The sequence below is a fragment of the Fulvimonas sp. R45 genome (genome assembly GCF_030504985.1).
Taxonomy (GTDB): domain Bacteria; phylum Pseudomonadota; class Gammaproteobacteria; order Xanthomonadales; family Rhodanobacteraceae; genus Rhodanobacter_A.
Genome location: NZ_JASERU010000006.1, coordinates 169,426 through 227,096, shown reverse-complemented (window position 1 = coordinate 227,096; position 57,671 = coordinate 169,426). Strand labels below are relative to the sequence as shown.

Here is a 57,671-nt window from a genome sequence, read left to right as displayed (position 1 = left end):
CTCGGCGCGCACCTCGCGGCCGTTGGCGCGGCGGCGGGTCCACTCGCCCACCGCGAACGGCGACCACAGCGCGGGGTCGCGCGAGGCGTCCCAGCTCGCGTCGATGCCGTTCACGATGCCGGTGAGGCGACCCTCGGCCATGCGCTTGCGCAGCACCGCGTCGAGGCCGCAGCCGTGGGCGGGTTCGGTGATCTGGCGCGCATAGGTCTCGCTCACCGTGGTGAGGTGGCTGGCGTTCGCCAGCCCGCCCTTGAGGAACGACAGCGAGCGCCGCGTGCCGAACTCGGCGGCGCGTTCGGGGATGCCCAGGCGCGACCGGCAGCCGGGCGCGAACACGCCCTGGTAGGCCAGGTTGTGGATGGTCAGCACGCTGGGCACGCGGTCGCCGCGCCAATCGAGGTAGCAGGCGGCCAGCGCCCCGGGCCAGTCGTTGAGGTGCAGCAGGTCCGGGCGCCAGGGCAGGCCGGCGCGGCCGGCGGCGATCTCCGCCGCGGCATGCGAGAAGGTGGCGAAGCGCAGGTCGTTGTCGCTCCACTCGCGGCCCTGCGCGTCGACGTAGGGCGAGCCGTCGCGCTCGTACAGCGCCTCGTTGCACAGCACCAGCACGCACAGGCCGTCGCGCAGCCGCAGTTCGCCCACCGCGCAGGCCGGCAGCTCGTGGTGTGGACGCGTGCGGCCGACGATGCGCAGCGGCCGTCCGCCATGCACCACCGCGCGGTAGCCGGGCAGCAGCACGCGCACGTCGTGTTCCCGCGCCAGCGCGCGCGGCAGCGCCGAGGACACGTCGCCGAGGCCGCCGGCCTTCACGAAGTCCGCCATCTCGGTGGTGGCGAACAGCACCCGTTCGCCGTGCGGCGCGGGCGTGCCCCGGGCGCGGTCGGGTGGCGGCGCGCGGCGCGCGGGGCGGCGGCGGGCAGGCGGGAAATGCGGGCGGTCGATGGTCGGCATGTCGGAGGGTTCGTCTCGCACGGCGCGGCCGGTTGCGGCCGGGGCAGGGGGAAGCAAGGCACGTCCAACGCTAGGGACGGCGTGATCAAGCCCGTGTACAGATCGCGCGGCAGCAAGGTGAAAAGGGTGCGGCGCGGGGATGTCCGCGGCGCGCGCGGCTGCCTGCGCGTGCCCTATGCGCCCGTCTCGACGGACACGTACTTCAGCAGCTCGCCTTCCTCGGGATCGGTGCCGCGGAACAGGATGTCGGCGCCGGGCGGCGGCTCCCCGCCGCGGCCGTAACGCTCCACCGCGCGCACGCGCAGCTGCGTGCAGCCCGGGTCCTGGCGCAGGCGCAGCAGAGCCGCGACCTCGGCCCCGCTGGCGCCGCCGATGCGCCAGGACGATTCCAGCACGCCCGAGCAGGCGTTGCCGCGGCGGTCCACGCCCTGGACCACGTCGTAGTTGCGGCGCGAGGCGAACATCGCGGGAAAGCATGCGCGCGCGGCGCGGTCGTAGCTGCGCGCCTGCGCGATCGCCTCGCGCAGGGTGGGCACGCGGGTGCGCGCGAGCAGTTCGTCCAGGTCGCCGCGGCACACGTGCAGGTCGGAGCCGCCGTAGGTGAGCTCGCCGCGGTTGTCGAAGGTGTGCCGCTGGGTGCCGTGGTAGGCGATGATCGAGTCGCCCACGCGCACCTCGCCGACGCTGTAGGTGGTGGCCTGCAGCAGGTCCGCTTCGAGCACCAGGCCCGAGCTTTCCGGCTCGCCCGGCGGCAGCGCGGACAGCGCCGCCTGCAGTTGCGCCTCGTCGCCGGCCACCTGCTGGCCGCGGCCGGCGCGCCCCAGCGCCGGCTTCAGCCTTACCGGCCCGCGCGCGAGCAGGCGGCGGCCCGCGCGCAGCGCGTCCTCGCGGCTGAAGGCGCTGTAGCCGGGCAACGCCACCGCGGCCACCTGCTGCGGGAAGTCGTGCGACCAGCCGTCCGGCGCGGCGGCGTGCGCGTCGACCAGCGGATGGGTGATCGCCTTGGTGGCCACCACCCCGTGCGGCACCACGCCGCCATACAGGTCCGCCGCGCCGCGTATGCCGTGCGCGGTGGCGACGTCGAGGCCCACGACCACGTCGGCGGGAACGAAATACAACGGCGGCGCATACGGCTGGCCCAGCACGTAGTGGCCGGCGAAGTCCGCGCCCAGCAGCGTGGCCAGCCGTCGCGCGATCGCCGCGTGGCAGACGGTCTCGTGTTCCGTCCACGCGGCCTGGCCGGCGCCGCCCAGCACCACGGTGCCGCGCGCGGCGCGCGATGGACCGGGCAGGGCGGTGTCGGGCGCCGCGGGCGCGGGCGCTTGGCTCATGGCGTTCTCCGGGTTTCCCGCACGGCGTCGCGGCCAGCTTGGGCAGCGCGCGGTGGACGACCCGTGCAGGCGGCGCGACGCGAGGTTCCACGTGCGGCTCGCCGCGACGCTGGCGGAATCCTTCCTGCATGCGCGCTTGACGCCGGGCCGGCCACGATGGCGGCGACTTCCGGCCGGAGCGCGACGATGGGGCGACAGGCAACCAGGGTCTACACCAGCCCCGAGGACATCGCACGGCTGGAGCGGTGCGTGGAACGGCTCGCGGTCAACGCATGGGTGCGCATCGCCCTGCGCGACGGCGACGCGGTGGAGGGCATGGTCACCGTCACGCCCACGGTGCAGATGTTCTACGACGTCGACGGCAACGAAGGCGTCAACGGCGTGGTGACGCTGGAGGACGTGCGTCGTCCCGACTGGCGCGGCGACGTCTGGCTGGGCGACATCGCCGCGGTGGAGCACCTCGACAGCGTGGTGAGGGGCGTGAGCCGCGCCTGACCCCGTGGCGTCCATCGCGCGGCGCATGCCTCGGCTGCACGTCTCGTTTACGACGGCCTGTGCCACGGTGCCCGCATGCTGTCCAGGCAGGCCCACGCCACGTGATTCCCGTCTCCGCCAAGGCCGCAGGTCCGCCCGCCTCCCGTCCGCCGCGGGCCGCGTCGCTGTCATGGTTGCTGATGTTCGCGCTGTTCGCCGCGTGGCCGGCGAGGCCGGCCGCGGCGATGGCCTTGCCGGCGGGCGTGGCCGCGACCGCCACGGCCGCACCGGCATCCGCGAAGCCGACACAGCCGTCACTGCGCCGCAACGGCCTGCTGGCCTGGCTGCTGCAGCAGGTGCGCGACTGGCTGCACGGCGTGGCCGGCCAATGGCATGAGCTGGAACGGGCATGGCCGGCGCTGGCCGCGGCCTTCGGCCCCGCGGCGAACCCGCCGGGATGGCGCCTGCTCGAGCGGGTCGCGCTGGCGCTGGCGGGCCTGTTCGCGGGCGGCCTGGCGGCGGAGTGGCTGGCCTACCGCCTGCTGGCGGGGCCGCGGCGCATCCTGCTGGCTTCGCTGGACGCGACCGATGCCGGCGCGCGAGGGGACATGCCCGCCCGCCACGCCGGGCGCCTGCATGGGCTCGCGCCCGCGCTCGGCCTGGTGTTGCTCGACCTGCTGCCGCTGCTGGCCTTCCTGTTCGTCGCCGGCCTGCTGCTTGCGCTGGCGGGCGACGACGAGCCGCGGGTGCGCGCGATGGCCGTCGCGTTCGTCGTCGCCTATGCCGCCACCCGCGTCACGCTGGCGGTGGTGGGCAGGTTGCTGCTGCCGACACGCGCCGCACGGGGGCGTGCGGGGGCGATCCTGCATGCCTGGCTGCGCTGGATCGTGGCCCTGCTCGCCTTCGGCATCGCACTGGGCAACGCCTTGCCATGGCTTGGCGCCGCGGCCGCGCGCATTGCCGTGCTGAAGCTGGTGGCGCTGCTGGCGGGGCTGGCCATCGTGGCGCTGGCGTTTCGCCTGCGGCCCATGCTGGCGCCGCTGATCGAGCCACCGGCCGGCGCCGTCGGCGCGGTCGCCGCGTTGCGACGCTGGTTCGCGGCCTGGTGGGCCTTATTGGCGTCGCTGCTGGCGATCGGCTTGTGGATCGTGTTGCCGCTGGGGCTGCGCGACGGCCTGGCGACCTTGCTGCGCTTCGCGGCGGCGACCGGGCTGGTGCTGGTCGCCGCGCGCCTGGTCGCGACCCTGCTGCTGGGACTGGCGGCGCATGCCTTGTGCGGGAGCGGACAGGGCACGCCGGACGATCCGTCGCGCGGCCGGCGCCGCTACCTGCTGGTGCGCCGGCTGCTGCTGGCCGTGGTCGCGCTGGCCACGTTGCCGCTGCTGCTGCAGGCCTGGGGCGTGGACGCGATCGGCTGGCTGGCCCGCAACCCGGTGGGCCGCGGACTGGTGCATGCGGTGGCGACCATCGCGGTCACCCTGTTCGCGGCGATCCTCGCGTGGGAAGCGGCGGTGCGCGCGCTGGAGCGGCGCATCACGCGCTGGACGGACCAGGGCGAACGCCTGCGCGCGGCGCGGCTGCGCACCCTGCTGCCGATGATCCGCACCGCGCTGACCGTGGTGGTGGTGCTGACCGTGGGCCTGACCGGGCTGGGCGAGCTGGGCGTGAACACCGCCTCGCTGATCGCCAGCGCGGGCATCGTCGGCATCGCGGTGGGCTTCGGCTCGCAGAAGCTGGTGCAGGACTTCGTCACCGGCCTGTTCCTGCTGCTGGAGAACACCATGCAGGTGGGCGACTCGGTGACCGTGGCCAGCGTCAGCGGCACGGTGGAGGACCTGTCCGTGCGCACGGTGCGCCTGCGCGGCGGCGACGGCTCGCTCTACACCGTGCCCTTCAGCGCGGTGACCACGGTGAACAACCAGAACCGCGGCCAGGGCAACGCCGGCATCTCGGTGGACATCGCCGCCGATGCCGACATCAACGCCGCCCTCGACGCCTTGCGCGAGATCGGCCACAGCATCCGCCAGGACCCCGCCTACGCGCCGGCGACGCTCGGCGACGTGGAGGTCTGGGGCGTCAACGCGATGGACGGTTCGCGCATCACCCTGCTGGGGCAGATCCGCTGCACCGACGCAGGACGCTGGGGCGTGCAGCGCGAGATGAACCGGCGCATCGTGCGGCGCTTCCGCGAGCTCGGCATCGCGCTGGCCGATCCCAACCGGCGCTCCGTGCGGCTCATCGGGTCCGCGGACGACGCGCACGCAACGACAGAACGGAAAGGTGCCCCATGACCATGCTGACCGTCGAGAAGGATTCGCTGGACCGCCCGGTGGAACTGCACTACGAGGACATCGGCTACGGGCCCACCGTGGTGCTGGTGCACGGCTGGCCGTTCGACCACGGCATGTGGGAAAGCCAGCGCTACGCGCTGGCCAACGGCGGCTGCCGCGTGGTGGCCTACGACCAGCGCGGCTTCGGCCGTTCCTCCAAGCCGGCCGAGGGCTACCACTACAACCGGCTCACCGACGACCTGCGCGCGCTGCTCGACGCGCTGGACCTGCAGGACGTGGCGCTGGTCGGCTTCTCCATGGGCGCCGGCCAGGTGGTGCACTACATGAGCCGCAACCTCGGCCAGCGCGTGCGCCAGGTGGCCCTGGTCAGCAGCGTGACGCCGAGCCTGCCGGGCCACGACTCGGCCGGCGACTCGGGCTTCTTCCAGACCATGGTCGCGGGGGCGCGGGCGGACCGCCTCGCCTGCATCGAGCCGCTGGCGCGGCAGATGTTCGCCGGCGCGCAGTATTCCGGCGCCAGCGACGCCACGCTGGAGTGGATGATGAAGTCCGCGGCGTTCTCGGCGTCCAGCAAGGCGATGGTCGACACCGCGCTGGCGATGCTTGAGACCGACCTGACCGGCGCGATGAAGGCGGTGGCGAACGTGCCTTCGCTGGTGATCCACGGCACCGAGGACCGCATCGCCCCGTTCGCCAGCAACGGCCTGCCCACCGCCGGCATGCTGCCGGACTGCACCTTCAAGCCCTACGAGGGCGCGCCGCACGGCCTGTTCGCCACCCACGCAGGGCAGCTCAGCGAGGACCTGCTGAAATTCATCCACAACCCGCCCACCTACGTGCTGCGCAGTACCGGCACGTGAGAATCTGTTCACGATCTCCCCGTAGCTCGCGTTGCCTTGCCCTGGCCGCCCGGTGGGAGTGCGTGGCGCAGCGCCTGCCTGGCGGGCAGAGCCTGCCCCTGCGAAGGCAGGGGCCAGGCCGCGCGCTGCCGCGTGGCGGCCAGGGCAAGGCAACCCGGAGGGCCGGGTCTGTTGGCCCGCATCCCTGCGTCATCGCTCCGTCGTGGACGGACGTCCACGACGGAGCTCTTCCTTGGTCTGCGCGCAAACAGCTTCCGGCGCGGGGCTACGGGGAGATTTTGAACAGGCTCTGAGGCGCATCAGGCCGTGGCGATTTCCGCCGTGCGGCACGGGCAGGCCCGGTCGAGCCAATCGGCGACAGCCCCGGCTGCGGCGGCGCCACCGCGCTCGAGCGAAGCATTCAGGCCACGGTTGCGTGGCCCGTATGGCTCGTACTTTTCGCGGGTCGGCAGCATGAACAGGCCCAGCGTGGGCGTACCCACCGCGCTGGCCAGGTGCATCACGCCGCAGTCCGCGCTGACGAAGCCGTCCATGCCGGCCAGTACCGCGGCCAGCTTGCGCAGGTTGCGCGAATAGAACGCGGCCTGCGCGCCCGGCAATTGCGAACGCCCGTGTTCGGCCAGCACGTTGACGATGCGGATGTCCGGGCGGCGTACATGCAATGCGGCGATGAAGTCTGTCCACCACGCTGCCGGGTAGCACTTCGCGCCGGTGGCGTTCGGGAAGACGCCGAGCACCGGCCCGGCCGTCTCGCCAGGGCGGCCCGCCACGGCGGCGAGCGCCTGGAGGCCGCGGGCGAGTTCCGTGGATTCCAGCTCGACGCCCAGCACGGGCCAGCCTGTCGCGCCGCGGTCGGCGCAGGCGACCCGCAGCAGGTGCACGCTGCGCTTGGCTACATGGATGGGACAGTCCTCGAGATAGCCCCGCAACGGGCCAGGCTCTGACAGCGGGAAGCCCAGTTTCCAGCGTGCGTGGCTGAGCCCCAGTGCCAACCGGCCCGAATACGATGCGGGGCAGGCGTCGATGGCCAGGTCGTAGCGGTTGCGCCGGACCTGGCGCAGCCGTGCCAGGCCTACCCAGGGGTGGCGCGCCATGTGGCAGGGCAGGTCGATGATTGCGCGAACCATGAAGCGCGGGCCGAACAGGACGCCGGCAGCCGGGCCGGTACAGAGGATGTCGATTTCCGCGCCGGGATAGCGCGTCTCGATCTCGCGCAGCAAGGGACTCAGCAGCACGGTATTGCCGAGCCTGTGGTTCGGCCGGCACACCAGGATGCGATGGATGCCGCTGGCGGGCAGGGCGCCCGGCGGGCACAGGCTGGCGTCGATGGCGCGCAGCACGCGCGAGGCCAGCCACCCGACGGCCCTGCGGCGCCATCGCGTGGTGCGGCTGCCGAAGACGGGCCCCGTGGCGCCGGGTAAGGAGGTTGCAGGCATAGGGTCGGACGGGCGGGTTCGCGCAAGGCAGCCAAGGTAATGGCGCAGGCTTAGAACCTGCTTACCTCGCCAGCGCGGGAATGGATTGCGTAGACTGGCCACCCCTCCAGGGCCAACCGTCGGACCATGAAACTGCTGCTGGTCGAGGACTCCGAGCGCCTGCGCACGATGCTGCAACACGGGCTGGCCGCCGCCGGCTTCACCGTGGACGCGGCGGCCGACGGCGCCGAGGCGCGCGCCTTCCTCGCCACCTACGAATACGAACTGGTGGTGCTGGACCTGATGCTGCCCAAGGTCGACGGCCTGTCCGTGCTGCGCGGGCTGGCCGCGCACCACGTGCGGCCGCGGGTGCTGGTGCTGTCGGCACGCGACCGCGTGCGCGACCGCATCGAGGCGCTGGACGTGGGCGCCGACGACTACCTGGTCAAGCCGTTCGACTTCGAAGAATTGCTGGCGCGCCTGCACGCGCTGGCGCGGCGGCCGGAGCAGGCGCAGGCCACGCAGCTGGAAATCGGCGCGCTGCGCATCGACATGCGCGCGCGGCAGGCCTTCGCGGGAGAGCACCTGCTGGCGCTGACGCCGCGCGAGTTCGCCATGCTCTCGCTGCTGGCGCGCCATCGCGGCCGTGTGTTCACGCGCGCCGAGATCCTGGAGCGCACTGCGGGCAGCGACTCCACCGCCTCCGACCGCAGCGTGGAAGTGCTGGTGTTCGGCCTGCGCCGCAAGCTGGCCGAGGCCGGGCTGGACGGCCTGGTGGAAACCCGGCGCGGCAGCGGATACCTCATCCCGTGAAGACGCGCACGCTGTCCGGCGCCATCGCCTTCCTGCTCGGTGTCGCCACCGTCGTGCTGCTCGGCGCCGCCGCCGTGCTGATGGATCACCTGGTGGACGCCGAGATGCAGCGCCGCTTCGACGCCGACCTGCTGGCGCAGGCGCGCGCGCTGGCGGCGCTGGTGGAAAGCGGCCCGCACGGGCTGGACATGGACGAAGCCGCGGGCCTGCCGTCGCGCATGCTCTCGGGCGACACGCAGGGTACCTATGCCGTGCATTGCGCCAGCGGCGCCAGCCTGAGCAGCCGGCCGGCGCCGCTGGGCTATCCGGACGGCTGGACGCGGACTGCCAGCGACGATCCGGCCTTCGACGACATCGACACCGGCGACAGGGCCCTGCGCGCCGTCTGGTTCCGCTTCGCGGTGCCCGGCGGTGACAGCGGGCACGACGCGCCGGCGCAGGATTGCCGGCTGGTGTTCATGCAGTCGCGCAAGCCGCTGGACGGCATCCTGCTGGCCATCGACATCATCCTGCTGGTGATACCGCTGCTGGCGCTGCTGCTGGTGCTGGCGCTGTCGCCCTTCCTGGTGCGACGCGGCCTGCGGCCGCTGGCGCAGCTGTGCGAGAGCATGCGCGGCATCGGCCCGAACCAGCCCGGGCGGCGCCTGCAGCCCACCGGTACGCGCGAGCTGGAACCGCTGGTGGCCGGCTTCAACGAAGTGCTGGCGCGCATGGACGAGGTGCTGGCGCGCGAACGCCGCTTCACCGACGCGCTGGCGCACGAGACCCGCACCCGCCTCGCCGAACTGCATACCCTGGTGGACGTGGAACGCCACTATCCCAGCGGCCGCCCGCTGCACGCGCTGCTGGACGAGATCGGCGCGATCAGCGGCGAACTGGAAGGCACGGTGTCCGGCCTGCTGCTGCTGACCCGGCTGGACGCGGGCCTGGAAAGCCCCGACTGGCGCCATGTCGAGATGGAAGCGCTGGTCGCGCGCCACGTGGCGCGCGTGACTGCGGTGGCGCAGCGCCGGCGGCTGTGCATCGACGCCGTGCCGCCGGCCCGCCCGGCGACCCTGGTGGCTGACGTCTCGCTGCTCGACATCGTGCTGGGCAACCTGCTGGGCAACGCCTGCGAATACGCGCCGAGCGGCACCGGGGTGCGCATCGCCTGGAACGACGGCGCGCTCACCGTGAGCAACGCCGCCCCCGACCTCGGCGAAGGCGAAGTGGCCTGCCTGGGCCAGCGCTTCTGGAGCAAGCAGCAGGGGCGGGGAGGACATACCGGCCTGGGCCTGGCGCTGGCCGGCGCGGCGGCGACCGCGATGGGTTTCCGGCTCGGCTTCGCGCTGGCGGACGACGGTCGGCTGGATGCGACGCTGGACTGGCGGTCGGCTGGATGCGACGCTGGACTGGCGGTCGGCGCGGAAGGCCTGTGAAGGAGACGGGCCTGCCCCTGGAGATTCTGCGGCAACCGACGGGGAGTGACTTGTGGAGCAGGCGCCGAAAAACTTACCAGCGGCATTCCAGATGGAACACGCAAAGCACACTTTTGTGATTATATTTCAATACTTTAGAAAATGTATTTTAGATATTGCCTGAGCAGAGTCTATTTTCGTGAAGCTCGCTCGTCGCTCAGGTGAGAGGCGCCAATGGGGCGGGCTCAAACCAGGAGAAAGACGATGCGAGTCATGGTGTTTACGAAAGTCGCCGAGCTCGGCGATCTGAGTGCTCCCACGCCCGAGGAGCTTGAGGCGTTTGCGGCGATGGACCGGTTCACCGAGGAACTGGTCGAGGCCGGCGTCTTCGTGGCCGCCGCCGGCCTGAAGAACGGCCCCGAGTCCAGGCGGCTGACCTTCGACGGCACCGAGCTTGCGGTCGTCGACGGACCGTTCGCCGAGAGCAAGGAGTTGGTGGCCGGCTTCTCGATCTGGCAGGTCAAGGACATCGACGAGGCTCTGGCCTGGGTAAAGCGCGCCCCGATGACGGCGGGAAGCGTGATCGAAATCCTGCCGTTCTACGAAGTGGAGGATCTCGCCGAGTTCGTGACGCCCGAGGAACTCGCGGCGCCCCGCGGCGGGGAGCGCGGCAAGCTTGGGGTTGCCTGATCCGCTCGGCCGGAATCGCTTCTCCCCTTCGGCCTTGGAAGGGGAGTGGCATGTAACCGGTGAATTGGGCGCATGGCAGCTCGTCCGGGCCGATACATTTTGCGGCATGGCTTCTCGCTGGCGCAGGCGCTATCGCGCGGCCGTGCGACACCGGTCACATGCTTCCAGGGCACGGCGGATGCGGTGACGCCGCTGCCGGCATTGCAAAACGGGCCGGGACTCGGGAATCTCCGTATCGTCGCCGTGCCTGGCGGGACCCCATGGAGACACGTATGAGTTGGCGAAAGACCGGATCGTCGGAATGGCGGTGTCCATGCTTCGTCGCTGGCATGCCTGACGATTCGCGGCGGACGGCGCCGCCTCGCGGCGCGATACGGGTGCAATGGCCGGATGCAGGAGCTGCCGGATGAATTTCAAGACTATCGGCGCCACGACCATCCAGGCCAGGCACCGCGCCAGCTGCCACTGCGGTGCCGTGGAATGGCTCCTGGACCTGCCGGACGGGGTGGTTGACCCGCGCCGTTGCGACTGTTCGTACTGTCGACGCCGGGGCACCATCGTGGCGTCCGTGCCGCTGGGTGGGCTCCACGTCGTCAGGGGCGCGGGGCAGCTCAAGGTCTACGGGTTCAACACACACACGGCCAGGCATTACTTCTGCTCCATCTGCGGCATCCACACGCACCATCAGCGGCGCTCCGACCCCGGGCAGTACGGCTACAACGTCGGCTGCCTCGAGGGCGTCAATCCTTTCGACCTCCCGGCGGTTCCGACCAACGACGGAATCAACCACCCGAAGGATCGCGGGGCGCCTTGACCGGCGGTTTCGTGCGATCGCCTGCATGCGCCATCGATGCGGGCATCACGCCGGCGCATCCTCCCCTCGAAGCAAGGCCGAAGGAGATGTAATCCGATGACTCTCACGTGCCTCAATCCCGGTGATCTGCCGCCTCAGCAGACATACACCCAGGTCGTCGTGGCGACCGGCAGCAAACTGGTGTTTGTCTCGGGTCAGGAGCCTGAAGACATCAACGGCAATCTTGTTGGTCACGGCGATCTTGCGGTTCAGGCACGCCAGGTGTACGCAAATCTGGGCCGTGCGCTTGCTGCTGCCGGCGCCGAACCCAAGCAGGTCGCAAGAATCACCATCTACGTCGTCGATTACGAACGCGACAAATGCCTGCCGATTATCGAGGAGGCACGGAAAACGCTGTTCGGAGGTCACAAGCCCGCAGACGTGGTGCTTGGCGTGGCATCGCTATCGCCAGGCTATCTTGTCGAGGTTGATGCGATCGCGGTCATCGATTGACCGTCGATCACCCATTCACGTTTCGCAGCGTGCGCTTGGTTCAAGCGCCAGCTCCCATGCAAAGCTGTTCATCCGGGCGTTGGGCTGCACGTAGGCAGATCAGGAGCCTCCATGTTCGACCACATCCTGTTCGGCGTCACCGATTACGCGGCGAGCAAGGCGTTCTTCCTCAAGGCGCTCGCGCCGATCGGCATGGTCGTGGTCGCGGAAGGGCCGCCCGGCATCGAACTGAGCGCGGACGGCAAGACGTCGTTGTGCCTCTGTCCGACCGAGGAGAAGCCCGCGCGCCTCCACCTGGCCTTCGTGGCCGGGAACCGCGAGCAGGTCCAGGCCTTCCACCGCGCGGCCCTGGAGGCCGGCGCCAGGGACAACGGCGCGCCCGGCCTGCGTCCGAACTACAGCGGCAGGTACTACGCGGCCTTCGTCATCGGCCCGGACGGGCACAACATCGAGGTGGTCTGCCACGAGCCCGAGGTTTGAGGGGACGTGCCCGCGGGCGCCTCGCCCGCGCCGCTGGAACCCTCAGAATCGGTGCACCCAGCCCACCTGGAAGCCGCCCGGCAGCCAGCCGAGGATGACCGGGCTGTGCGTGTGCGTGGCCCAGATGCCGAAGCCGGTGCCCAGTGCGGCGCCCACCAGCACGTCGCTCTGCCAGTGTCCGCGCACCTTCAGGCGGGCCACCGCGTCGTACAGCGGCAACAACTCCAGCGCGTAGACGGCCGGGTGGTCGTGGCCGTAGTTGATCACGAACGGTGTCACCGCCGCCGAGATCATGGTGACCTCGCCGCTGGGGAAGCTCTCGTTGTGGATGCCCTTGAAGAAGCGATTGGGATCGCTGGTGTCCGAAGGGCGTTCGCGCTGGAAGGTCCACTTCATGGCCTGCGCCGTGATGCTGGAGAACGCCACCGCGTCCAGCGAACGCCAGAACGTGTCACCCAGCTTGTCGTCGTCGCCCAGCACCAGCGAGCCGCCCAGCACGGTCAGCGCCGTGGCGTACTCCACCTTCACCTGCGTGCTGCGCTTCCAGATGCCGCTGTTGTCGTAGTGCAGGCGGTGATCGATGCCCAAAGGCCCGCCGCCGGCATGGGCGAGCGGGCTGAGCAACAAGGCCGCGCAACAGGCCAGGGGGGTGATGACGTGGCGCATGGGTACGTCTCCGGCGGGTCTGCACCGGATGCGCGGCATGGGCGTTCGGTGGCCGGCGGGATACTGCCGGCCAAGGCTTTGGCTTTACTTAGGCCCCGGCTGGCTTCGGTGCAGGCAGCACTCCGGATGCCGGCCGTCATCCGAATCCCGTGCGTGGGAGGTCGCCTGCTTGTGCGAGGCGACATCAAGCGCCCGGTCGGGTCCGGGCCTCAATCCGCGTCGTTGTTGTCGAGCGAATTTTCGAGCACCTTGCCGGTGACGGCGTCCACGCCCACTTCGCGCGTGTCCTTGCCGGACCTGATGTCGAACGAGTAGCGCAAACCGCTGCCGCCCGTTTCCTTCTCGAGTTCCTGCTTCACGACACGGCCGGGACAGGCCGTCAATGCGATCTTGCGCGCATGCGGCAGATCGATCTTCGCTCGTGCGGCCAGCGGGGGAGGCGATCCGGCATGCGTGACGAATGCAAGGCTGCAGAACGCGAGCGGGAGGGCGATGGCAATGGCTGTGCGCACGGGTTTCTCCGTCGGCAGTGATGGGAGTCGCTGGCGCCGCACGTTACGCCGCCATGCTTAGCCTGTTCTTATCCCGCCATGCATGGATGCCCATCGTGCGCGCCCGTTCCAGCCCTCCGCGACTGCCGCTGGATACGCTCCTCCCCCTGCGTGCAGGGGGAGGCTGGGAGGGGGTAACGCCTTCGCTTTCACGCCAGAAGCACCCCTCCCCACCCCTTCCCTGCGCGCAGGGAAGGGGCTGCCCGCTTCTTCTTCGAAGCAGACGGTGTCTTGCCCGCAGCCTGTTTGCCGACTTGATCGGCGTCAACATATTCCGGTCAGCAGTGGGAGTCGAGAGGAAACCCGCGTCGGCCCCTACGCAGGCCTGGGCGGATTCCTCGCCCCCGCCAGCCACGCATACAGCGCCGGCATCACCAGCAGCACCAGCGGCACCTGCACCAGCATGCCGGCGATGATGGCCACGGCCAGCGGCTGCTGCATCTGCGAGCCCTGGCCGATGGCCAGGGCCAGCGGCAGCAGGGTGAGGATGGCGGCCACGGTGGACATCAGGATCGGCCGCATGCGGTGGTGGCCGGCATGCAGCATCGCCTCGTGCAGCGGCATGCGCCGCGCCGCGTCGTCGAGTTCGGAGAAGTAGAAGATCGCCAGCTCGGTGACGATGCCCACGATCATCGTCATGCCCATCATGGCCGAGATGTTCAGCTCGATGCCGGTGAGCCACAGCCCCACGAACACCGCGGCCAGCGCCAGCAGCGGCGCGGCCATGATCGCCAGCGCCACGCGGAAGCTTTCGTACAGGAACAGCAGCAGGGCGAACACCAGCGCCACGGCCGCCAGCATCACGACGCCGAGGTCGTGGAAGGCGGTCTGCTGCTGCGCGTAGAGGCCACCCAGTTCGTGGTACATGCCCGGCGGCAGCAGGCCGGGTTTCGCCAGTACCCGCTTCACGTCGGCCACGGTGGAGCCCAGGTCGCGGCCCACGATGCGCGCGGTCACCGCCACCATGCGCTTGAGGTTGTCGCGGTCGATCTCCGGCTGGCCCTGTTCCACGCGCAGGGTAGCCAGTTCGGACAGCGGCACCACGTAGCCGTCGGCGGCGCGGATCGGCAGCGCCGCGAGCTGTTCCGACTGCGCGCGCGCGGACGGCGGCAGCCAGACGCGGATGCCGACCATCTTCGGCCCCTGCGGCAGCTGCGCGGCCACGGTACCCGCGGCGGCGTCGGCCACCTGCTGCGCCACCGCCGCCGGATCCAGCCCGAGCAGCCCGGCCTTCACCGGGTCGACCTTGACGTCCAGCGCATCGCCCGCGGGGTTGATGCCGTCGCGCACCTCGGCCACGCCGCTGACCTTGCCGATCGCCGCGGCGACCTTCTTCGCGGTGGCGTCGAGCTGCGCCTGGTCGTCGCCGTAGAGCTTGATCTCGATCGGTTGCGGCACCTCGGTGAGGTCGCCGATCAGGTCCTCCATCAGCTGCGAGACGTCCACGTCCAGGCCCGGCACCCTGGCTTCGATCTGCTGGCGGATCTGCTCCATCACGGTGCTGGTGGACGGCCGCGAGCCGTTCTTGAGGCGCACGAAGATGTCGCCGGTGTTCGCTTCGGTGAGGCCGCCGCCGAGCTGCAGTCCGGTGCGGCGCGAATAGGTGTCCACGTACGGGTTGGCGCGGATGATCGCCTCGACCTGGCGCAGCAGCCGGTCGGTCTCGTCCAGCGAGGTGCCCGGCGGCGAGAGGTAATCCAGCGTGAAGCCGCCTTCGTCCATCTGCGGCATGAAGCCGCTGCCGACCTGGCGATATGCCAGCACGCCGACCAGCAGCAGCGGGACCACGCCGACCAGCAGCAGCGCGGGGCGTCGCAGCAGGCGGCCCAGGGTGCGTTCGTAGCTGGCCTGCAGGCGCCGGGTGAGGCGCCCGGGCGGGTGCTCGGCCGCGTGGCGTTCGTCGATCAGCCATTCGGCCAGCAGCGGCACCGCCACCCAGGTCAGCAGGTAGGAGATCACCAGCGCGCTGGCCATGGTCAGCGACAGCGCCTTGAAGAACGCGCCGGTGACGCCGCCGAGGAAGGCCAGCGGCAGGAAGATCACCACGGTGGCCGCGCTGGAGCCGGTGAGCGGGCGGGTGAATTCCCACGCCGCGCCGGCGATGCGTTCGCTGACCCTGGACGGCGTGTCCGGCCCGGCGCCGTCGCGCAGGCGCCGCATGATGTGCTCCAGCATCACGATCACGTCGTCCACCAGCAGGCCCACCGCGGCCGCCATGCCGCCCAGCGTCATCATGTTGAAGCTCATGTGCAGCAGGTCGAGCAGCAGCACGGTGATCGCCAACGTGGCCGGCACCACGATCAGCGCCACCAGGATCACCCGCACGTTGCGCAGGAAGAGGAACAGCACCAGGCCCGCCAGCACGATGCCGACCAGGATCGCGTCGCGCACGCTGCCGGCCGCGCCCAGCACCAGCTGGGTCTGGTCGTACCAGTTGGCGATGTGCAGGCCGCCGGGCGCCTGCCGCCGGTAGTCGGCCAGCCGCTGCTTCACGTCGCGCGCGATCTGCACGCTGTTGCCGTCCGGCTGCTGGAACACCTGCAGCAGCACGGCGTCGTGGCCGTCGGCGGTGGTGCGGACCCATTGCGGCTGGCGGTCCATGTGCACCGTGGCCACGTCGCGCAGGCGCAGCACGCCGCGCGGGCCGGCGCGCAGCACCACGTCGTCCAGCGCCTGCACCGTGGACGGCTGGTTGTTCGCCAGCAGCAGGTAGAGCTTGTAGTGGTCCTGCAGCCGGCCCAGCGCCTGCAGGGTGGCGGCGTTCGCCACGGCGTGGTCGAGGTCGGCCAGGGTCAGGCCTTGCGCGCGCAGCTTCGCGGCGTCCGCGTCCACATGGAACTCGGCCACGTCGCCGCCCTGCACGCCGACCTGGGCCACGCCGGGGATGCCGGACAGCAGCGGGCGCAGCTGGAACTCCGCGATATCGTGCAACTGCGCCGGGGTGAGCGTGTCCGAGCTGAGGCTGTAGGCCAGGATCGGGAACACCGTGGGGTCGAGCCGGATCGCCTGCACGTCCACGCCGGGCGGCATCCGTGGCAGCACCTCGCCGATGGCGGCGTCCACGTCGAGCAGGGCGCGGCCCATGTCCGCGCCCCAGTCGAAGCCGACGTTGATCTCGGCGCTGCCGCGGCTGGTGGTGGAGCGCACCTCGCGCACGCCGCGCACGCGGCGGATCGCTTCCTCCACCGGCCGGGTGACGCTCACCACCATCTGGTCGGCCGGCTGGTCGCCGGCGTCCAGGCTCACCCGCACGCGTGGGAACGATACGTTGGGGAACAGCGATACCGGCAGGTTGAACGCGCCGGCGATGCCGCCGAGGGCGAGCACGAAGGCGAGGAACAGCAGCGAGCGGCGGTGCCGGTGCATCCAGTGCGTGAGCGTGGCCGGCGCGCTCGTCACGGCTTGTCCTCGCGCACGGCCATGCCGTCGTCCAGCTCGTAGGCGCCCTGCACGATCACCGGCAGGGCCGCGTCGAGCTTGCCGAGCACGCCCACGCTGTCGCCGCCGGGGTGGCGCAGCCGCACGTCGACGCGGCGCGCCTTGCCGTGGTCGAGCTGGAACAGGTAGCCGCCCTTGTCGTCGTGCAGCACCGCGCGGCGCGGCACCGCCCAGGCGGTATAGGACGCAGTCTCGATCTGGGCTTCGAGCGCGGCCCCGGGCGTGAGCCGTGCCGCCAGCGCGGCGGGCAGGGCCACCTGCACCGGCACCAGATGGGTCTGCGGATCGACCGCGGCGCCCGCCACCAGCACGCGGCCCTCGCCGCGGGCGTCGCCATACACCGCGCGCACCGCCACCGGCATGCCGGCAACCACGCCGGATGCCTGGTCCGCCGGCACGCCGAGCTGCGCCAGCAGCCCGCCGGCGGGCACGAAGGCGAGCAGCGGCGCATTGGCGGCGAAGCGTTCGCCCAGCGCGACCTGCACCTGCGTCACCACGCCATCGGACGGCGCGGCCAGCACGTCGGTGGCCTGCGCCCCGCCCAGCGCGCGTTGCGCCGCCAGCGCGGCCTGCGCGTCGCTCACCGCCTTGCGCGCGGCGGCCAGTTGCGATTGCGTGGCCAGGTGGCGCGCGGCCAGCGCGCCGGTGCGCTGCAGCTCGTCCTGTGCCAGCGCCAGCGCGCTGCGCGCCTGCGTCCAGGCCTGGCGGGTGGCGGGATCGGGTGCGATGCGCAGCAGCGGCGTGCCGGCATGCACGGCCTGGCCCGCGCTGGCCAGCACCGCGACGACCTGGCCGCCATGGGCGAGGCTGAGGCTGCGCGCGTGGCGCGGGTCGCCGGTGGCCTCGCCGAAGGCCTCGACGCTGTCGTGGAAGCCGCGCCGCACCGGCATCGCGGTGGTGACCGCCACGCTCGATGCAGGCGTGGTCGTGCCGCTGTCTTCATCGTCGCTGCCGCCGTGTGCGCAACCGGCGAGCAGGACGAGGGCCAGCAGCGGAGCGGCGAAACGGAATGGGGATGTCGTCATGAGGTGGCGGCTCCGGCGGGCCTGGCGGCGCGGTCGTCCCAGTCGCCGCCGAGCAGGGTTTCCAGCGCGATCGCCTGCTTCGCCCGTTCCTGTTCCAGCGCGATCAGCGCCAGGTCGGCGGCGAGGGCGTTGCCGCGGATGCTGAGGTAGGTGGGCCAGTCGAGCTGGCCGGCCTGCCAGGCGTCGCGCGCGGCGTCGCGGGCGGTGTCGAGCTGCCGCGCGTGCGTCCGCAGCGCGGCGAGCTGCGCGTCCAGCGAGGCGAGGTCGAGCTGCAGCAGGCGCGCGTCCGCGCGTGCGGTGCGCAGGCGTGCGTCGTAATCGTCGTGCAACTGCTGGCGGGTGGCCTTGGCGACGGCGATGTTGCCGCGGTTGCGGTCGAACAGCGGCAGGGTGATGCCGAGGCTGAGCCCGCGGGTGTAGACGTCGCTGGTGTCGCGCGCGCGGGTGAAGCCGAGGCTGATCGCCGGGAACTGCCTGAGGATCTCCACGCGCAGCTGGGCTTCCTGCGCCGCGTAGCCGGCCTTCAGCGCCAGCAGGTCGGGCCGGCGTTCGGGCAGGGCGGCCAGTGCCGCGTCCACCTGCGCCTGGCCGGGATGAGCGCGGTAGGGCGGCCCGACCAGCGGCAGCGGCGCCTGCGCGGACAGGCCCAGCAGCAGGCGCAGGTCGTGTTCGGACTGCGCCCGCGCGCGGCCGGCCTCGGCCAGCTGGCGGCGCGCGTCGGACAGCGCGTCGAGCCCGGCGGAGGCGGCGGCGTAGGTGAGGTTGCCGGCGGCCAGCGCGGCCTGCACCTGGCGGTCCAGCGGCTCCAGCGCGGCGATTTCGTGCGCGAGCCGCACCTGCGTCGCGCGCGCGGCGGATATCTCGTCGAACAGCAGCCGTGCCTGCGCCACCGTCTGCCACTCGGACCACAGCAGTTCCAGGTTCGCCTGTCGGGCCTTGCCGCGGGCCTCGGCCTTGCGCGCGGATCGCGTCAGCAGCGCGCCGACGTCGTAGTCCAGCCCCAGGTTGAAGGCGTGGGTGAGGCCGGGCTGGTGGCTGGTCGGCGTCTCGCCCGCGAGCGACAGCTGCGGATCGGGCAGCAGGCCGGCGGCGAACGCCTGGGCGCGCGCCATGCCCAGTGCGTCGCGCTGCAGCCTGAGCTGGGGATCGTTGGCCAGCGCCAGCATCGCCGTCTCGGTGACGTCCAGGCCGTCGGCGGGATCGAAGCGGTGCGTGGCGGCGCGCTCGCCGGGTATCGCCTGCACCGGCGCGGACAGCTGCGCCACGCTGTCCGCGCCGCGCCCCTGGCCCAGCGGCAACGGCGCGTAACTGACGCAGGCGCACAGCGGCAAGGCGCCGGCCGCCGCCAGCAGCAGGCGGCGGTAACGGGCGGATGACTTCACGCGGTCGATCCGTGCGGGGACATGCCGGCAGTGTGCCATCGACCGCTTAGTCGTTCCTTATGGAAGCTTGCGATAGCGTTCGTGCGAGGCGCTGAGGCAATGCGCTGCGTGTGTCATCACCGCGTCCCGGGTTCCCCCTCGCCGTCATTCCGGCGTAGGCCGGAATCCAATCAAATGGCTCGTGCGAAGCACACAAAAAATCTATTACGTGTGCTTCGCACGCATACCTCACTGGATTCCGGCTTTCGCCGGAATGACGATGAGGGAGCTGTGTAGTGGCGGCTCAATGCGTCGAACTGGCGGGCGCAGGGGCCGTGCTTGCCGCGGTGGCCGGCTGCGTGGTCGGAACGGCTTCGGGCGCGGGCGCCACTGGCGTGGCGTCGCTCGCGCGCCAGCGCATGCGGCCGCTGTTGAACTCGTCGTAGGCGACCTGGTAGGCGGCGATGGCCTGGTCCACCTGGGCCTGGTCGACCTGGGCGTAGGGCACGGCGGCGCCGGTGGCGGGGTCGGGCTTCACCTGTTCCACCTTGCGGCCGGGCGAGAGGATGGTGAGGCGTTCGCCGCGCAGGTAGCCGAGGTTGGAGTAGGTGGAGGGAAAGGCGCGCTCCTCGCCGTCGGGCACCTGGAAGATGTCGCGGCCGAAGAAGCGGCTGCGGTAGCTGAAGTGCAGCAGGCCGAGCACGGTGGGCGGGATGTCGACCTGCGCCATCATCTTCTCCACCCGGCGCGGCTTGACCTGCGCGGGGGCGTAGATCAGCAGCGGGATGTGGTAGCGGTTCAGCGGGATGCGCGTGCTGCCGGCGCTGGCGGCGCAGTGGTCGGCGGTGATCACGAACACGGTGTCGTCGAAGTACGGCTTTTCGCGCATGCGGCGCAGGAAGTCGCCGATGGCCCAGTCGGTGTACTTCACCGCGCTGTCGCGCTGGCCCTCGGGCATGTCCACCCGGCCGGTGGGGAAGGTGTAGGGCCGGTGGTTGGAGGTGGTCATGATGTGCAGGAAGAACGGCTTGCCGGTGGCATGGATCGCGTCCATCTGCTGCATGGCGAGGGTGTAGAGGTCCTCGTCGGCCACGCCCCAGACGTTCTCGCTGTGGATCGGCGTGCCGGCGGGGATGTCGCGACGGTCGACGTCCTTGTAGCCGTTGCTGCCGAAGAACTGGTTCATGTTGTCGAAGTAGCCGTAGCCGCCGTAGACGAACTCCGACACGTAGCCGCGCTGGTTGAAGATGTCCGCCAGCGAGAACAGTCCGTCGTTGTGCTTCTGCTTGATCAGCGAGTCGCCCGGCGTGGGCGGCACCGACAGCGACAGCGCCTCCAGCCCGCGCACGGTGCGCGTACCGTTGGCGTAGAGGTGGTCGAAGAACAGGCTCTGGTCGACCAGCTTGTCGAGATTGGGGGTGAGCCCGCGGGTGTCGCCGAAGGTGCCGAGGTAGCTGCCCGACAGGCTCTCGACGCTGATCAGCACCACGTTGAGGTGCCGCTCGGGTGCGGGGTTGCGGATCTCGCGGGTGAGGTCGTGCGGGTCGGTGCCGACGAAGGTGGCGTCGGGGGTCTTCAGCATGTCGCGCAGCAGCGCGTAGGCCTGGCCGTCGGGCAATTGGCGGTAGAAGCGGTGGAAGTTCAGCTTGGAATTGCGGAAGGCGGAGAAGAACTCGTAGATGCCGTTGCCGGCCAGCGAATTCACGTAGGTGTTCTGCAGCCGGTTCTTCATGTCGGCGTTCACCGCGAAGACGGTGACCACGGTGACGACCAGCCAGCCCAGCACCACCAGGCTGCGCGTGCCGAAGCGGCTGCCGTCGCCCTGCGTGCGCAGCGTGCGCCGCGACAGCACGACGATGACCACCGCCAGCACGGCCAGCATGGTCAGCCAGCGCGCGATGGGATAGGACTCCTCGATGTTGCCCACCACCTCGCGGGTGTAGATGAGGTAATCCACCGCAATGAAGTTGAAACGGGTGCCGAACTCGTTCCAGAAGGTCAGCTCCGAGGCGCCCACGAACAGCAGGCCGAACAGCAGCAGCAGGCAGAAGGCGTACAGGATCCACTGCCCCAGCCGCGAGGTGTAGGTGAACGCCGCCAGCGGCAGCACGAACAGGAACGGCAGCACCGCGGGCCACGCGGTCTTCCAGTTGGCGTCGAAGGACAGCCGCAGCAGGCCCAGGCAGATCGCGCACAGCGCCACCACCGCCAGCGCGTACCACAGCCACTGCTTCCAGCCCGGCAGCCGGCCGCGCCGCGTCGGCACCAGCCACAGGAACAGCACCATCGGCCAGGCGAAGTAGACGAACGCGACCAGATCGTAGCCCAGGCCCACGCCGAACGCGTACAGCCAGTACAGCGGGTTCGGCGGCACCCCGTGGCCGGTCATCAGCAGCAGGATCAGCCGCGTCACGAAGGAGACGGCGACGAAGCAGACGCCGAGCCAGATCAGCGGCTGGAAGCGCGTGCGCAACGCGCTCTGCGGGCGTAGGGACATAGGCGGCGTGACCTCGTCGGAAGTTCGAGAACGGCAGGGCAGGCGGATTATTCAACAAATGCCGGACTGGCGCGCCCGGGAGGCACGCCAGTCTGGATGGATCGGCTTAGCGGCCGCTTAGAACAGGCTCTTACGGCGCACGCTTCAGCGCCAGCACGGCGTTCAGCCCGCCGAATGCGAACGAGTTGCTGAGCACGGCCCGTACCGGCATCCCGCGCGCGACGTTGGGCACGTAGTCCAGGTCGCAGGCGGGGTCGACCTGGTCGAGGTTGGCGGTGGGCGGCACCACGCCGTCGCGCAGCGCGCCGATGGCGGCGACCAGTTCCAGCGCGCCGGAGGCGCCCAGGGCGTGGCCGTGCATGGACTTGGTGGAGGACACCGCGAGGCGGTCGGCGTGCGCGCCGAAGGCCAGCCGGATCGCGCGCGTCTCGGTGGCGTCGTTGGCCTGGGTGCCGGTGCCGTGGGCGTTGACGTAGTCGACGTCCTCCGGCGCCAGCCCGGCGTCGGCGAGCGCCTGGCGCATCGCCGACGCCGCGCCGTCGGCGCTGGGCATCACGATGTCGGAGGCGTCGGCGGACATGCCGCTGCCGGCCAGCTCGGCCAGGATGTCCGCGCCGCGCGCCCGGGCGTGTTCCAGCGACTCCAGCACGAAGATGCCGGCGCCTTCGCCCAGCACCAGGCCGCGGCGGTTGGCGCTGAACGGGCGGCAGGTGTCGTCGGACAGCACGCGCATCGATTCCCACGCGCGCAGCGCGCCGTAGCTGAGGCAGGCCTCGGTGCCGCCGGTGATGGCGACGTCGGCCAGGCCGTAGCGGATCATCTGCGCGGCCTGGATGATGGCGTGGTTGGCCGAGGCGCAGGCGCTGGCCACCGCGTAGGCGGGGCCGCGCAGGCCGTGGGCGATGCTGATGTGGCTGGCCGAGGCGTTGGTCATCAGCCGCACGATGGTGAACGGGTGGGTGCGGTTGCTGTTCTCGGCGTAGAGGCGGCGGCTCTGTTCGTCCTGGGTCAGCTCGCCGCCCACGCCGGTGCCCACCACCACCGCGGTGCGCAGGCCCAGGTCGTCCCGGGCGAAGTCCAGCCCGCACTGGGCGATGGCCTCGCGCGCCGCGTGCAGCGCGAATTCGGAGGTGCGATCGAGCAGGGGCAGGGTGCGCTCGTCGATGCCGCTGGCCGGGTCGAAGCTTTCCGGCACCTGCGCCGCGATCTTTACCCGCAGCCGCTCGCTGTCGCGGTGGCGCAGCGGGCCGATCGCACAGCGACCCTGGCGCAGGCCCTGCCACAGCGCGCCGGCGCCGACCCCGAACGGGCTGACCGCGCCCATGCCGGTGATCGCCACGCGGCGCGTCGTCACGGTGGGCATCACGCGCCGGCCCCGCCCGCGGCCTTCCCGTCCAGCCCCTTCCGCACCGCATCCACCAGGTCCTGCGCGGTGTCGCTGTCGAAGTTGGCGCCCTGCTGCTCGGGGAAGGCGATGTCGAAGTGTTCCTCGATGTCGAAGATCAGCTCGATCGCGTCCAGCGAGGCGATGCCGAGGTCCTTCAGGGTGGATTCGGGGCGCACGGTCGAGGGATCGACCTTGGCCTGCTTGGCGATGATCTCGAACACTTGCTGCTGGATCGTATCGGTCATGACGGGACCCCCGGCGACAGGCCACAATGGACACTCCGGTCAGCCTAAAGCATCTCTCTTACTCATGCCTTTCATTTCGCAACTGGAGCCGGACGCGCTGGTCGAGGCGTTCCTGGCGCAGCCGCCGGCCGGCTTCACGGCGGAGCGTTCGCCACAGGGCATGCCGGCGTTCGTGGCGCCGTTCGACCTGCTGACCACGGCCGACGACGCGCTGCGCCGGCGCGTCGCGTCGCTGCCGCTGTACCGGCACTGGCGCCGGCTGCTCACCTGGCGCACCCGCTTCGCCGGCAGCACCGTGACCGAGTACGCCCCGCTGCCGCCGGAGGTGCCGCCGGCCGTGCTCGCGCGGGGGCTGAGGGAAGCCTACGGGCGCGAGTGCCGGCTGCTGATCGTGAAGGACATCGCGCAGGATTCGCCGCTGCTGGGCGAGCACGAGAATGCCCATGCGCGCGCCTTCGCCGACGCCTGCGCGGCGGAGGGCTTCGTGCTGCTGGAAGGGCAGGCGCTGGCCTGGGTGCCGATCGACTTCGCCTCGGACGACGCCTACCTGGCCAGGCTTTCCTACAGCCGGCGCAAGAACATCCGCCGCAAGCTGCGCTCGCGCGCGGACCTGGACGTCGAGGCGGTGCCCACCGGCGATCCCCGCTTCCACGACGAGGCCACGCTGGCGGCCTGCCACGCCCTGTTCGACAACGTGTACGCGCAGAGCGAGATCCACTTCGACCGCCTGACCGCAGACTATTTCCGCCGGCTGCTGCAGGACCCGGCCAGCGGCGGGGTGGTGTTCTTCTATCGCCACGCGGGCCGGGTGATCGGCTGGAACCTCTGCTACGAGCACGGCGGCAAGCTGGTCGACAAGTACGTCGGCTTCGCCTACCCCGAGGCGCGCGAGCACAATCTGTACTTCGTGAGCTGGATGCACAACCTGGGCTATGCGCGCGAGCGCGGCCTGACGCACTACGTGGCCGGCTGGACCGACCCCGAGGTGAAGGCCTTCCTCGGCGCCAGCTTCACCTTCACCCGCCACGCCGTGTATGCGCGCAACCCGCTGCTGCGCGCGCTGCTGCGCCGGCTGGGCGGGCATTTCGAGAGCGACCGGGCCTGGCAGGACGCTGCGGAGAAAGACGATGAATGAAAGCCACGCCGCACTTGATGCCCATGCCCTGGGAGGGCGCCGCTCAGTGAATCCCTCTCCCACCGGGAGAGGGCGCCGGCAGGCGGGTGAGGGTACGCCCGGAGCGAAGCGCTGCCGCACCGCCGAACCCTCACCCCCACCCCTCTCCCGGCGGGAGAGGGGCTCGATCGCGAGGCACGCATGAACGCCGCCCTGCAACGCCCCGTGGTGCTGGACCTCGACGGCTCGGTCGGCCCGCTGCCCGGCGGCCTCGTGCTGCCGCTGGCCGGATGGCAGGAAGCGATCCGCTTCGGCTGCACGCTGGCCACCCTGCGCCGCTTCCGCGCCGCGCTGGATGCCGCGCTGCCGCCGCGCCACGGCACCGTGTTCATGGGTTCGGGCGACTTCCACCACCTGAGCTGGCCGCTGGTCGCGCGACTCAAGCCGGCGACGCCCATCCAGGTGGTGGTGCTGGACAACCACCCGGACAACATGCGCTTCCCGTTCGGCGTGCACTGCGGTTCCTGGGTGCGGCGGGTGGCGGCGCTGCCCTTCGTCGCGCACGTGCACGTGCTGGGCATCACCAGCGCCGACATCGGCGCCGGCCACGCCTGGGAGAACTACCTGACGCCGCTGCGGCGCGGCCGGCTCACCTACTGGAGCATGGGCGTGGACACCGGCTGGTCGCGCCGGCTCGGCATCGCGCGCGCGTTCCGCGGCTTCGACGATCCGGACGCGCTGGTGGACGCCTTCGTGGAACACCAGCGCGGCGTGGCAATGCCCAGCTACCTGTCGATCGACAAGGACGCCTTCCACCCCGACGAGGCGCGCACCAACTGGGACCAGGGTCGCCTGCGCCTGCCGCACGCGCTGGCGATGATCGACAGCCTGCGCCCCGGCCTGGCCGGCAGCGACGTCAACGGCGAGGTCTCGCACTACCGCTACACCACATGGTGGAAACGCAAGCTGTCCGCGATGGACGAGCAGCCGGAGATCGATCCCGCCCGCCTCGCCGGATGGCAGGCGCAGCAGCATGCGTTGAACCTGCGGCTGCTGGAGGCGATCGCGGCGAAGCGGTGAGGTTTGTCCGGGACGCGCGCCTTCAGGCCACGGCGCGTTCCAGCTCCGCGCAGATCGTTTCCATGTCCGCGTCGGTCAGCCACTCGCTGTTGCCGATCGTGAGGCTGCGCCCGGCGACGTCGCGCGCGTTGGGCACGTCGGCCGCGGGCACGATGCCGGCGAGGTAGCCGTAATCGGGCAGGGCGTGGATGAACAGGCGGCTGACGCCCAGGCCGGCCTGCCACAGGCGGTCCAGCGCGGCATCGCGGCGGCGCCGGTCGGGCAGCAGCAGCAGGAAGAATGGCCAGGTGCCGCGTGCGCCGGCGGGATCGTCCAGCACGGTGATGCCGGGGATCGCACGCAGGCGCGGCAGGTGGCGTCGCGCCCGCGTGGCGCCGCGTTCGAGGAAGGCGGGCAGGCGCGCGGCGGCATGCGCGCCCACGGCCTGGCGCCAGCGGCCCACCGCGTGCAGCGGCAGCGGCAGCGAGAAAGCGTCGCCCACCGCGGCCACCGGATCGCCGCGGCGCAGCGCGCGGCGCAGCGGGTCGCCGTAGGCGAGGCGCAGGCCGCGCGGGCGGTACAGCGCGGCGTAGCCCAGCAGCTCCAGGCTGCGGCGCAGTTCCCAGCGCGGGCTGGGCGGGGCGATGCGCGCGGCGGTATGCGCCAGGCGCTCGCGCAGGTCGGGATCGCGCGCGGCGAGCAGGCCGCCTTCGTAGATCGACAGCCCCTTGCCCGCGGCGAGGCTGAAGAAGCCGAGGTCGCCGGCCAGGCCCACGCTGGCGTTGCCGCGCCGCGCGCCCAGCGCCTGCGCGGCGTCCTCGATCACGAAGGCGCCGACGTTGTTGGCGGCGGCCAGCGCGTCGTCCACGTCGGCCACGCGGCCGGCGAGGTGGGTGGGCACGATGGCCAGCGTGCGTTCGTCGCAGGCGAGGCGCAGGGCGTGCGGGTCCAGGTCGTAGTGGCCCGGGCGCAGGTCGCAGGGCACCGGTTCCAGCCCGGCCTGATGCGCGGCCAGCGCCACCAGCGGGCAGGTCCAGGCGGGCATCAGCACGCGTCGGCGGCGCGGGTGCAGTTCATGCAGCGTCCGCAGCGCGATCACCAGCGCGGCGGTGCCGGAGCAGGTGAGCTGCAACGGCGGCGTGCCGAGCTGCGCGGCGACGGTGGCGGCCAGTGCAGGCGCCCCCGGGCGCAGGTCGGCCAGCCGCAGCGGCAGGCCGGCGGTGGGCGGCAGTTCGTGGCGGCGACGCGGCGGCATGCGGCGGTCAGCCCGCGGGCGTGGGGCCCGCACCGGCGTCCGGCGCCTGCTCGCGGCCTTCGGCCAGCCCCAGGCAGACGATGCCGGCGACGATGGCCAGCGCGCCGAGTACGCGCGGCAAGGTGAGCTGCTCGCCGAACAGCCACACCGACAGCAGCATCACCGACACCACCTCCAGGTGCGAGGCGGCGAAGGCCGGGCCGATCGGCGCGTGCTTGAGCAGGCACATCCAGGTGAAGAACGCGCCGACGTAGCCGGCGATGGCACCGTAGATCCACGGCGCGCCGAACACGCGCAGCAGCCAGGCCATGTCCGCGGTCATCGGCAGCGCCCGGGTGCCGGCGTACTTGAAGCTGACCTGCGCCAGCGTGTCGAAGCCCATCAGCAGCAGGAAGCCGACCAGGTAGAAGCGCCTCATCCGCCGGCCCCCACGATCGCCACGCCCAGCGTCACCAGCAGGATGCCGGCCACGCGCAGGCGGGTGAGCTGCTCGCCGAACAGGAAGCGCCCGGCCACCATGATCGCCACGATATTGATCGAGCCCAGCAGCACGCCCTCGGACAGCGGGATCAGCGAGAGGAAGGCGATCCACACCAGGAATTCGACCACGTAGCAGCCGATGCCCAGCCACAGCCATGGCCGCGCGGCCATGTGCTTCCAGCGCGCCAGGCCGTCGCCCGCGTCCTCGTCGCCGGCGGCGGCCTTGAAGGCCAGCTGGCCGCCGGTGTCGAGCACCACGTTGAGCAGCCACAACCCGGCCACCAGGGGCGTGATGGAACCTGCCGCGGGCATGTCAGGCCGCCGCGCGGGTCGGGGCACCGGCGGCGGCGATGCGGTCGAAGAAGGCCGCGGAGCGCTCGATCAGGGTGCGCCGTTCGCGGTCGATGGTGATCATGTGGTAGCTGTCGTCCAGCAGCAGCAGCTCGCTCGGGCCGCCGACCGAGCGCACCACCAGCTCGGCGTTGCGCGTGCTGGCCACGTCGTCCTCGCGCGCGTGCGCCACCAGGCAGGGCGCCTCGACCTGCGGCAGCTGGCGGCGTACCGCGGCCGACAACTGGTACATCTCGGCCAGCGAATACCACGGGTTGCCGGGCAGGCCGGCGGCGGCGCTGTCGCCGCCCAGCATGGCGGCGCTGACCTGCGCGCGCAGGCGCTCGTCGCGGATGCCGTAGGGCGGCTGTTCCATGAAGCTGCGGTGGCGGCCGATGCCGAGCTTCTTCGCCAGCGGCAGCAGGAAGGACAGCCGCGCCAGCTTCGGGATGGTCCAGCCGTCGTAGCGGAAGGTGGCGCCGTACACGCCCACGCCGGCGACCTGCCCGGGGCGGTCGGCGGCAAGCTTGAGCGCCAGCAGCGCACCCATCGACAGGCCGCCCACGAACAGGTGGTCGACCCTGGCGGCCAGCGCGTCGGCGGCGCGCTCCACGCTGGCATACCAGTCGCGCCAGCCGGTGGCGAGCAGGTCGTCGACGTCGCCGCAGTGGCCGGCCAGCTGCATGCCGTGCACGGTGTAGCCGGCGCGGTTCAGGCCCTTGCCGAGCAGCTTCATCTCCATCGGCGTGCCGGTGAGGCCGTGGATCAGCAGCACGCCGCTGCGGCCGCCTTCGAACAGGAAATCGGTGGGCTGGATCATCGCTTGCCTCGCAAGACGCCGCGGGGCGGACGCCGCTGTACCTGCCGACAGGATCGCAGGCGGGGGTTTCCTCAGTCTTTCGCTGCGGCGCCGGCGGGCAGGAAGCGCACGATCACGCGCTGGCCGATGCGCAACTGCCGCGGCGGGTCCAGCGCCAGCACGCATTCCACCGCGCGCGCGTTGGCGCGCACCTGCGGGTCGTCCTGCAGGGTGGCGGGGCCGTAGACCTGGCCCACGCGCAGCACGCGCGCGCTCCAGCGCTGCCGGCCCTGGCCGTCGCCGGCTTCCACCTCGGCGCGCATGCCCGGATGCACCGTGTCGACGTAGCTTTCGTTCAATTCGGCGCGAACGATGCGCGGCTTGTCCGGCAACAGCACGAACAGCGGGCTGGCGCCGGGCGCGACGGTGGCGCCCGGCTGCGCCGCGACGTGCACCACCTCGGCGTCCAGCGGCGCGGCCAGGCGGCGCTGCTGCAGCGCGTACTTCGCCTCGTCCAGCTGCTGCTGCGCCATCGCCACGGCGGCCTGGTCGATGCCGTGCTCGGCGTCCAGCCGCGCGCTGGCCTCGCGCGCGTCGTCGGCGCTCTGGCCGTCGCCGGCGCCCGCGGCGGCGGCGGCGGCGAGGCGCTGCGCGCGCAGCTTCGCCGCGTCCTGCTGGATGCCGTCCAGCTTCAGCTTGGCGCGGGCCTGTTCCAGCCGGGCCTGGGCCGCGTCCACCGCGAGCTGGGCCGGGCGGGCGTCCAGCGCGGCCAGCAGCTGGCCCTGGCGCACCTGCTGGCCTTCGTGCACGTCGACGCTGGCGAGCGTGCCCTCGACCGGCATGGACAGGTTCAGCAGGCCACCTTCGACGTCGACCTTGCCGCGCGCCACCGCGACGTACGGCGTCGTGTCGGCGGCGGGCGCCGGCGGCGCGTCGGCGTGCCTGGAGCAGGCGTCCAGCGCGGCCAGCGCCAGGGCCAGCGCGCCGAGCCGCAGGACGGTGCGGGCCGCATTGGCGGCGATCGTCTTCATGGCAGGTTTTCCTTGGCTGGGGCCGGCGCGGGTTCCAGGCGCCGGTCGCTGAGAATGCGCCCGTCCTCCATCGCCAGCACGCGGTCGGCGTGCGCGACCAGGCGCGGGTCGTGGCTCACGCAGAGCACGGTGGTGCCGTGGGTGCGGGCGATGGTGTGCAGGATGTCGATGACGGTCTGGCCGTTGGCCGCGTCCAGCGCGCTGGTCGGTTCGTCCGCGAACAGCAGTTCCGGCCGCTTGGCCACCGCGCGGGCGATCGCCACGCGCTGCTTCTCGCCGCCGGACAGCTCGGCCGGGCGCAGGTGCGTGCGCGGGCCGAGGCCCACTTCCTCCAGCGCGGCGGCGGCGCGGCGGCGGGCCTCGTCCTTGCCCAGGCCGAGGTAGCTCAGCGGCAGTTCCACCTGCTCGAGCGCGTTCAGCGCAGGGAACAGGTTGAAGCCCTGGAACACGAAGCCGGTGTGGCGCAGGCGGAAGCGCTCCAGCGCGTGCCGGTCCAGCCCGTCGAGCGACTCGCCCAGCGCGCTGACCCGGCCGGCGTCCGGCGGCTGCAGGCCGCTGAGGATCGCCAGCAGGGTGCTCTTGCCGCAGCCGGACGGGCCGGAGATCAGGGTCAGCTCGCCGGCGTACACGTCCAGCGACAGGTCGTGCAGCACGCTGCTGCGCACGCGGCCGGAGACGAACGACTTGCGCACGTCGCGCGCCTGCAGCGCGAGGACGGGAGAGGGCGGGGCGGCCATCGACATCGGCGGCTACCTCAGCAGGCTCGCGGGGTCGGCCCGGCGCAGGCTGCGCATCGCCGCCAGGCCGGACACGATGGCCAGCGCCATGCCCAGCGCGAGGCAGGCCAGCGCGGCCAGCGGGTCCAGCGCGATCGGCACGTCGTGGCTGCGCGCCAGCGCGAACAGCAGCAGGCCCAGCAGCACGCTGCCGAGCAGGCCGATCGCGCCGACCCAGAACGCCTGCTCCATCACGATCCGGCGCAGCGGCCCCATGCCCACGCCCAGCGCGTTGAGCGTGGCGTACTCGCGGATCGAGCCGACCACGGCGGCGACCAGGGTCTGGCTGGTGATCACCGCGCCGACCAGGAACACGATGCCGGCCAGGAACAGCACGCCGGCGCCGGCGCCGGTGTCGAGGATCCAGTACATCTGCGAGCGCCGGGCGAAGTCGCGGGCCGTCCACACCGCGTACGGCCCGAAGGTGGACGCGCCGTTCAGCCGCCGCGCCACCGCGCCGGCCTGCGACGGATTGTGCAGGCCAGCCACGTAGAAGATCATGCGGCCTTCGTCGTCGGGGTCGTTGTCCAGCGTCCGGGCGGTGTCCAGCGAGGCCAGCACGTTGACGCCGCCCAGCGCGCGCAGGCCGTGGCTGACGCCGACCACGCGCACCAGCCGCCCGTTGATGCGCGCGCTGTCGCCCACGTGCACGCCCAGGCTGCCGATGTCGGCCTGGTCGACGATCACCGCGTCGGGTTCCTTCAGCCGCTCGCGCAGGGCCGGGGACAGCACGCGGGCGAACATCATCGCGTCGGGTGCGGTGTCGATGCCGCAGACGAACACCGAGATGCCGCCGCCGCGCGCGCCGCGCCAGTCGCCGTCGACCCAGTCGAACGGCTCGACCTTCGACACCGCCGGGTCCATGCGCAGGCGCATCGCCACGTCCTGGTCGATCGGCCGGCCCAGGCTCACGCTCTGGCTGCCCGGGTAGCCGGCCCACAATTGCGCGGTGGAGCCGGTGATGTAGATGCTGGCGCTGCCGAAGATGCCCAGCACCAGCGCGGCCTGCAGCAGCTGCAGCAGGCCGGCGAAGCCCACCGCGAGGATCGCCGGCAGGAAGCGGCGCCATTCGTAGCGCAGCGTCTTGCGCGCCAGCGCCACCATCAGGGCGTGCTCCGCGGCAGCTGGCCGGTCGTGGCCGGGTCGTCGCCGGGCGGCAGCGGCGCGCCGCCCAGCGCCTTGTACAGCGCGACGTAGGCCAGGTCGTGCGCGGCCCGCGCCGAGACCAGTTCCAGCTCGGCGCGCTGCTGTTCCACCAGGTTGTCCTGCACGTCCAGGCCGCTGGCCAGCTTCAGCGTGGCGCGTTCGCGCACCGCCGCCACGCCGCGGCCCAGCGCGTCCGCGGCCTGCTTCGCCGCGGTTTCGCGCAGGCCCAGCTGGTGCAGGTCGCCCAGCGCGGTCTCGGTCTCCGCCACGCCCTGCAGCACCGCCTGCCGGTAGGCCAGCACCGCGGCGCGCAGCTGGTGGTCGTTGGCGTGCTTGCGCGCCACGCGCTGGCCCCAGTCGAACAGCGGGATGTCGATCACCGGGCCGAGCGAGAAGATGCCCTCGCCGGTGCGGGCGCGGTGGTTGCGGGCGATGTTCACCGACCACTGCAGCGAGGTGCCGATGCCGATGTGCGGAAGGATCTCGGCGCGGCTGATGTCGAGCTCGCCGGCGGCGCGCAGCACGTCGGCCTCGGCCTGCGCGATGCGCGGCTGGGTGCGCAGCAGGTCGGCCGGCACGCTGGCGAGCTTCCACGGGCCGAGCCGCGGTTGCGCGCCCGGTTGCAACCAGGCCGGATCGGGCTCGGCCTGTCCCAGCAGCACGGCCAGCTGCTGCGCGATGGCGTTGATCGCCTGGCGCGGCGCGGACAGCGCGCCCTCGTCCTGCGCCAGGCGGGCCTCGGCGGCGGCCAGCGCCTCCGGCGCCGCCAGCTGGAGCTTCCCGCGCACCTGCAGCAGCTGCAGCCGGCGGGCGTCGGCGTCGCGGATCGCGGCCAGCAGCTGTTCCTGCCGCTGCGCCGAGCGCAGCTCGATCCAGCAGCGCACCACCTCGGCCACCAGCGACACCCGCGCGCTGCGCACGTCGGCCGCGGCGGCGTCGAGGTCGCCCCGCGCGATGCGATGGGTGCCGCCCGCGGCGCCGAACAGCGGCAGTTCCCACAGCGCGTCGAAGCCGACGATGAAGTACGAGGCGGTGGTGTCGGGGTTGATGACGTCGTTGGTGTCCGCCTTCAGCTCGGGGCGGTACTTGTCCATCGCGTGCCGCTCGAGCAGGCGCGAGGCGCGGAAGCGTTCCGCGGCCTGCGCCAGGTCCAGGTTGCCGGCCAGCGCGCGGTCCACCAGCGCGGCGAGCTGGGGATCATCGAAGGCCCGCCACCAGTCGTGCAGGTCCGGCGCGGGGGGCTGCCCCGCGGACGGCCCGGGCGCGTTGCGCCAGGCCGGCGGCAGCGGCGGCTTGAGCTCGGGCAGGGGCAGGGCGGTGCAGGCCGCCAGCAGGGCCGCGGCCAGGGCCGGCCAAAGGCGCAGCGACCGCAGGCACCGGCGACGCGCCACGGGCGGGAGGCTTGGAGCAGGCGGACGCAAGGGGGACTCTCGGCAAGCGCAAAGCATCAGCATAGCCTTACTAGCTTGCGTTTTGCTTATCCGACCACCGGCGCGGCGCCGTTGCGCCCGCGCCGGAAAGGCGGACGAAAGGCGCCTGCGGCTAGGGTGTCGCCATTTTCCGGCGGAGCACCTGCGTGAGCGGTTGGACCATCCTGTGCGATTTCGACGGCACCATCTCCGTCGAGGACGTGATCGACTCGCTGCTCGACCGCTTCGGCCGGCCGGGCTGGGAGGTGCTGGAACGCGACTGGCGCGCCGGCCTGATCGGCTCCCGCGAGTGCATGGCCGGCCAGGTCGCCCTGCTGGAGATGACGCGCGCCGAGCTGGACGCCCACCTTGCCGAGCTGTGGATCGACCACGCCTTCCCCGGCTTCGTGGCGAAGACGCGCGAGCTGGGCGTGCCGGTGCGCGTCGTCAGCGACGGCCTGGACTACGCCATCCATCGGATCCTGGGCCGCTACGGCCTGGACGACCTGCCGCTGGCCGCCAACCACCTGGCGCCGGCCACGCCGCCGAAGCAGTGGCGGCTTACCTCGCCGTTCCAGGCCGAGGGCTGCCGCAGCGGCACCTGCAAGTGCGCCTGCGCCGAGCAGGCGCGCCGGGACGGAGCGAAGACCCTGCTGATCGGCGACGGCGCCTCCGATTTCTGCGCGGCCGACCGCGTCGACTTCGTGTTCGCCAAGCATCGCCTGATCGAGCACTGCCGCGCCGCCGGCATCCCGTACATGCCGATCACCGGCTTCGAGGATGCGCTGGACCTCCTGCCGCGCCTGCTCGACGGCAGCCTGGCGCAGCACGCGCGCTACCACGAGGCGGCCACCGCCTGACCGTTTCCGGCCGGCGCCGCCGGCCTCCAGCCTTCCCGCAACCGATTCCCGGATCCCGCGACATGAACATCGACAAGAACGCCGTCGGCTTCATCGACGACGCGCAACTGCTCGCCGACGAGGCCAGGTACAGCTCCTTCGGCGACACCGTGCACTATGTGGACCCGCCGAAGATCTTCCGCCACGGCGAAGGCAGCTACATGTACGACACCGCCGGCACGCCGTTCCTCGACCTGCAGATGTGGTACTCGGCGGTCAACTTCGGCTACGGCAACAAGCGCCTCAACGACGCGCTGAAGAAGCAGATCGACGTGCTGCCGCAGGTCGCCAGCCAGTACCTGCACCAGACCCGCATCGAGCTGGCCAAGACCATCGCGCTGGACGCGAAGAAGAAGTTCGGCCTCGACGGCCGCGTGCACTTCAACGTGGGCGGCGCGCAGGCGATCGAGGATTCGCTGAAGCTGGTGCGCAACGCCAGCAACGGCAAGAGCCTGATGTTCGCGTTCGAGGGCGGCTACCACGGCCGCACGCTGGGCGCCTCGTCGATCACTTCCAGCTACCGCTACCGCCGCCGCTTCGGCCACTTCGGCGAGCGCGCGATGTTCCTGCCGTTCCCGTATCCGTTCCGCCGTCCCAAGGGCATGACGGCGGAAGAGTATTCCGACAGCTGCGTGCGCCAGTTCGAGCGCCTGTTCGAGACCGAATACAACGGCGTGTGGGATCCCAAGACCAACCAGTGCGAATACGCTGCGTTCTACGTCGAGCCGATCCAGGGCACCGGCGGCTACGTCGTCCCGCCGATGGGCTTCTTCAAGGGCCTGAAGCGGGTGCTGGACAAGTACGGCATCCTGATGGTGTCCGACGAGATCCAGATGGGCTTCTGGCGCACCGGCAAGCTGTGGTCGATCGAGAACTTCGGCGTGACGCCGGACATCGTGGTGTTCGGCAAGGCGCTCACCAACGGCCTGAACCCGCTGTCCGGCCTGTGGGCGCGCGAGGAGCTGATCAACCCGACCGTGTTCCCGCCGGGTTCGACCCATTCCACCTTCAACTCCAACCCGCTGGGCACCTCGCTGGGGCTGGAAGTGATCAAGATGGGCTACGAGCTGGACTACGAGACCAGCGTGCCGAAGAAGGGCGCGCACTTCCTCGACGGCCTGCGCGAGCTGCAGAAGAGGCACAAGGAGATCGGCGACGTCGACGGCCTCGGCCTGGCGCTGCGTGCCGAGATCTGCACCGACGACGGCTTCACGCCGAACAAGGCGCTGCTGGACCGCATGGTCGACATCGGCCTGGCCGGCGACCTGGAGCACGACGGCAGGAAGATCGGCCTCGTGCTCGATGTGGGCGGCTGGTACAAGAACGTGATCACCTTCGCACCGTCGCTGGAGATCACCCACGAGGAGATCGACCTGGCCATCGCGCTGCTCGACCAGCTGCTGACCAAGGCCAAGCGCTCGATGTGACCCCGGGCGCGCCGGCCGCGGCGCGCCGCACCGCTTTTCATCCGTGCGTTACTGGCACGACGGCGACGCTCACGCGTCGCCGTTTTTTTCGCCTGTGGACAGGGCGGGGAACAGCACTTCCACGCGCAGCCCGCCGGCGGCGGAAGCCATGTAGCGCACCCGGGCCCGGTGCCGCTCGGCGATGCGCTGCACGATCGCCAGGCCCAGGCCGCTGCCTTCCTCCTGCCCGCCGGGCACGCGGAAAAAGCGCTCGCCCAGGCGCTCCAGCCACTCGGGCGACACGCCCGGGCCGTCGTCCTCCACCGCCAGCACGATGCCGTCGGCGCGGCGGTCGAGCACGCTGGTGACGGTGCTGCCGCGGCCGGCGTAGCGCAGGCTGTTGTCGATCAGGTTGTCCAGCAATTCCTGCAGGGTGTGGCGGTCGCCCTCGATCCACAGCGCCCGCGCCGGGCCCTCGTAGCCGAGGTCCACGCCGGCGGCCAGGGCCTCCTGCACGCGCTGGCGCACCAGCTCCGGCACCAGCAACGCCAGATCCAGCCGCTCCCGTTCGCCCGGCTCGTGTTCCATCGCCTGCGCCCGGGTCAGCGCCAGCAGCTGGGTGGAGGTGCGGTTGGCGCGGTCCACCAGGCGCAGGATGTGGGTCAGCGCCTCGTTGGTCACGGCCGGATCGGCCTGGCCCAGCGCGCGCTCCGCATGCACGCGCAGGCCGGCCAGCGGCGTGCGCAACTGGTGCGCGGCGTCGGCGATGAAACGCTCCTGCAGCGCCAGCATGCCGCGCAGGCGCGCGAACAGGCCGTCGATGGTGCGGGTGAGCGGGCGGATCTCGACCGGCACGTCCGCCTCGCCGATCGGCGCGAGGTCGTGCTCGCGGCTGGCCAGCCGCGCGGTGAGCGGGTCGAGCTGGCGCAGGCCGGTGCGCACGCCGAACCAGACCAGGGCGAACACCGCCAGGATCAGCACCGCCTGCGCCGGGATGCTGAGCAGCAGGATCTGCCGCGCTACCTGGTGGCGGTCGCGCAGCGTCTCGGCTACCGTCACCACCAGGGTGTCGCCGGCATGCGGGGTGTCGGGCAGGGCGATGCTGGCGGCGCGCAGCCGGCGGTCGTCCAGGCGCGTGTCGTACAGGCGCGGCGTGTCGTTGCCCAACGCCAGCCCGGACGGCGGCACCAGCCGCGCATCGCCCGCCAGCAGGCCCTCGCGGCGGCTACGCACGCTGAAGTGGCTGTAGTAGTTGTGGCCGCCGGGATCGTATTCGAGCAGGAAGCGCGCCTGCGGCGAGATGCGCCCGTCCGGGTCCTCGGTGGCGATCATCTGCATCAGGGTCAACGCGTCGCCCGCCAGGTCGCGGTCGTGCACGTGGTTGGAATAGACCAGCGCGCCGCCGTAGGTGATCAGGCTGTTGACCAGCAGGAACAGCATCAGCGGCGCCAGCAGCACCACCAGCAGGCGGCGACGCAGGCTGTGGCCGCCCTCCGGCAGCAGCCACCGGTACAGCCACGGCTGCAGCTGCAGCATGCGGCGGCGGGTCATGAGTCCGGTTCCGAGGTTTCTTCCAGCAGGTAGCCGAGGCCGCGGATGGTGCGCACCTGCGTGCCGGAGCCGGCCAGCTTGCGGCGCAGCCGGTAGATCGCGATGTCGAGGCCGTTGTCGGTGAGGTCCTGGTCCCAGTTGCACAGCGCCTCGATCAGCTGCGCGCGGCTGGTGACGCGGTCGGGCCGCGTGGCCAGCGCCTCGAGCAGGCCGAACTCGCGCGCGGTGAGCGTCAGCGCGCGGTCGTCGACCCAGGCGCGGTGGCCGGGCAGGTCCAGGCGCAGCCGGCCGAAGCGCAGCTCCGGCGCGCCCTGCGCCGTGTAGCGCCGCAGCAGCGCGCGCACGCGCGCCTCGAACTCGGTCAGCGCGAACGGCTTGACCAGATAGTCGTCCGCGCCCAGGTCCAGCACGCGGACACGCTCGCGCACGCCGTCGCGCGCGGTGATCACCAGCACCGGCAGGTGGTTGCCGCGGCGGCGGGCCTGCTGCAGCACCTCGGTGCCGTCCAGCCGCGGCAGGCCGAGGTCGAGCACCAGCAGGTCGTAGGGCGTGTCGTTCAGCGCGGCCTGCGCGCGCGCGCCGTCCTCGACGCGGTCCACCGCGTGGCCGCCCTGCCGCAGGGCGGCGCAGATGCCGGCGGCAATGGCCTGGTCGTCTTCGGCGACGAGTATGCGCATCGGGCAACGTGGATCGGGAACGGGGCGACAAGGCTAGCAGGAACCGCGGGCACCGGCGCCGGCTCCCCCGCCCCGCGGCGGGGCCTACTTGGCGCCGGGCGTGCGGCGCGATCGGCCGCGCGGCGGGTCGATGTAGCAGCCCAGTTCCTGGCGCAGGTCGTTGATCTCGCTGAGCCGCTCCATCACGCCGTCGCTGTGCTCGGTCACCGCGGCCACGATCAGGCTGAACAGGCTCGACATGGCGCAGTAGCTGTGCCACACCTCGCTGGCCGGGACCAGCAGCGCATGCGGGGTGAGTTCGCGCGCCCAGTAGCATTCGATGTCGGCGATCAGCACCAGCGGGATGCCGCGCCGCGCCACGTGCTCGGCGACCTCGCGGAACTGCCGGAAATAGCGGCGCTGGTCGATCAGCACCACGCAGCTGTCCCGGGTCGAGTCCAGCAGCATGTCGACGCAGGCGCTGTCGGCGCCGTCGTGGAAGGCGACGCGCGGGCGCACCTGTTGCAGCAGCTTGGCCAGGCCCAGGCCGAGGAAGCTGCTGTGCTGGAAGCTCGCCACCGAGACGCGGTCGGCCGCGACCAGCTGGCGGATCACCGACGTCCATTCCTTCGTGCGGGCAAGCTCGTGCACGCCGGCCAGCGCGCGGGTCTCCGCCAGCAGGTGCGTGGCGACCGCGTCGCCGTCCTGCGGCAGCTCCGGCGGCTTGTAGAAATGCCGCCAGGTGCCGTCGCCGCGGAACTCCTCCTTCATCTCGCCCAGGCCTTCGTAGCCCAGCGTGCGCAGGAAACGCCCCACCGTCATCGGGCTCACGCCGACGCGCTTGCCCAGCGAGGCGGCCGTCTCGAACGGCAGGTCGCGGATGTTGTGCAGCAGGTAATTGGCGATCTTCCGCTCCGAGGCGGTGAAGCCGTCCCAGTGGTCCTTGAGCTTCTGCTTCAGGTCCTTGGTCATCTGGCGGGTCTCGTCATGAGAGCGTGGCGGTCAGGCCTGGATTATCCCGTTTTTCCGCATGTCCCACGCGCAGGCCCACCGCCAGCAGCAGGGCCGCGGCGACGCCGGCGACGGCGCCGACCAGCAGGAAGAAGCCACCGTGCGGCAACCGGCTCCACAGCGTGCCCAGCGCGCCGGCCAGCAGGTTGCCGAAGAAGCCGGCGAAGAACCACAGCGCGATGCAGGTGGCGCCGAAGCCCTCCGGTGCCAGGTGGCCGAACAGGCCCAGGCCCACCGGCAGGATGTACAGCTCGCCCAGCGTCATCAGCACGAACCAGCCCGCCAGCCACAGCCAGCTTGCGCGCACGCCGCGCGCCTCGCTCCATGCCGCCACCGCGGCCAGCAGCACGTACGACAGTCCGACCACGGCGGCGCCGAAGGCCATCCGCTGCAACGACGGCGTGTCGACGCCGCGCCTGGCCAGGCGCGCCCAGCGCGCCACCAGCAGCGGCGTGGCGATGAACACCATCAGCGGGTCCAGCGCCTGGAACCATGCCATCGGGATGCTCCAGCCCGCGGTCACCTGTCGGTCCACGCCCAGCTCCGCCCACAGCGCGATGGTGTTGCCGACCTGCTCGTAGGCGCCGCGGAACAGCACCACGATCGCGGCGACGCCGCCGAGGAAGGCGAGGCGGCGCCACGCGGCGTGGTCCAGCGGCGCGCGCTGCACCGGCTTCGCGGCGACGCGCGCGGGTTCCGGCGGCAGGTGGCGGCTGCCGGCCAGGTAGATCAGCAGCGAGGCGAGCATGCCCACGCCGGCCGCGGTGAAGCCCCAGTGCCAGCCGTAGACCTCGCCCAGCAGGCCGCAGACCAGCGGCGCCAGGAAGGCGCCCAGGTTCACGCCCACGTAGTAGATGTTGTAGGCGCTCCTGCTGCGCGGGTCGCCTTCGCGGTACAGGCCCTCGATCTGGCTGGCCAGGCTGGGCAGGAACAGGCCGTTGCCCAGCGCGATGGTGGCCAGGGCCGGATAGAACAGCGCCGGCGCGGCCATCATGAAGTGGCCCAGCGCCATGGTGGTGGCGCCGATCAGCACGGAGCGGCGCTTGCCCAGCCAGCGGTCCGCCACCATGCCGCCGAACACCGGCGTGAAGTAGACGAAGGCGGCGTAGGCGCCGTAGACCAGCGAGGCGTAGGCCTGCCCGAAGTCCAGCCGCAGGGTCATGTAGTAGACCAGCAGCGCGCGCATGCCGAAGAAGGAGAACATCTCCCACATCTCGGTGAGGAACAGCACGCTGAGGCCGAGCGGGTGGCCGAGGAAGCGGCGTTCGCGCACGGGCGGCCGGGCGTCGGTCATGGGCGGCGGTCCTCCGGGGAGCTCATGCGGGCAAGGCGCACGGTCCGCCCCAGATCCCGTCGGGGCACCGGATGTGCCCGTCGCGGTAGCTTACCCCGGGTTCGCGGTCGGCCTGGATGAACATCGGGCCGTCCAGATCGACCACCGAGCACAGCGAACCGAGCACGAAGGCCGGCCCCATCGACAGCGACGAGCCGCCCATGTTGCCCACCATCAGGCGGAAGCCGCGCCGCTGCGCCTCGCGCGCCATCGCCAGCCCGGCGGTGAGGCCGCCGCACTTGTCCAGCTTGATGTTGATCACCTGCACGCGGCCGTCGAGGCCGGCCAGGTCGGCGCGGTCCTGCACGCTCTCGTCGGCGGCCAGCGGCACCGGGTAGTGCAGCCCGTCGAACCATGCCTCGCGGCCGACCGGGAAGGGTTGCTCGACCACCGCCACGCCGGCTTCCACGAAGGTCGGCAGCATCTGCATCAGCGTCTCGCGGGTGAGGCCCTGGTTGGCGTCCACCATCAGCCACGCGCCCGGGCAGGCCGCGCGCACCGCGCGCACGCGCTCGGCGTTGAGGTGGTCGTCCTTGAGCTTGAGCTTGAGCGCGCGTGCGCCCTGGCGTGCGTAGTCGCGCGCCGCTTCGCCCACTTCGTCCGGCGCGTCGGCGCTCAGCGTATAGGTGGTCAGCAGCGAGGCCGGCCGGGATAGCCCGGCGAGCTGCCAGACCGAGGTGTGGCCGCGCTTTGCCTCGAGGTCCCATAGCGCGCAATCCACCGCGTTGCGCGCGCCGCCGGCGGGCAGCAGTTCCAGCAATTCTTCGCGCGTCATGCCGCGCTCGATGCGTCCGCACAGGCGTTCGACCTGCTGCAGCATCGCGGCGGGCGTGTCGTCGCGGTAGTAGACGCCCAGCCCTTCGCCCTGGCCGGTGAACTCGCCGTCGTGCAGGCTTACCACCAGCGCGTCGCAGGCGGTGAAGGTGTAGCCGGTGATGTGGAAAGGCTGCTTGAGCGGAAGCTTCTCGATGTGCGCGCTCAGCGTGAGTGGCGGGTGGCGGTCGCGAGTCATCATGGCTCCCGGTCAGAAATGCGTGTTGAAGCTGACCAGCCCGAACGCCAGGATGAACCAGCCGAGGTAGAGCGCGGCGAGCGCGAGCACGCTCTCGCCCAGCCGCACGCGCAGGCCACGCCCGCCCAGCCGCCAGCCGTTCACGGCATGCAGCACGATCGCCAGCACGCCGAGCAGCGCGACCACGCCGAGCACGTAGAGCACGGTCATCCACGGCGCCGCGGCGCCTTGCAGCAGCAGGGACGGATGCGTGCCGATGGAACCCAGCAGCACGAACCAGCCGAGCAGGTCGAGCAGCAGCGCCAGCGCGCCCAGCCGCGAGTACAGGCGCGTGCGACGCAGGGCCGGCGGCAGTTCCAGCCCGGCGCCGTAACGGCGGCGCAGCCAGCGGCCCAGTCCCCAGCCGGCCAGCGCCAGCAGCACGAGCAGCAGCGCCAGCCCGGCGAGCGGCAGCACGGCGCCCTTGGCGTGCGCGGCCGGCACGCGCTGGAACAGCATCACGGCGGGGATGTAGGTGGTGGTCCAGTAGCGGATGCGGCCGTCCGCACCGGCGACGAAGCGCAGCCGGTCGCGGCCGTTCACCTCTCGGTACTGCAGCGGCGCGACCTCGCGCCAGCGCAGCGGCCGGCCGGCGGTGTCGACCAGCATCGGCGACACGGTGAGCGTGCCGTCCGCCGCCGCGGCGACCCGGAACTGCGAGAGCAGGTCGAACAGCTTCAGCGCGCTGTCGTTGCGGCGGGTACTCCGGTACCAGCCGGCCACCTTCGCCGCGTCGGCCTTCGCGCTGGCCGGCAGCGGCGCCCGCGCCGGCGGTGGCGCCGGGAAATAACGGTCGAGGAAGGCATGGAAGATCGCGCGGCGCAAGGTCAGCGTGCCGCCGGCCTCGGGATTGCCGGCGCTGTTGAAGGACAGGAACAGGCCCACGCCCTTGTCCAGCAACAGGTGCAGGTCGCTGTGGAACGCCATGGTGTCGCCGGCATGGCCGATGATGCGCAGGCCGTTGCGGTCTTCCTGGTAGAAGCCGAGGTCGAAGCCGGGCATGCCCGGCGCCGGCGCGTACTGCGGGCTGTGCATCAGCTGCGCGGTGGCCGGCTTGAGGATCTCCACGTCGCCGTAACGGCCATCCTGCAACTGGGCGATCATGAACTTCGCCATGTCCGTCGCGGTGGCGCTCAGCGCACCGGCGGGTGCGGGATCGACCAGCTCGAACGGTTGCGGCGTGCCGTCCGACGCGCGTTGGTAGCCTTTCGACATCAGCGGCGCCAGCGCCGGCGGCAGCGGCTGCTCGAAGCTGGAATGGTCCATCCCCAGCGGCTTCAGGACGTGCTGCTCGACGTACTGCGCGTACGGCTGGCCGGACACGCGCTGCACGATGTAGCCGGCCAGGCCGCAGCCGTAGTTGGAATAGGCCACCAGCTCGCCCGGCGGGAAGATGCGCGCGGGCAGGTGCGTCTTCAGGTAACGCCCGAGGTCCAACTGGTCGGGCGTGGCCGGCATCAGGTCGCGGGTCACGTCCTCGAAGCCCGGCGTGTGCGTCATCAGCTCGCGCAGGGTGACCGGCTTGCCCTGGTAGGGCGGGATCCGGAAATCGAGGTAGGCGTTGACGTCGCGGTCCAGGTCCAGCTTGCCCTGTTCGACCAGCTGCATCACCGCGGTCCAGGTGAACAGCTTGGAGGTGGAGCCGGGCCGGAACAGGGTGCCGCCGGCAGAGACCGGCGTCCGCCTGGCCAGGTCCGCATAGCCGTAGCCGCGGGCGAACAGCAGCCGGCCGTCCTTGACCACCGCCACCACGCCGCCGGCGATGTCGTTGCGGCGCAGCGCGTACGGCATCAGGCCGTCGAAGAACGCGCCGAGGTCCTGCGCGGTCAGCGCCGGTGCGGTGTCCGCCAACGCCGGCGCGTCCGCCGCCGATGGCACGCTGCCGGCGGGCGCGGGCGCCGGCTGGGCCAGCACCGCGCCCAGGCCGAGGCTGGCGAGGAAGGCGGCCAGGCCCTTCAATGCTCGGTTCATGCGGGGATCCCCGTGGTATGCGGAAGCAGGGGCCGGCTCAGAAATCCACGCTGGCGGACACGCCGATGGTGCGTGGCGTCTGCAGCGTGGCGTTGTACGGGCTGCCCATCGGGTTCAGCGTCTCCGGCCACACCGAGGTGATGCCGTGGCGGTTGGCCAGGTTCTTGGCGTAGACCTTGAACATCCAGTCGCCGAAGTTCACCCCCGCGTACAGGTTGATGTTGTTGTACGAGGGCAGGTAGACCCGCGGCGCGGGCACCTGGTTGAACTCCGCGGCGCGGCGGCCGACATAGCTGAAGTTGCCGCCCACGAAGCCGGACCAGCTGCCGAGCGGGAAGTTGTAGTCGGCGCCCAGGTTGGCGTTCCACTTCGGCACGTAGGGCAGGGGATTGCCCTTGAGGCCGTAGACGCTGCCGGCCGGGTTGTCCTCGGCGAGCCGTGCGGCGGTGTAGGAGGCGTTCGCCCACAGCGTGAGGCCGCTCGCCGGGTGGTAGCGCAGGCTGGCCTCGAAGCCCTTGCTGACCGCCTTGCCGCCGTTGCCGAGGAAGCTGATGCCGTTCACGGTCGAGGTGAGCTGCACCTTGGACCAGTCGATGTAGAAGGCGTCCATGTCCAGGCTCATGCGCCCGTCCAGCAGCATCGTCTTCAGGCCCAGCTCGTAGTTCACCAGCTTGTCCGGGTCGAAGGTCAGCGGCGCGCCCATGCCCGGCGACACGCCGACGTTGGCGCCGCCCGGGCGAAAGCCGGAGGCCACGCGCAGGTAGGCCATCGTGTCGTCGCCGAACTTGTAGCTGGGATTGAACAGGTAGGTGACCGGCTGGTCGCTGCTGCGCAGGGTGAAGCCGGCATCGCCGATCAGCAGGCCGGTGTTGGCCTGCGTATAGGTGGTGCGGTCGTCGCTGTAGCGGGCGCCGACCAGCACGCTGAAGCGGTCGGTGGCATGCCAGGTCAGGTCGCCGTAGCCGGCCCACTCGGTGAACAGCGCCGGCCCCACCGAGACGTGCAGGAGGGTGGGCAAGGCGATGGGCGTGCCCGTGCCCGCATCGAAGGTCGCCATGTCCTGCAGGTCCACGGTGCGTTCGTGGGTGAAGAACAGGCCGGTGCGCCATTCCCAGGTCTGCTCCTTCGGCGACTGCAGGCGCAGCTCTTGCGTGACCTTGTTCAGCGCGATCGACTGCGCCTCCGAATAGCCGCCGTCGGACAGGCCGAACATCGGGTTGAGCAATGGCCCGTACGCGGCGGTGTAGTCGACGTTCTCGTTCAGCCGCAGCGTGCCGTAGCTGGTGGTGGAGACCAGCTTGCCCCAGCCCATGTCGACGCTGGCGGTGAGGTCGTAGAGGCGGTACTTCACCTTGAACAGGCCGGTGCCGGCGGCGCGCGCCTGCTTGTCCCAGCCGTGGACCGGCCGGATGGTGGCCGGATCGATGTCGATGCCGCCGTTGGCCAGGCCGTCGCTGCCCAGGTTCTGCGCCAGCGCGGAGAAGCGCAGCGAGACCTTGTCGCTCGGCGTCCAGAGCAGTTGTGCGCGGCCGCCGCGGACTGTGGCCTCGTTCACCTCGGTCTGGCCGGTGGAGACGTTGTCGATGTAGCCGGGGTCGGTGCGCGCGTAGGCGTTGACGCGCAGGCCCAGGGTGTCCTTCACCAGCGGGATGTTCACCGTGGCGTGCGTGCCGAAGCCGTTGCCGCCGCCGGACACGCTGCTGGCGTCGACGCCGACATGGGCGCTGGCCTCGGTGGTGTCGGGCGGCGTGGTGACGAACTTGACCAGGCCGCCCAGCGTGTTCGACCCGTACAGCGTGCCCTGCGGCCCGCGCAGCACCTCGATGTGGTCCAGGTCGCTGGGATCGATGTCGGGCGTGAGCATGCTGCCCGCCGCATAGATCGTGCTGGAGCCGTACGGCGAGTCGTCGATGTAGGTACCCACGGTGGCGTTGGGCTGGTGGCTGCCCGAGGTGATGCCGCGCAGCACCAGCTGGGTCCAGCCCTCGCCGGAAGAGATCGCGTTGAGGCCGGGCACCTGGCCGACGTAGTCGCTGAAGCTGGTGGCGCCCTGGCGGTCGAGCTGGGTCTGGGTCAGCACCGACACCGCCATCGGCACGCTCTGCAGCGGCTCGCTGCGCTTGTCGGCGGTCACGATGATCGTGGCCAGGCGCGTGGTCTTGCCATCGTCGGCCTGCGAGCCCGCGGCATGCCGGCGGGTCGTGCCGGCGGCGGGCGGTGCCGCGGCCTGGCCACCGTCGTTGTCCTGGGCGCGCAGGAGCGCGGGAGCGGCCAATGCCATGGCGACGGCCAGGCAGATGCAGCGGCGTGCGTACGGCGAGCGATACATGTCCACGTCAACTCCCCCAAGAGATACGGATGGCCCGTGGACGTACTGATATCAAGATAACAAAAGCATGTCAATGATCTTTAAATACCATTTCGCGATGCGGCTGTGCCGGACGTCGGGCGAGGTTGCCCGTTGCAGGAACGATGGATGGTGAGGCGGCTGGACGCCGGGATGGCGGGCCGGTACTTGTCTACACCACCGAAATGATGCGATGCGGGATTATGTTGTTTAAGTACCCGCGTATTCGAATTTTAATATTTTGTATATCAATTGATTAAGCCATATTTCTACAATATCTCTTCCTTCTGCATCGCAAGTTGACACCGGTGACAATGACTCGCAATCTGGTGCCCGTTCCAGTGCGGGGAGGCACGGTGAACGCGGCAATCGACTATCGGGATCGACCGGCGGGTGTCCCGGCGCAACCGTTCCTTGCGGCGGACGTCGGCGGCACGTATGCCCGCGTCGCGCTGTTGCGGGCCCCGCACGGCGGGGGGCGCGAGGCCGAGGTGCTCGCCTATCGCAAGCTCGCCTGCGCGGACTTCCGGGGGCTGGCCGAACTGTTGCAGGCCTTCCTCGACGGCGACGCGAAAACCGCGGTGCGGCACTGCGTGCTCGCCTGCGCCGGCCAGGTGATCGGCGACGAGGTGGTGAACGACAACTCCGCCTGGCCGATCCGCCTGTCGCGGGTGCGCCGGGCGCTGGCGCTGGACGATATCGCCGCCCTCAACGATTTCGAGGCGCTGGGATACGCCTTCGACGGCTCCCCGCCCGCCGATGCCCGCCTGCTGTGCGGGCCCGACACCCGGGTCGAAGGCCCGGTCCTGGTGATCGGGCCGGGCACCGGCCTGGGCGCGGCCGTGCGCCTGCCCGGCGCGGCCGGTGGCCACGTGCTGACGACGGAAGCCGGCCAGACGGATTTCGCGCCGAACTCGCTGCGCGAACGCGAGGTGCTCGCACACCTGGCGCCGGCGGGCGGCTACGTGGCGTACGAGCGCATCGTCTCGGGCCCCGGCCTGCTGACGGTGTATGCGGCGCTGTGCGCATTGCGCGGGGCCGCGCCGGCGCTGGCGACGCCCGCGGCCGTCACCGCGGCGGCCGCGGCGCGCAGCGACGCGCAGGCCATGGAGGCCGTGGATATCTTCTGCGCCTCGCTGGGGAGCTTCGCCGGCAGCGTGGCCATGACGTTCATGGCCACGGGCGGCGTGTACCTGGCCGGCGGCTTCCTGTCTTCCATGTTCGCGCTGCTCGAGCGCAGCGATTTCGAGGAACGGTTCCTGCACGGGCGGAGCGTGCGTGCGCTGCTGTCGCAGGTTCCGGTGTGGGTCACCGAACACGGGCACAAGGGCGTGCTGGGCGCGGCACGGTGGTACCTCGGGCGTGGCGCGTGCCGGGGCGCGGGGCAGGGCTAGGCAACACGCGGGATACGCCTCCGCGGGGAAATACGCAGTGGAAGAGGCCATGGCGCACCACGCCGCGGCCGGATGCATCGAGGTGGCGTTGCGAGGGCACGCCACGGACAGGCGCCATCCGCGGGCCGAGGCATCGCGGGGCGCCGGGGCTCGGCAGACATCAACCAAGAGGTAAGACTCATGTCCACCGTACACCGCAAGCATCCCTTGTCATTCGCCATCTCGATGTCGCTGCTCGCCGTCGTGGCGACATCGGCCGTGGCATCGCCACGCCCGGGTGCCCCGGCGAATGCCGCGGGGACGCAGGCCGCCGCGCAGCAGGATGCGACGGCGTCGCCCGCCACGCGGAAGGCCAAGGCCCCGACCGGCGCCGCCGCGGCGGACAAGAACGGCAAGAAGGCGGTCACACTGTCGGCCGTCAACGTCGTCGGCGTGCGCGCGTCGCAGATGCGCGCGATCGAACTGAAGCGGGATGCGCCGAACATCCAGGACAGCATCACGGCGGAAAGCATCGGCCAGCTGCCCGACGTGACCATCACCGACGCGCTGCAGCGCGTCACCGGGGTGCAGATCAACCGCGACGCGGGCGTGGGCACCACGGTGGACGTGCGCGGCCTGCCCGAGGTCGGCACCATGCTGAACGGGGAGGTCTTCATCACCGCGGACCAGATCGACTCGCAGCAACCCGATTTCACCATGCTGCCGGCCACGCTGTTCCATGGCGTGGACGTCATCAAGTCGCCCACCGCCAGCACGACCGACGGCGGCATCAGCGGCGCGCTGGACCTGCATACCTATCGCCCCTGGGACCTGCCGAGCGGATTCACCTACAGCTATTCCGCCGACGGCGAGCGTGGCCGGACCAGCAGCAAGTGGGGGCCGGAGGCCAACGGCCTGATCTCGTACAACGACGACGGCCACTGGGGCCTGCTGGTCTCCGCCGACTTCTCCAACACCACGCGGACGAACTCGAACGAGGGGCTCGACCAGTACGGCACGGTCCTCAACGGCGAGAACGCGGCCAGCGCGGGCGGCTACAACGGCTTCCTGACGCCGTGGAACGGCGCACCGATCCCCTCGCGGATCGTGCAGAACCCCGACGGCAGCGTCGACGTGAACGGCGACGGGAAGTCCGACGGCGTGTTCATGGGCAGCCAGGACATCAGCCTGTACGACATCACCACCCAGCGCAAGCGCAAGTCCGGCAACGCCTCGTTCCAGATGGACCTGGGCGGCGGCTTCACCTTCACCAGCGACTACTTCTACGCGCGCCAGGACCAGTACGACCGCAACGTGGGCATCCAGTTCAACTCCACCAACTGGCAGGGCGCGACCTACGTGCCGTTGCAGTCGCGCGACACCGGCCGCCCCGTCGCCGGCTCGTACGGCACGCCCGAGCCGGGCTGGGACGGCATGCATCTGTATACCACCCAGGTCTACGAGAAGTGGCCGGGCGACGTGGAGTCGTTCTCGCAGATCACGAAGAAGGATTCCACCGCGCAGAACTTCAACGCCCAGCTGGATTTCGACAACGGCGGCCCCTTCACCGGGAGCATCCGCGGCATCCACGACACGGCACGCCAGTCGAACGTCGAGACCGACATCAACATCTCCAATTCCGACGGCGGCTTGTGGCCCAACGTGCTGAAGGACGGCGTGCCCGACGATGCCGTGCCGCCCGGCACCTTCATCTTTCCGGACCAGCTGGGCGGGAACCGCGTCTTCAATGCCCATGGCCTGGCCCAGAATACCGTGCCGATCGTCGCGAATTTCGGCGGCCGCAACCTCACGATCAGCATGCCGCCGTCGCTCGCCAGCCAGTTCGCCGATCCCAACGGCTGGACGATGAAGACGCTGGAATCCTCCGGTGACTACGACCGCAAGGTGTCGCTCAATGCGCTGCGCTTCGACGGGCACTACGACTTCAACGACGGCATCAAGCTCGATTTCGGTGTGCGCAACAGCATCCGCCACGCCGACAACGTCGGCTTCACCCTGGTCACCCCCGTGTACGCCGGCATCGGCGCCAGCGATCCCGGCGGATGCCTGGTGCGCTACGTGGGCGCCGACGTGATCCTCAACAGCGGCTCGTGCACCGCGGGCAATGCGCAAGGCTACTTCCGGGCGGGACCCATCTCGGCCCTGCAATTGCCGAACACGCCGTCGCCGCTGTCCAGCCACTGGAAGGAATATGCCAACCTGCTCGGCTCGGGAATCACCTTCTGGGCGGTCGATCCACACGCCATGGACGACCCGGAGGCGTACTGGAAATCGCTCTATCCGGATAGCCAGCGGCAGGGCGAGCCGGGTACCACCTGGGCCGTGGGGCTGAAGGAGACCTCGGCCTACCTGCAGGCCGACTTCGACGGCAACATCGGCAGCATGCCCTACAGCGGCAACGTGGGCATGCGCGTGATCCGCACCCACCTGGACGTCACCCAGCACCTGAGCGGCGACCCGGGCGCCTACGGCACGGAGCCCGCCGATGCCGGCACCGCGGTCACGCGGCGCAGCTACAAGGACTACCTGCCGTCGGCGAACTTCGCGCTGGACCTGACCGACAGCCTGAAGCTCCGCCTCGCCTATTCAAAGAACATGATGCCGCTCGACCTCAGCACCTGGGGCGGCGGCCTGCAGCTCAACTACTCGCTGGTGGAAACCCCGCAGGGACCGCTGTTCCGCGTCGCGGCGGGCAACTCGAACGGCAACCCGAAGCTCGACCCGTGGCGCTCCACCAACTACGGCGCCTCGCTCGAGTACTACATCAACTCCACCAGCATGCTCAGCCTCGCGCTGTTCCGCATCAACGTGCAGAGCTTCATCAAGAGCGGCAGCGTCATCGACTGCACGCTGCCGGACGAGGACGGCGTCGTCCGCAACCGCTGCATCACCATCACCGAGCCGATCCAGGGCACCGGCAACAGCATCCACGGCGCGGAGTTCGACTACCGCCAGGGCTTCACCTTCCTGCCGGGCATCCTTTCCAGGACCGGCATCGAGGTCAACGCCACCTACGCGCCCAGCGATTCGGGGGAGACCGACCTGGCCGGGCACAAGATCCCGTTCCAGGACAACTCGACCAGGTCCGGCAACGTCATCCTGTGGTACCAGGACGACCGCTTCCAGGCCCGCGTCGCATACAACTACCGTTCGCGCCGCGCGGTGTCGGAGGACGTGGGCGGCATCACCGGCATGGAGATGTACGAGGCGCCGCAGAAGTACCTCGACGCCTCGATCTCGTACAAGATCGACAAGTACGCCGAACTGTTCGTGGACGGCACCAACCTCACCAACGAATACCAGCGGTATTACCTGGTGTGGCCCGACCAGCCGGCGCACTCGAACTTCTCCGAGCGCATGTTCATGGTCGGCATCCGCGGGCAGTGGTGAGCGGCGGCAAGACATCCCGTTCGCGCTGAGCGTAGCTTGCGCCAGCAAGCGGAGTCGAAGCGGCCGTGGCACGGCAACCCTTCGACTCCGGCCCTTCGGGCCTACGCTCAGAGCCTGCCCCGGACTCGATCCGGGGGCGAACGGGTTGGGTTTCGAACAAGCAACCGGCACGACAAGGAAAACATGGATTCCAAGGCGACCCAACCCGACCGCGACGGCCACTTCCACCGCTCCATCGGCCTGTTCTCCGGCACCGCGATCAACATGACCCAGATGTGCGGCATCGGGCCGTTCATCACCATCCCGATCATGGTCGCCACCATGGGCGGGCCGCAGGCGGTGGTCGGCTGGATCGCCGGTGCCATCCTCGCGGTGGCCGACGGCATGGTCTGGGCGGAGCTGGGCGCCGCCATGCCCGGCTCCGGCGGCACCTACGTCTACCTGCGCGAAGCCTTCCAGTACCGTACCGGCAAGCTGATGCCGTTCCTGTTCATCTGGACGGTGCTGCTGACGATCCCGCTGCTGATGTCCACCGGCATCATCGGCATGGTCGAGTACCTGGGCTTCTTCTTCCCGCACCTGGGCGGGTGGCCGATGCACCTGATCGGCCTGGCGGCGACCGGCCTGGTCACCCTGCTGCTGTACCGGCGGATCGAGTCGATCCGCGCGATCACCATCGCGTTGTGGGTGATCATGCTGCTGTCCGTGGTCGGCGTGTCGGCGGCGGGCTTCTCGGATTTCCACCCGGGCTACGCCTTCGCCTTTCCGCCCGGCGCGTTCGGCGGCCACTTCCTCGTGGGCCTGGGCGCGGGACTGATCCTCGGCATCTACGACTACCTGGGCTACTTCACCACCGCCTACATGGGCGACGAGCTGCGCGACCCGGGCCGCACCATGCCGGGCTCGATCATCATCTCGGTGATCGCGATGATGTGCGTCTACCTGGTCCTCAACATCAGCGTGCTGGGCGTGGCACCGTGGCAGGAGATCGCCAGGTCCAGATCGGTGGCGTCGATGGTGGTGGAGCACAGCTGGGGACACCTGGCCGCCGCGATCATGACCGTGCTGATCATCGTGACGGCGTTCGCCTCGGTGTTCGCCGGCCTGCTGGGCGGCTCGCGCGTGCCGTTCCAGGCGGCGCACGAGAAGGTGTTCCTGTCCGTGTTCGGCAAGCTGCACGCGAAGCACGGCTTCCCGCACGTGGCCCTGCTCACGATGGGCGCGGTGACCGCCATCGGCACCTTCTTCGACCTCACCGAGGTGATCAGCATGCTGCTGGCCGCGACCATCATCGTGCAGTCCATCGCGCAGATCGCCGCGCTGGTGGTGCTGCGCAAGCGCCAGCCGACGCTCACGCGGCCGTACCGGCAATGGCTGTATCCGGTGCCGTGCGCGGTCGCGCTGCTGGGCTGGATCTACGTCTACGTGTCGGCGTCCGCGATGTCGCTGATCCTGTCCGGCGCGTGGATCGTCGCCGGCCTGGCGGTGTTCGCGGTCTGGGCCTGGATCAACCGGTCCTGGCCGTTCGCGCCGGTGGAAATACGCGAAGCCTATCTCGGGAGGGACTGACCTCATGCGCATCCTGGCCGCATCCCTGCTTCTCACGATGGTGGCGCTGGCGGCCGCGTCGGCCGCCCATGCCGGAACCACCTTCGCGCCCACCCGGGTGGACGGCGGCGCCGGCGCCACGACCGCCGTGGCCCACTGGCAGATCCAATCCAGCGCCAAGGCACAGCAGGACGGCGTGGAGATTTCCTCCGCTGGCTTTTCCACCAAGGGCTGGTACCCGGTCAGCGGCCGCGCCACGGTGATGGCGGGACTGCTGGAGAACGGCGTCTACAAGGACGACGTGTTCCATGGCGACAACCTGCGCGCGGTGCAGGTGCCCGACGCCAGCGGCAACCTGTTCGTGAACCCGTGGTGGTACCGCACCGAGTTCACCCTCGCCGACGGCGCGCCGGGATTGCACACGCTGCTGCGCGCCCACGGCATCATCGCGAGCGCCGACGTGTGGGTGAACGGGCACCGGGTTGCCGACCACGCGACCGTCGCCGGCGCCTATCCCGTGCACGAACTCGACGTGACGCGCTGGGTGCACGCGGGCCGCAACGTGCTCGCGCTGCGCGTGCATCCGGGCGATCCGCGGCGCAGCCTGTCGATCGGCTGGGTCGACTGGAACCCGACGCCGCCGGACAACAACATGGGCCCGTGGCGGGGCGTGGACATCGTGCGCAGCGGGCCGGTCCAGTTGCGTTTCCCGCGGGTGATCCCGGCGCTGTCGCTGCCCGCTCTCGACCATGCCGCACTGACCGTGAAGGTGGAGGCGCGCAACCTCGACGCGGTGGCGCACGAGGCCACGATCACCGGCGAGGTGGCCGGCGTGGCGCTGCGGCGGACGATCCGTCTCGACCCCGGCCAGGCGCAGACGGTGTCGTTCACGCCCAAGACCGACCCGGGGCTGGACCTGAGCCATCCGAAGATCTGGTGGCCGGTCGGCATGGGCGCGCACCCGCTGTATGCGTTGAAACTGGCCGCCACCGTCGACGGCGCGGCCTCCGACCGGGCCGGCACGAGCTTCGGCATACGCAGCGTCAGTTCCCGGCTCACCAGGCAGGGCTATCGACAGTTCCTCGTCAACGGCCGGCCGGTGCTGATCCGCGGCGCGGGCTGGGCGCCGGACATGTTCCTGCGCGACGACCCCGCGCGCATGGAGGCCGAGTTCAGCTACGTGCGCAACCTCGGGCTCAACACGATCCGCAGCGAGGGCAAGCTGGAGGATGCGCGCTTCTACGATCTCGCCGACCGCGACGGCATCATGGTCCTGGCCGGCTGGGAGTGCTGCGACAAGTGGGAGTCGGCGGCGAAGACCGGCGGCGCGCCGTGGGACGCGGCGGACGAGCAGGTGGCTGCGGACTCCATGGCCAGCGAGGCGCGTCTGCTGCGCAACCACCCGTCGGTGATCGGCTTCCTGATCGGCAGCGACAACGCGCCGCCGCCGGAGATTGCGAAAATGTACGTCGACACCCTGCGCGCCGAGGACTGGGCGGCGCCGATCATCGCGGCGGCATCGGACCAGGCCACCGCCGAGACCGGCCCCTCCGGGATGAAGATGACCGGGCCTTACGCATGGGTGCCGCCGGCGTACTGGTATGCCGACAGGCTGGGCGGTGCGTTCGGCTTCAACTCCGAGACCGGCGCGGGCGCCGACATCCCGCGGCTGGAGGACCTCGTCCGCATGCTGTCGCCGCAGGAGCGGGAAGCGCTGTGGAAGTACCCGCAGGTGCGGCAGTACCACGCGTCCGCCGCCTGGTCGCCGTTCGCCAGCCTCGCGCCGTTCGACACCGCGCTGGCCAGGCGCTACGGCGCACCCAGGAACCTCGCGGACTACGTTGCCAAGGCCCAGCTCGACAACTACGACAACACCCGCGCCCAGTTCGAGGCGTTCAGCGCGCACATGGACGCGGCCAAGCCGTCGACCGGCGTGATCTACTGGATGCTCAACAACGCCTGGCCCTCGCTGCACTGGCACCTGTACGACTACTACCTGAACCCGGCCGGCGCCTACTTCGGCGCCAGGAAGGCCAACGAGCCGGTGCACATCCAGTACGCGTACGACAGCCGCGCGGTCGTGCTGGTCAACCATACCCCCACCGACGCGCGCGGCCTGCAGGCGGACATCCGCGTGCGCGACCTGGACGGCAGCGTGCGCTACCAGCGGCACCTGCAGGGCATCGACCTTGCCGGCCACCGCACGCGGTCGCTGGCGACGCTGCCGGCGCCGGCCGGCCTGTCGAGCGTCTACTTCGTCGAGCTCGAACTCGCGTCCGCCGACGGCAAGCCGGTCAGCCGCAACGTGTACTGGCTCTCCACCCGGCCCGACGAGCTCGACTGGGCGCATTCGAACTGGTACCTCACGCCGCTGACGCAGTACGCGGACCTGACTGCGCTGCAATCCCTGCCGGCGGCGACGAGCGAGGTCCGGGCCACGCTGCGGCATACGGGGGCAGGGGACGAGGTCGCCGTCACGCTGACGGTTCCCGCGTCGTCCAGGACCGTGGCATTGTTCCAGCACGTGTCGATCAGGCGATCCCCCGGCGGCGAACCCGTGCTGCCGATCCTGTGGAGCGACAATGACGTCACGCTGTGGCCCGGCGAATCGCTCACCCTGATTGCGCATTGTGCGGGGCAGGGGACGGCGCCGGTCGTCGAAGTGGATGGGTGGAACGTTCCCACCCGGAGCTTCCCGGTCGTCGTCGGGAACGGAACCGGCGCCCCGCGGGAAAAGACCCATTGAACCAGGCCAGACTTGCATGACGCGCGTGACCATCAGCGACGTCGCCCGTACCGTGGGGACATCGAAAAAGACCATCTCGCGGGTGCTCAACAACGACCCGAACGTGAGCGATTCCATGCGCCAGCGCGTGCTGGACGCCATCGCCGCGCTCAACTACCGGCCGCTCACCTCGGCGCGCAGCCTGGCCACCAACCGCTCCTTCATGATCGGACTGCTGTACGACAACCGCTCGCCCAGTTACATCATGGAAGTGCAGGCCGGCGTGCTGGATGCCTGCGAGGCGCAGCACTACAGCATGATGGTGCAGCCGCTGGTCTCGACCGCGCCGGATTTCGTGGAACGGGTGGAGGACATCCTGTCGCGGCACCAGCCCGACGGCCTGATCCTCACGCCGCCGATCACCGACCACCCGCAGCTGCTGGAATGCCTGCGCGGAAACGGCCTGCCGTTCGCCTCGATCGCGCCGCGCCAGCCCGGGTCATGCATCGGCGCGATGCTGCGCGAGCGCGAAGCCGCCGCGGCGATGGTCCATCACCTGGTATCGCTCGGCCATCGCCGCATCGCGCACATCCTCGGCGATCCCGAGCACGGCGCCGGCCTCTGGCGCCTGGCGGGCTATCGCGACGGACTCGGGCGCGCCGGGCTGAAGGAAGACCCCGCATATATGGTGCAGGGCCGGTTCTCCTTCGAGTCGGGCGTGGCGGCCATGCGCCAGTTGCTGGCGTTGCCGCAACGGCCGACGGCCATCTTCGCGGCCGACGACGACATGGCGGTCGGCGCGATCTGGGCCGCCGCCGAGGCGGGGGTGTCGATTCCCCGCGACATCTCCATCTGCGGCTTCGACGACACCACGATGGCGACGCAGGTGTGGCCGCCGCTGACCACCGTCCACCAGCCCGTGCGCGAGATGGGGCGGCGCGCCACCCAGGAGCTGATGCTGCGCGTGTTGAACAAGGGCGAGCCCCGCATGGTCGAGCTCGATTACGAAATGCGCATCCGTGCCTCGACCGCGCCACCGCCCTAGCCGGATTGCGTACTATCCCGCGGACGGCCCGGCCGGATGCCGTTCCGCCATCCACCGACGATCCAGAGGAGCGCGCCCGCATGCCTGCAGCATCCGCCACCGCGAAGCCGGCCCGGAAGTTCCACTTCATTTCCGGGCTGCCACGCTCGGGCAGCACGCTGCTGGCCGCCATCCTCGGCCAGAACCCGCGCTTCCGTGCGGGCATGACCAGCCCGCTCGCCGACATCATGGGCGCGGTGATCGCCGAGGCGAGCAGCAAGAACGACTTCTCGTTCGACGTCTCCGACGAGCAGCGCGTGGCGATGCTGCGCGGCCTGGTCGGGAGTTTCTACGCGGCCGACGCGGACGCCGAGGTGGTCTTCGACACCAGCCGGCTGTGGTGCAGCCGGATGCAGCTGCTCGACACGCTGTTCCCGCAGGCGAAGGTGATCGCCTGCGTGCGCCAGCTGCCCTGGGTGCTGGACAGCATGGAACGGCTGGTGCGCCGGCAGCCGGTCGGCGTCAGCAAGGTGTTCCGCTTCGACACCAACACCACGGTGTACTCGCGCGTCGAGGCGCTGACCGACCCGCGCGGCATGGTGGGCTTCGCCTTCCAGGCCACCAAGGACGCGTTCTACGGCCAGTACGCGCCCGGCCACCTGCTACTGCTGAGCTACGAGAGCCTGGTGCGCAACCCCGCGGCCGCCATGCGTGCGGTCTACCAGTTCATCGGCGAGCCCTGGTTCGAGCACGACTTCGAGCACGTCGCCTACCGCGCGGACGAGTTCGACGCCCGCGTCGGCATGCCGGGCCTGCACACCGTGCGCCCGAAGGTGGCGCCGGTCGAGCGCACCTCCATCCTCCCGCGCGAGATCTTCGGCCGCTTCGTGAACGAGTCGTTCTGGATGGACCCGAAGAACAATGTGAGCCAGGTGCCCATCGTGTAAAACCGCGCCGTAGAACCGCGCCTGGGCGGCTCCGCCAGCCAGCCCGTTGCTTGTGCATGACCGGCTCCCGCGCCCCGTGGCATCGGCTGCGATGAAGCGGTGCGCGGCGCGGCAGTCCTGGATGGAGCGCGCCGCCGAAGATGGCAGGCGTGGCTGCCGGGCCATGTCTACTAAGAATATAGTTGACAACGCTGGAAGTGGCCCTAGTATCTACTAAACCAATAGTAGACAGGGCAGGTGAACGGCATGAAGATATCCCTCACCGACCGCGAGGCCGATGTGATGCAGGCGCTTTGGGAGCTGGGCGCATCGACGGTGGCCGCAGTACGCGAACACCTCGCCGACCCGCTGGCTTACACCACCGTGCTGACCGTGTTGCGCACGCTGGAGGCCAAGGGCTACGTGAGCCATGAGGAAGCCGGCCGCGGGCACCGCTTCTTCGCCACCATCAAGCAGCAGGCGGCGCGCAAGAACGCCGTGCAGCACCTCACCGAGAAGCTGTTCAAAGGCTCGACCGAGCTGCTGTTCTCGCACCTGGTCTCCGAGCAGAAGCTCAGCGCCGACCAGCTCGCGCGCATGCGCCGGTTGCTGGCCGAACACGCAGGCAAGGAGAAGCCGGAATGATCGCCTGGATGATCTACGCCACGCTGGTGGCGCTGGCGCTGGGCGCAGCCGCGTTCACCGCCGAACGCGCGGCGCGGGTACGCCGCGGGACCACCCGCTGGGTCTGGCTCATGGTGATGATCGGCTCGCTGGCGCTGCCGGCGCTGATCTCCTCGGTGACGCTGCGCCTGCCGGGCATGCTGCAGTCCGGCGCGATGCCGCCACCGATCGCCCTGCGCGACGTCACCTCCATTCCGATGCCGGCGCTGCTGGTGCCGCTGGATGGCTCGCAGCCCTATGGCGCGCCGGACCACGTGGCGATGTGGATACGAACGGCCTGGCTTGCCCTGTCGATCCTGGTGCTGTGCGCGCTGGCCGCCAGCGCCGTACTGCTGCATCGGCGCAAGCGCCACTGGAGCGAGGCCACGGTCTGCGGCGAGCACGTGCTGGTGGCGCCGGATGCGGGCCCCGCCGTGGCTGGCCTGCTGCGGCCGCGGATCGTGGTGCCGGCGTGGCTGCTGCAGGAGCCCGGGAAGCAGCATGACGTACTGGCGCACGAGCGCTCGCATCTGGAAGCCGGCGACCCGCGCCTGATCGCGTTGGCCGTGGCGCTGCTGGCGTTGATGCCATGGAATCCGCTGCTGTGGTGGCAGCTCCACCGCCTGCGCCGCGCCATCGAGGTGGACTGCGACACACGCGTGCTCCGCGGCGGCCGCGACCCTGCGGCGTACTGCGAAACCCTGCTGCACGTCGGGCAGTGCCAGACCTCCCGGTTCGGCCTGGTGCCGGCAATGTCCGGATCCGGTTCCTTCCTGGAACAGAGGATCAGGCTCATGCTCGCGAAACGGAACCAATGGACCGGCGTATCGGCGCTGGTGCTGGTATGTGCCTCGCTGGGAATGACCGCGTTCGCGGCGCAGGTCACGCCGCCGAGTGGCGCGGCGCCCGATATCAAGGATGCGGTCATGCTGCGGCCCGCCGTGCTGGACCGCTATGCGGGCTTCTACAAGGTCAGCGCGATCTCGAAGGTCGCGGTCACCCGCTCCGGCAACGGCCTCGTCATCGCCATCAGCGCGCAGATGGCGGCACCCAAGCCGTTCTATGCGGTGCCGCTGGGCGCGGACCGCTTTTCCATCCAGGGGCAACCCGCGATGGCGCGCTTCGTCATGGACGCCGGCGGCCATGCCCAGCGCATGATCATCGAAATGAACGGCCGCGCGGTGCTGGACACGCGGAGGGTC

The 57,671-nt window shown here is 70.8% G+C and carries 47 protein-coding genes (2 of these 47 only partly in view); 21 read left to right on the top strand and 26 right to left on the bottom strand.

Annotation, left to right across the window (positions count from 1 at the left end):
* Positions 1–948 carry the 5' portion of a glycogen synthase GlgA gene (gene glgA, locus QMK61_RS08180; protein ID WP_302071696.1) on the bottom strand. It extends 573 nt beyond the left edge of the window, so the window shows 948 of its 1,521 coding nt (coding positions 1–948); the start codon lies at positions 946–948; its stop codon lies beyond the left edge, outside the window.
* A gap of 173 nt (positions 949–1,121) precedes the next feature.
* The gene (locus tag QMK61_RS08175; RefSeq protein ID WP_302071695.1) at positions 1,122–2,279 is read right to left on the bottom strand and encodes a DUF3182 family protein; all 1,158 of its coding nucleotides are present in this window, start codon (positions 2,277–2,279) and stop codon (positions 1,122–1,124) included.
* A 186-nt stretch (positions 2,280–2,465) separates the two neighbouring features.
* Between QMK61_RS08175 and QMK61_RS08170 the strand changes: the two genes are divergently transcribed.
* From QMK61_RS08170 to QMK61_RS08160, 3 genes are all read left to right on the top strand, one after another.
* Positions 2,466–2,774 (top strand): DUF3247 family protein, encoded by a 309-nt coding sequence (locus QMK61_RS08170; protein ID WP_302071694.1) that lies wholly within the window; start codon positions 2,466–2,468, stop codon positions 2,772–2,774.
* Between the two features lie 179 nt (positions 2,775–2,953).
* Positions 2,954–5,044, top strand: a complete 2,091-nt coding sequence (locus tag QMK61_RS08165; protein ID WP_302071693.1) for a mechanosensitive ion channel domain-containing protein — start codon at positions 2,954–2,956, stop codon at positions 5,042–5,044.
* Positions 5,041–5,904: an alpha/beta hydrolase gene (locus tag QMK61_RS08160; RefSeq protein ID WP_302071692.1), complete on the top strand. Its 864-nt coding sequence runs from the start codon at positions 5,041–5,043 to the stop codon at positions 5,902–5,904. The genes QMK61_RS08165 and QMK61_RS08160 overlap by 4 nt, the downstream gene beginning before the upstream one ends.
* A gap of 299 nt (positions 5,905–6,203) precedes the next feature.
* Here the strand turns inward: QMK61_RS08160 and QMK61_RS08155 are convergent, their stop codons facing one another.
* Positions 6,204–7,244 carry a glycosyltransferase family 9 protein gene (locus QMK61_RS08155; protein WP_302071691.1) on the bottom strand — a complete coding sequence of 347 codons (1,041 nt, stop codon included), beginning with the start codon at positions 7,242–7,244 and terminating at the stop codon, positions 6,204–6,206.
* Positions 7,245–7,466: 222 nt separating this feature from the next.
* On the opposite strand from QMK61_RS08155, the gene QMK61_RS08150 reads away from it, so the two are divergent.
* The 6 genes from QMK61_RS08150 to QMK61_RS08125 all read left to right on the top strand — a co-directional run bounded on the left by QMK61_RS08150 (position 7,467) and on the right by QMK61_RS08125 (position 12,005).
* Positions 7,467–8,132 carry a response regulator transcription factor gene (locus QMK61_RS08150; protein ID WP_302071690.1) on the top strand — a complete coding sequence of 222 codons (666 nt, stop codon included), beginning with the start codon at positions 7,467–7,469 and terminating at the stop codon, positions 8,130–8,132.
* The gene (locus QMK61_RS08145; protein ID WP_302071689.1) at positions 8,129–9,550 is read left to right on the top strand and encodes an ATP-binding protein; all 1,422 of its coding nucleotides are present in this window, start codon (positions 8,129–8,131) and stop codon (positions 9,548–9,550) included. The genes QMK61_RS08150 and QMK61_RS08145 overlap by 4 nt, the downstream gene beginning before the upstream one ends.
* A gap of 243 nt (positions 9,551–9,793) precedes the next feature.
* Positions 9,794–10,219, top strand: a complete 426-nt coding sequence (locus tag QMK61_RS08140; protein WP_302071688.1) for a YciI family protein — start codon at positions 9,794–9,796, stop codon at positions 10,217–10,219.
* A gap of 406 nt (positions 10,220–10,625) precedes the next feature.
* The gene (locus QMK61_RS08135) at positions 10,626–11,033 is read left to right on the top strand and encodes a GFA family protein (RefSeq protein WP_302071687.1); all 408 of its coding nucleotides are present in this window, start codon (positions 10,626–10,628) and stop codon (positions 11,031–11,033) included.
* Positions 11,034–11,129: 96 nt separating this feature from the next.
* The gene (locus QMK61_RS08130) at positions 11,130–11,525 is read left to right on the top strand and encodes a RidA family protein (RefSeq protein WP_302071686.1); all 396 of its coding nucleotides are present in this window, start codon (positions 11,130–11,132) and stop codon (positions 11,523–11,525) included.
* Positions 11,526–11,636: 111 nt separating this feature from the next.
* Positions 11,637–12,005: a VOC family protein gene (locus QMK61_RS08125; RefSeq protein WP_302071685.1), complete on the top strand. Its 369-nt coding sequence runs from the start codon at positions 11,637–11,639 to the stop codon at positions 12,003–12,005.
* Between the two features lie 42 nt (positions 12,006–12,047).
* On the opposite strand, the gene QMK61_RS08120 is transcribed toward QMK61_RS08125, so the two are convergent.
* From QMK61_RS08120 to QMK61_RS08085, 8 genes are all read right to left on the bottom strand, one after another.
* Positions 12,048–12,671: a phosphatase PAP2 family protein gene (locus QMK61_RS08120; protein ID WP_302071684.1), complete on the bottom strand. Its 624-nt coding sequence runs from the start codon at positions 12,669–12,671 to the stop codon at positions 12,048–12,050.
* Positions 12,672–12,880: 209 nt separating this feature from the next.
* Positions 12,881–13,183, bottom strand: coding sequence for a PepSY domain-containing protein (locus QMK61_RS08115; RefSeq protein ID WP_302071683.1), 303 nt, complete (start codon positions 13,181–13,183; stop codon positions 12,881–12,883).
* 354 nt (positions 13,184–13,537) lie between these two features.
* Entirely contained in the window at positions 13,538–16,588 is a 3,051-nt protein-coding gene (locus QMK61_RS08110; RefSeq protein ID WP_302071715.1) for an efflux RND transporter permease subunit, read from the bottom strand.
* A gap of 29 nt (positions 16,589–16,617) precedes the next feature.
* Positions 16,618–17,685 (bottom strand): efflux RND transporter periplasmic adaptor subunit, encoded by a 1,068-nt coding sequence (locus tag QMK61_RS08105; RefSeq protein WP_302071682.1) that lies wholly within the window; start codon positions 17,683–17,685, stop codon positions 16,618–16,620.
* Positions 17,682–19,067 (bottom strand): TolC family protein, encoded by a 1,386-nt coding sequence (locus QMK61_RS08100; RefSeq protein WP_302071681.1) that lies wholly within the window; start codon positions 19,065–19,067, stop codon positions 17,682–17,684. The genes QMK61_RS08105 and QMK61_RS08100 overlap by 4 nt, the downstream gene beginning before the upstream one ends.
* Positions 19,068–19,350: 283 nt before the next feature.
* Positions 19,351–21,543 (bottom strand): LTA synthase family protein, encoded by a 2,193-nt coding sequence (locus tag QMK61_RS08095; RefSeq protein ID WP_302071680.1) that lies wholly within the window; start codon positions 21,541–21,543, stop codon positions 19,351–19,353.
* A 130-nt stretch (positions 21,544–21,673) separates the two neighbouring features.
* Positions 21,674–22,906, bottom strand: a complete 1,233-nt coding sequence (locus tag QMK61_RS08090) for a beta-ketoacyl-[acyl-carrier-protein] synthase family protein (protein WP_302071679.1) — start codon at positions 22,904–22,906, stop codon at positions 21,674–21,676.
* A complete protein-coding gene (locus QMK61_RS08085; protein ID WP_302071678.1) occupies positions 22,906–23,175 on the bottom strand; it encodes a phosphopantetheine-binding protein in 270 nt (89 codons plus the stop codon). The genes QMK61_RS08090 and QMK61_RS08085 overlap by 1 nt, the downstream gene beginning before the upstream one ends.
* A gap of 64 nt (positions 23,176–23,239) precedes the next feature.
* On the opposite strand from QMK61_RS08085, the gene QMK61_RS08080 reads away from it, so the two are divergent.
* Positions 23,240–24,310: a GNAT family N-acetyltransferase gene (locus QMK61_RS08080; protein WP_302071677.1), complete on the top strand. Its 1,071-nt coding sequence runs from the start codon at positions 23,240–23,242 to the stop codon at positions 24,308–24,310.
* Positions 24,311–24,490: 180 nt separating this feature from the next.
* Positions 24,491–25,369: a hypothetical protein gene (locus QMK61_RS08075; protein WP_302071676.1), complete on the top strand. Its 879-nt coding sequence runs from the start codon at positions 24,491–24,493 to the stop codon at positions 25,367–25,369.
* Positions 25,370–25,391: 22 nt separating this feature from the next.
* On the opposite strand, the gene QMK61_RS08070 is transcribed toward QMK61_RS08075, so the two are convergent.
* From QMK61_RS08070 to QMK61_RS08035, 8 genes are all read right to left on the bottom strand, one after another.
* Entirely contained in the window at positions 25,392–26,603 is a 1,212-nt protein-coding gene (locus tag QMK61_RS08070) for a DegT/DnrJ/EryC1/StrS family aminotransferase (RefSeq protein WP_302071675.1), read from the bottom strand.
* A 7-nt stretch (positions 26,604–26,610) separates the two neighbouring features.
* Positions 26,611–27,021 carry an EamA family transporter gene (locus QMK61_RS08065; protein ID WP_302071674.1) on the bottom strand — a complete coding sequence of 137 codons (411 nt, stop codon included), beginning with the start codon at positions 27,019–27,021 and terminating at the stop codon, positions 26,611–26,613.
* Complete coding sequence (locus QMK61_RS08060) at positions 27,018–27,395, bottom strand: EamA family transporter (RefSeq protein ID WP_302071673.1); 378 nt, start codon at positions 27,393–27,395, stop codon at positions 27,018–27,020. Before QMK61_RS08060 ends, QMK61_RS08065 begins: the two co-directional genes overlap by 4 nt.
* Before the next feature lies 1 nt (position 27,396).
* Complete coding sequence (locus tag QMK61_RS08055; protein WP_302071672.1) at positions 27,397–28,233, bottom strand: alpha/beta fold hydrolase; 837 nt, start codon at positions 28,231–28,233, stop codon at positions 27,397–27,399.
* A 71-nt stretch (positions 28,234–28,304) separates the two neighbouring features.
* A complete protein-coding gene (locus QMK61_RS08050; protein WP_302071671.1) occupies positions 28,305–29,243 on the bottom strand; it encodes an HlyD family efflux transporter periplasmic adaptor subunit in 939 nt (312 codons plus the stop codon).
* Positions 29,240–29,986: an ABC transporter ATP-binding protein gene (locus QMK61_RS08045; protein WP_302071670.1), complete on the bottom strand. Its 747-nt coding sequence runs from the start codon at positions 29,984–29,986 to the stop codon at positions 29,240–29,242. Before QMK61_RS08045 ends, QMK61_RS08050 begins: the two co-directional genes overlap by 4 nt.
* 6 nt (positions 29,987–29,992) lie before the next feature.
* Complete coding sequence (locus tag QMK61_RS08040; protein ID WP_302071669.1) at positions 29,993–31,123, bottom strand: FtsX-like permease family protein; 1,131 nt, start codon at positions 31,121–31,123, stop codon at positions 29,993–29,995.
* A complete protein-coding gene (locus QMK61_RS08035) occupies positions 31,123–32,556 on the bottom strand; it encodes a TolC family protein (RefSeq protein ID WP_302071668.1) in 1,434 nt (477 codons plus the stop codon). Before QMK61_RS08035 ends, QMK61_RS08040 begins: the two co-directional genes overlap by 1 nt.
* Before the next feature lie 185 nt (positions 32,557–32,741).
* On the opposite strand from QMK61_RS08035, the gene QMK61_RS08030 reads away from it, so the two are divergent.
* Positions 32,742–33,434 (top strand): MtnX-like HAD-IB family phosphatase, encoded by a 693-nt coding sequence (locus QMK61_RS08030; RefSeq protein WP_302071667.1) that lies wholly within the window; start codon positions 32,742–32,744, stop codon positions 33,432–33,434.
* Between the two features lie 62 nt (positions 33,435–33,496).
* Complete coding sequence (locus tag QMK61_RS08025) at positions 33,497–34,900, top strand: aminotransferase class III-fold pyridoxal phosphate-dependent enzyme (RefSeq protein ID WP_302071666.1); 1,404 nt, start codon at positions 33,497–33,499, stop codon at positions 34,898–34,900.
* Between the two features lie 69 nt (positions 34,901–34,969).
* Here QMK61_RS08025 and QMK61_RS08020 read toward each other — a convergent pair whose 3' ends face one another.
* From QMK61_RS08020 to QMK61_RS07990, 7 genes are all read right to left on the bottom strand, one after another.
* Complete coding sequence (locus QMK61_RS08020; RefSeq protein ID WP_302071714.1) at positions 34,970–36,415, bottom strand: sensor histidine kinase; 1,446 nt, start codon at positions 36,413–36,415, stop codon at positions 34,970–34,972.
* Between the two features lie 11 nt (positions 36,416–36,426).
* Complete coding sequence (locus QMK61_RS08015; RefSeq protein ID WP_302071665.1) at positions 36,427–37,107, bottom strand: response regulator transcription factor; 681 nt, start codon at positions 37,105–37,107, stop codon at positions 36,427–36,429.
* Between the two features lie 84 nt (positions 37,108–37,191).
* On the bottom strand, positions 37,192–38,058 hold the full coding sequence (locus QMK61_RS08010) for a MurR/RpiR family transcriptional regulator (protein WP_302071664.1): 867 nt from the start codon (positions 38,056–38,058) through the stop codon (positions 37,192–37,194).
* Positions 38,059–38,071: 13 nt separating this feature from the next.
* Entirely contained in the window at positions 38,072–39,391 is a 1,320-nt protein-coding gene (locus tag QMK61_RS08005) for a peptide MFS transporter (protein ID WP_302071663.1), read from the bottom strand.
* A gap of 22 nt (positions 39,392–39,413) precedes the next feature.
* Positions 39,414–40,442, bottom strand: coding sequence for a dipeptide epimerase (locus tag QMK61_RS08000; protein ID WP_302071662.1), 1,029 nt, complete (start codon positions 40,440–40,442; stop codon positions 39,414–39,416).
* 12 nt (positions 40,443–40,454) lie between these two features.
* Positions 40,455–42,452 (bottom strand): serine hydrolase domain-containing protein, encoded by a 1,998-nt coding sequence (locus QMK61_RS07995; RefSeq protein ID WP_302071661.1) that lies wholly within the window; start codon positions 42,450–42,452, stop codon positions 40,455–40,457.
* Between the two features lie 37 nt (positions 42,453–42,489).
* Positions 42,490–44,781, bottom strand: a complete 2,292-nt coding sequence (locus tag QMK61_RS07990; protein WP_302071713.1) for a TonB-dependent receptor — start codon at positions 44,779–44,781, stop codon at positions 42,490–42,492.
* Positions 44,782–45,155: 374 nt separating this feature from the next.
* On the opposite strand from QMK61_RS07990, the gene QMK61_RS07985 reads away from it, so the two are divergent.
* From QMK61_RS07985 to QMK61_RS07950, 8 genes are all read left to right on the top strand, one after another.
* Positions 45,156–46,193, top strand: a complete 1,038-nt coding sequence (locus tag QMK61_RS07985) for a glucokinase (protein ID WP_302071660.1) — start codon at positions 45,156–45,158, stop codon at positions 46,191–46,193.
* 180 nt (positions 46,194–46,373) lie between these two features.
* The gene (locus QMK61_RS07980) at positions 46,374–49,583 is read left to right on the top strand and encodes a TonB-dependent receptor (protein ID WP_302071659.1); all 3,210 of its coding nucleotides are present in this window, start codon (positions 46,374–46,376) and stop codon (positions 49,581–49,583) included.
* 183 nt (positions 49,584–49,766) lie between these two features.
* Positions 49,767–51,152, top strand: a complete 1,386-nt coding sequence (locus QMK61_RS07975; RefSeq protein WP_302071658.1) for an APC family permease — start codon at positions 49,767–49,769, stop codon at positions 51,150–51,152.
* A gap of 4 nt (positions 51,153–51,156) precedes the next feature.
* Complete coding sequence (locus QMK61_RS07970; protein ID WP_302071657.1) at positions 51,157–53,877, top strand: glycoside hydrolase family 2 TIM barrel-domain containing protein; 2,721 nt, start codon at positions 51,157–51,159, stop codon at positions 53,875–53,877.
* Positions 53,878–53,893: 16 nt separating this feature from the next.
* On the top strand, positions 53,894–54,901 hold the full coding sequence (locus QMK61_RS07965) for a LacI family DNA-binding transcriptional regulator (RefSeq protein WP_302071656.1): 1,008 nt from the start codon (positions 53,894–53,896) through the stop codon (positions 54,899–54,901).
* A gap of 80 nt (positions 54,902–54,981) precedes the next feature.
* Positions 54,982–55,827: a sulfotransferase gene (locus tag QMK61_RS07960; RefSeq protein WP_302071655.1), complete on the top strand. Its 846-nt coding sequence runs from the start codon at positions 54,982–54,984 to the stop codon at positions 55,825–55,827.
* Positions 55,828–56,073: 246 nt separating this feature from the next.
* Positions 56,074–56,451 (top strand): BlaI/MecI/CopY family transcriptional regulator, encoded by a 378-nt coding sequence (locus QMK61_RS07955; protein ID WP_302071654.1) that lies wholly within the window; start codon positions 56,074–56,076, stop codon positions 56,449–56,451.
* Positions 56,448–57,671: the 5' portion of a M56 family metallopeptidase gene (locus QMK61_RS07950; protein ID WP_302071653.1), read on the top strand. Its footprint extends 339 nt past the window's final position; only the first 1,224 of its 1,563 coding nucleotides appear in the window; it begins with the start codon at positions 56,448–56,450; the stop codon falls past the right edge of the window. The genes QMK61_RS07955 and QMK61_RS07950 overlap by 4 nt, the downstream gene beginning before the upstream one ends.

Coding starts and splice junctions, on each gene's coding strand:
- QMK61_RS08125 (WP_302071685.1), top strand. CDS start 11,637: ATGTTCGACCACATCCTGTTCGGCGTCACCGATTACGCGGCGAGCAAG.
- QMK61_RS08050 (WP_302071671.1), bottom strand. CDS start 29,243: ATGAAGACGATCGCCGCCAATGCGGCCCGCACCGTCCTGCGGCTCGGC.
- QMK61_RS08135 (WP_302071687.1), top strand. CDS start 10,626: ATGAATTTCAAGACTATCGGCGCCACGACCATCCAGGCCAGGCACCGC.
- QMK61_RS08120 (WP_302071684.1), bottom strand. CDS start 12,671: ATGCGCCACGTCATCACCCCCCTGGCCTGTTGCGCGGCCTTGTTGCTC.
- QMK61_RS08150 (WP_302071690.1), top strand. CDS start 7,467: ATGAAACTGCTGCTGGTCGAGGACTCCGAGCGCCTGCGCACGATGCTG.
- QMK61_RS08060 (WP_302071673.1), bottom strand. CDS start 27,395: ATGCCCGCGGCAGGTTCCATCACGCCCCTGGTGGCCGGGTTGTGGCTG.
- QMK61_RS08175 (WP_302071695.1), bottom strand. CDS start 2,279: ATGAGCCAAGCGCCCGCGCCCGCGGCGCCCGACACCGCCCTGCCCGGT.
- QMK61_RS07980 (WP_302071659.1), top strand. CDS start 46,374: ATGTCCACCGTACACCGCAAGCATCCCTTGTCATTCGCCATCTCGATG.
- QMK61_RS08015 (WP_302071665.1), bottom strand. CDS start 37,107: ATGCGCATACTCGTCGCCGAAGACGACCAGGCCATTGCCGCCGGCATC.
- QMK61_RS08025 (WP_302071666.1), top strand. CDS start 33,497: ATGAACATCGACAAGAACGCCGTCGGCTTCATCGACGACGCGCAACTG.
- QMK61_RS08160 (WP_302071692.1), top strand. CDS start 5,041: ATGACCATGCTGACCGTCGAGAAGGATTCGCTGGACCGCCCGGTGGAA.
- QMK61_RS07990 (WP_302071713.1), bottom strand. CDS start 44,781: ATGTATCGCTCGCCGTACGCACGCCGCTGCATCTGCCTGGCCGTCGCC.
- QMK61_RS08140 (WP_302071688.1), top strand. CDS start 9,794: ATGCGAGTCATGGTGTTTACGAAAGTCGCCGAGCTCGGCGATCTGAGT.
- QMK61_RS08075 (WP_302071676.1), top strand. CDS start 24,491: ATGAACGCCGCCCTGCAACGCCCCGTGGTGCTGGACCTCGACGGCTCG.
- QMK61_RS08045 (WP_302071670.1), bottom strand. CDS start 29,986: ATGTCGATGGCCGCCCCGCCCTCTCCCGTCCTCGCGCTGCAGGCGCGC.
- QMK61_RS08040 (WP_302071669.1), bottom strand. CDS start 31,123: ATGGTGGCGCTGGCGCGCAAGACGCTGCGCTACGAATGGCGCCGCTTC.
- QMK61_RS08020 (WP_302071714.1), bottom strand. CDS start 36,415: ATGCTGCAGCTGCAGCCGTGGCTGTACCGGTGGCTGCTGCCGGAGGGC.
- QMK61_RS07965 (WP_302071656.1), top strand. CDS start 53,894: ATGACGCGCGTGACCATCAGCGACGTCGCCCGTACCGTGGGGACATCG.
- QMK61_RS08055 (WP_302071672.1), bottom strand. CDS start 28,233: ATGATCCAGCCCACCGATTTCCTGTTCGAAGGCGGCCGCAGCGGCGTG.
- QMK61_RS07955 (WP_302071654.1), top strand. CDS start 56,074: ATGAAGATATCCCTCACCGACCGCGAGGCCGATGTGATGCAGGCGCTT.
- QMK61_RS07995 (WP_302071661.1), bottom strand. CDS start 42,452: ATGAACCGAGCATTGAAGGGCCTGGCCGCCTTCCTCGCCAGCCTCGGC.
- QMK61_RS07975 (WP_302071658.1), top strand. CDS start 49,767: ATGGATTCCAAGGCGACCCAACCCGACCGCGACGGCCACTTCCACCGC.
- QMK61_RS08095 (WP_302071680.1), bottom strand. CDS start 21,543: ATGTCCCTACGCCCGCAGAGCGCGTTGCGCACGCGCTTCCAGCCGCTG.
- QMK61_RS08090 (WP_302071679.1), bottom strand. CDS start 22,906: ATGCCCACCGTGACGACGCGCCGCGTGGCGATCACCGGCATGGGCGCG.
- QMK61_RS07960 (WP_302071655.1), top strand. CDS start 54,982: ATGCCTGCAGCATCCGCCACCGCGAAGCCGGCCCGGAAGTTCCACTTC.
- QMK61_RS08110 (WP_302071715.1), bottom strand. CDS start 16,588: ATGCACCGGCACCGCCGCTCGCTGCTGTTCCTCGCCTTCGTGCTCGCC.
- QMK61_RS08105 (WP_302071682.1), bottom strand. CDS start 17,685: ATGACGACATCCCCATTCCGTTTCGCCGCTCCGCTGCTGGCCCTCGTC.
- QMK61_RS08010 (WP_302071664.1), bottom strand. CDS start 38,058: ATGACCAAGGACCTGAAGCAGAAGCTCAAGGACCACTGGGACGGCTTC.
- QMK61_RS08130 (WP_302071686.1), top strand. CDS start 11,130: ATGACTCTCACGTGCCTCAATCCCGGTGATCTGCCGCCTCAGCAGACA.
- QMK61_RS08080 (WP_302071677.1), top strand. CDS start 23,240: ATGCCTTTCATTTCGCAACTGGAGCCGGACGCGCTGGTCGAGGCGTTC.
- QMK61_RS07970 (WP_302071657.1), top strand. CDS start 51,157: ATGCGCATCCTGGCCGCATCCCTGCTTCTCACGATGGTGGCGCTGGCG.
- QMK61_RS08000 (WP_302071662.1), bottom strand. CDS start 40,442: ATGACTCGCGACCGCCACCCGCCACTCACGCTGAGCGCGCACATCGAG.
- QMK61_RS08070 (WP_302071675.1), bottom strand. CDS start 26,603: ATGCCGCCGCGTCGCCGCCACGAACTGCCGCCCACCGCCGGCCTGCCG.
- QMK61_RS08005 (WP_302071663.1), bottom strand. CDS start 39,391: ATGACCGACGCCCGGCCGCCCGTGCGCGAACGCCGCTTCCTCGGCCAC.
- QMK61_RS08170 (WP_302071694.1), top strand. CDS start 2,466: ATGGGGCGACAGGCAACCAGGGTCTACACCAGCCCCGAGGACATCGCA.
- QMK61_RS08065 (WP_302071674.1), bottom strand. CDS start 27,021: ATGAGGCGCTTCTACCTGGTCGGCTTCCTGCTGCTGATGGGCTTCGAC.
- QMK61_RS08165 (WP_302071693.1), top strand. CDS start 2,954: ATGTTCGCGCTGTTCGCCGCGTGGCCGGCGAGGCCGGCCGCGGCGATG.
- QMK61_RS08085 (WP_302071678.1), bottom strand. CDS start 23,175: ATGACCGATACGATCCAGCAGCAAGTGTTCGAGATCATCGCCAAGCAG.